The 57,671-nt window shown below is 34.7% G+C and carries 43 protein-coding genes and 1 tRNA gene (1 of these 44 running past the window's edge); 18 read left to right on the top strand and 26 right to left on the bottom strand.

Annotated features, from left to right (window positions below; translation table 11 throughout):
• On the top strand, nucleotides 1-518 hold the 3' portion of the coding sequence (locus DR980_RS00220) for a YihY/virulence factor BrkB family protein (protein WP_113633620.1). Its footprint begins 430 nt before the window's first position; 518 of the gene's 948 nt are visible here — the last part of the coding sequence; its start codon lies off the left edge, out of view; its stop codon occupies nucleotides 516-518.
• Between the two features lie 54 nt (nucleotides 519-572).
• The gene (locus tag DR980_RS00215) at nucleotides 573-1,001 is read left to right on the top strand and encodes an META domain-containing protein (protein WP_113633262.1); all 429 of its coding nucleotides are present in this window, start codon (nucleotides 573-575) and stop codon (nucleotides 999-1,001) included.
• A gap of 84 nt (nucleotides 1,002-1,085) precedes the next feature.
• Here DR980_RS00215 and DR980_RS00210 read toward each other — a convergent pair whose 3' ends face one another.
• The 5 genes from DR980_RS00210 to DR980_RS00190 form a co-directional block, all read right to left on the bottom strand.
• Nucleotides 1,086-2,876 (bottom strand): acyl-CoA dehydrogenase family protein, encoded by a 1,791-nt coding sequence (locus tag DR980_RS00210; RefSeq protein WP_113633261.1) that lies wholly within the window; start codon nucleotides 2,874-2,876, stop codon nucleotides 1,086-1,088.
• A 65-nt stretch (nucleotides 2,877-2,941) separates the two neighbouring features.
• Nucleotides 2,942-3,292 (bottom strand): four helix bundle protein, encoded by a 351-nt coding sequence (locus DR980_RS00205; RefSeq protein ID WP_113633260.1) that lies wholly within the window; start codon nucleotides 3,290-3,292, stop codon nucleotides 2,942-2,944.
• Nucleotides 3,293-3,493: 201 nt separating this feature from the next.
• The gene (locus DR980_RS00200) at nucleotides 3,494-4,675 is read right to left on the bottom strand and encodes an acetyl-CoA C-acyltransferase (RefSeq protein ID WP_113633259.1); all 1,182 of its coding nucleotides are present in this window, start codon (nucleotides 4,673-4,675) and stop codon (nucleotides 3,494-3,496) included.
• Nucleotides 4,676-4,751: 76 nt separating this feature from the next.
• On the bottom strand, nucleotides 4,752-7,142 hold the full coding sequence (locus DR980_RS00195; RefSeq protein ID WP_113633258.1) for a 3-hydroxyacyl-CoA dehydrogenase/enoyl-CoA hydratase family protein: 2,391 nt from the start codon (nucleotides 7,140-7,142) through the stop codon (nucleotides 4,752-4,754).
• A 42-nt stretch (nucleotides 7,143-7,184) separates the two neighbouring features.
• Nucleotides 7,185-7,694, bottom strand: a complete 510-nt coding sequence (locus tag DR980_RS00190; protein WP_113633257.1) for a MarR family winged helix-turn-helix transcriptional regulator — start codon at nucleotides 7,692-7,694, stop codon at nucleotides 7,185-7,187.
• 397 nt (nucleotides 7,695-8,091) lie between these two features.
• On the opposite strand from DR980_RS00190, the gene DR980_RS00185 reads away from it, so the two are divergent.
• A complete protein-coding gene (locus DR980_RS00185) occupies nucleotides 8,092-8,463 on the top strand; it encodes a hypothetical protein (protein ID WP_146779204.1) in 372 nt (123 codons plus the stop codon).
• Nucleotides 8,453-11,854 carry a PIN domain-containing protein gene (locus DR980_RS00180; RefSeq protein ID WP_146779203.1) on the top strand — a complete coding sequence of 1,134 codons (3,402 nt, stop codon included), beginning with the start codon at nucleotides 8,453-8,455 and terminating at the stop codon, nucleotides 11,852-11,854. The genes DR980_RS00185 and DR980_RS00180 overlap by 11 nt, the downstream gene beginning before the upstream one ends.
• Nucleotides 11,855-11,863: 9 nt before the next feature.
• On the opposite strand, the gene DR980_RS00175 is transcribed toward DR980_RS00180, so the two are convergent.
• The 6 genes from DR980_RS00175 to DR980_RS00150 form a co-directional block, all read right to left on the bottom strand.
• Nucleotides 11,864-12,916, bottom strand: a complete 1,053-nt coding sequence (locus DR980_RS00175) for a proline iminopeptidase-family hydrolase (protein WP_113633254.1) — start codon at nucleotides 12,914-12,916, stop codon at nucleotides 11,864-11,866.
• 21 nt (nucleotides 12,917-12,937) lie between these two features.
• Nucleotides 12,938-14,713: an AMP-dependent synthetase/ligase gene (locus tag DR980_RS00170; RefSeq protein ID WP_113633253.1), complete on the bottom strand. Its 1,776-nt coding sequence runs from the start codon at nucleotides 14,711-14,713 to the stop codon at nucleotides 12,938-12,940.
• A gap of 197 nt (nucleotides 14,714-14,910) precedes the next feature.
• On the bottom strand, nucleotides 14,911-18,585 hold the full coding sequence (gene purL / locus DR980_RS00165; RefSeq protein ID WP_113633252.1) for a phosphoribosylformylglycinamidine synthase: 3,675 nt from the start codon (nucleotides 18,583-18,585) through the stop codon (nucleotides 14,911-14,913).
• 92 nt (nucleotides 18,586-18,677) lie between these two features.
• Nucleotides 18,678-21,233 carry an endonuclease gene (locus DR980_RS16645; protein WP_113633251.1) on the bottom strand — a complete coding sequence of 852 codons (2,556 nt, stop codon included), beginning with the start codon at nucleotides 21,231-21,233 and terminating at the stop codon, nucleotides 18,678-18,680.
• A 296-nt stretch (nucleotides 21,234-21,529) separates the two neighbouring features.
• Complete coding sequence (locus DR980_RS00155; RefSeq protein WP_113633250.1) at nucleotides 21,530-23,380, bottom strand: endonuclease; 1,851 nt, start codon at nucleotides 23,378-23,380, stop codon at nucleotides 21,530-21,532.
• Nucleotides 23,381-23,538: 158 nt separating this feature from the next.
• Entirely contained in the window at nucleotides 23,539-25,065 is a 1,527-nt protein-coding gene (locus DR980_RS00150; protein WP_113633249.1) for a hypothetical protein, read from the bottom strand.
• A gap of 115 nt (nucleotides 25,066-25,180) precedes the next feature.
• Between DR980_RS00150 and DR980_RS00145 the strand changes: the two genes are divergently transcribed.
• The 5 genes from DR980_RS00145 (at nucleotide 25,181) to DR980_RS00125 (ending at nucleotide 29,214) form a co-directional block, all read left to right on the top strand.
• Nucleotides 25,181-25,618 carry a PaaI family thioesterase gene (locus DR980_RS00145; RefSeq protein ID WP_113633248.1) on the top strand — a complete coding sequence of 146 codons (438 nt, stop codon included), beginning with the start codon at nucleotides 25,181-25,183 and terminating at the stop codon, nucleotides 25,616-25,618.
• 132 nt (nucleotides 25,619-25,750) lie between these two features.
• A complete protein-coding gene (locus tag DR980_RS00140) occupies nucleotides 25,751-26,821 on the top strand; it encodes an isochorismate synthase (RefSeq protein WP_113633247.1) in 1,071 nt (356 codons plus the stop codon).
• A gap of 48 nt (nucleotides 26,822-26,869) precedes the next feature.
• Entirely contained in the window at nucleotides 26,870-27,586 is a 717-nt protein-coding gene (bshB1, locus tag DR980_RS00135) for a bacillithiol biosynthesis deacetylase BshB1 (protein WP_113633246.1), read from the top strand.
• 74 nt (nucleotides 27,587-27,660) lie between these two features.
• Nucleotides 27,661-27,736, top strand: a tRNA-His gene (locus DR980_RS00130).
• A gap of 281 nt (nucleotides 27,737-28,017) precedes the next feature.
• Nucleotides 28,018-29,214 (top strand): PAS domain-containing sensor histidine kinase, encoded by a 1,197-nt coding sequence (locus tag DR980_RS00125; protein ID WP_113633245.1) that lies wholly within the window; start codon nucleotides 28,018-28,020, stop codon nucleotides 29,212-29,214.
• A 184-nt stretch (nucleotides 29,215-29,398) separates the two neighbouring features.
• Here DR980_RS00125 and DR980_RS00120 read toward each other — a convergent pair whose 3' ends face one another.
• From DR980_RS00120 to DR980_RS00095, 6 genes are all read right to left on the bottom strand, one after another.
• Nucleotides 29,399-30,412 (bottom strand): M28 family metallopeptidase, encoded by a 1,014-nt coding sequence (locus DR980_RS00120; protein ID WP_113633619.1) that lies wholly within the window; start codon nucleotides 30,410-30,412, stop codon nucleotides 29,399-29,401.
• A gap of 4 nt (nucleotides 30,413-30,416) precedes the next feature.
• On the bottom strand, nucleotides 30,417-31,430 hold the full coding sequence (locus DR980_RS00115) for a DUF3667 domain-containing protein (RefSeq protein ID WP_113633244.1): 1,014 nt from the start codon (nucleotides 31,428-31,430) through the stop codon (nucleotides 30,417-30,419).
• Nucleotides 31,431-31,531: 101 nt separating this feature from the next.
• Nucleotides 31,532-32,302 carry a dienelactone hydrolase family protein gene (locus tag DR980_RS00110; RefSeq protein WP_113633243.1) on the bottom strand — a complete coding sequence of 257 codons (771 nt, stop codon included), beginning with the start codon at nucleotides 32,300-32,302 and terminating at the stop codon, nucleotides 31,532-31,534.
• Nucleotides 32,303-32,414: 112 nt separating this feature from the next.
• Nucleotides 32,415-34,616 carry a penicillin acylase family protein gene (locus DR980_RS00105; protein WP_244199226.1) on the bottom strand — a complete coding sequence of 734 codons (2,202 nt, stop codon included), beginning with the start codon at nucleotides 34,614-34,616 and terminating at the stop codon, nucleotides 32,415-32,417.
• A gap of 2 nt (nucleotides 34,617-34,618) precedes the next feature.
• Nucleotides 34,619-35,482 carry a cyanophycinase gene (locus DR980_RS00100; RefSeq protein WP_113633242.1) on the bottom strand — a complete coding sequence of 288 codons (864 nt, stop codon included), beginning with the start codon at nucleotides 35,480-35,482 and terminating at the stop codon, nucleotides 34,619-34,621.
• Nucleotides 35,483-35,522: 40 nt separating this feature from the next.
• Nucleotides 35,523-35,975 carry an Lrp/AsnC family transcriptional regulator gene (locus DR980_RS00095; RefSeq protein ID WP_113633241.1) on the bottom strand — a complete coding sequence of 151 codons (453 nt, stop codon included), beginning with the start codon at nucleotides 35,973-35,975 and terminating at the stop codon, nucleotides 35,523-35,525.
• Between the two features lie 231 nt (nucleotides 35,976-36,206).
• Between DR980_RS00095 and rocD the strand changes: the two genes are divergently transcribed.
• The gene (rocD, locus tag DR980_RS00090) at nucleotides 36,207-37,490 is read left to right on the top strand and encodes an ornithine--oxo-acid transaminase (protein WP_113633240.1); all 1,284 of its coding nucleotides are present in this window, start codon (nucleotides 36,207-36,209) and stop codon (nucleotides 37,488-37,490) included.
• Nucleotides 37,490-38,452, top strand: coding sequence for an arginase (locus tag DR980_RS00085; RefSeq protein WP_113633239.1), 963 nt, complete (start codon nucleotides 37,490-37,492; stop codon nucleotides 38,450-38,452). The genes rocD and DR980_RS00085 overlap by 1 nt, the downstream gene beginning before the upstream one ends.
• Nucleotides 38,453-38,527: 75 nt before the next feature.
• Here the strand turns inward: DR980_RS00085 and DR980_RS00080 are convergent, their stop codons facing one another.
• Nucleotides 38,528-39,919: a RagB/SusD family nutrient uptake outer membrane protein gene (locus tag DR980_RS00080; protein WP_113633238.1), complete on the bottom strand. Its 1,392-nt coding sequence runs from the start codon at nucleotides 39,917-39,919 to the stop codon at nucleotides 38,528-38,530.
• Between the two features lie 11 nt (nucleotides 39,920-39,930).
• Complete coding sequence (locus DR980_RS00075) at nucleotides 39,931-42,918, bottom strand: SusC/RagA family TonB-linked outer membrane protein (protein ID WP_113633237.1); 2,988 nt, start codon at nucleotides 42,916-42,918, stop codon at nucleotides 39,931-39,933.
• A gap of 425 nt (nucleotides 42,919-43,343) precedes the next feature.
• Here DR980_RS00075 and DR980_RS00070 point away from each other — a divergent pair, with 425 nt between their 5' ends.
• Nucleotides 43,344-44,639: a TIGR00341 family protein gene (locus DR980_RS00070; RefSeq protein WP_113633236.1), complete on the top strand. Its 1,296-nt coding sequence runs from the start codon at nucleotides 43,344-43,346 to the stop codon at nucleotides 44,637-44,639.
• A 46-nt stretch (nucleotides 44,640-44,685) separates the two neighbouring features.
• On the opposite strand, the gene DR980_RS00065 is transcribed toward DR980_RS00070, so the two are convergent.
• The 7 genes from DR980_RS00065 to DR980_RS00035 form a co-directional block, all read right to left on the bottom strand.
• Nucleotides 44,686-45,744 (bottom strand): ArsO family NAD(P)H-dependent flavin-containing monooxygenase, encoded by a 1,059-nt coding sequence (locus DR980_RS00065; protein WP_113633235.1) that lies wholly within the window; start codon nucleotides 45,742-45,744, stop codon nucleotides 44,686-44,688.
• 12 nt (nucleotides 45,745-45,756) lie between these two features.
• Nucleotides 45,757-46,803 (bottom strand): ACR3 family arsenite efflux transporter, encoded by a 1,047-nt coding sequence (gene arsB, locus DR980_RS00060; protein WP_113633234.1) that lies wholly within the window; start codon nucleotides 46,801-46,803, stop codon nucleotides 45,757-45,759.
• Complete coding sequence (locus DR980_RS00055) at nucleotides 46,803-47,438, bottom strand: arsenate-mycothiol transferase ArsC (RefSeq protein WP_113633233.1); 636 nt, start codon at nucleotides 47,436-47,438, stop codon at nucleotides 46,803-46,805. Before DR980_RS00055 ends, arsB begins: the two co-directional genes overlap by 1 nt.
• Nucleotides 47,439-47,456: 18 nt before the next feature.
• Nucleotides 47,457-47,927: a DUF6428 family protein gene (locus DR980_RS00050; RefSeq protein ID WP_113633232.1), complete on the bottom strand. Its 471-nt coding sequence runs from the start codon at nucleotides 47,925-47,927 to the stop codon at nucleotides 47,457-47,459.
• Nucleotides 47,928-47,946: 19 nt separating this feature from the next.
• Nucleotides 47,947-48,279 (bottom strand): ArsR/SmtB family transcription factor, encoded by a 333-nt coding sequence (locus tag DR980_RS00045; protein WP_113633231.1) that lies wholly within the window; start codon nucleotides 48,277-48,279, stop codon nucleotides 47,947-47,949.
• An 84-nt stretch (nucleotides 48,280-48,363) separates the two neighbouring features.
• Nucleotides 48,364-48,747 carry a hypothetical protein gene (locus DR980_RS00040; protein ID WP_113633230.1) on the bottom strand — a complete coding sequence of 128 codons (384 nt, stop codon included), beginning with the start codon at nucleotides 48,745-48,747 and terminating at the stop codon, nucleotides 48,364-48,366.
• A 233-nt stretch (nucleotides 48,748-48,980) separates the two neighbouring features.
• Nucleotides 48,981-50,495, bottom strand: a complete 1,515-nt coding sequence (locus tag DR980_RS00035; protein WP_113633229.1) for a succinate CoA transferase — start codon at nucleotides 50,493-50,495, stop codon at nucleotides 48,981-48,983.
• A gap of 157 nt (nucleotides 50,496-50,652) precedes the next feature.
• Here DR980_RS00035 and DR980_RS00030 point away from each other — a divergent pair, with 157 nt between their 5' ends.
• The 6 genes from DR980_RS00030 to DR980_RS00005 all read left to right on the top strand — a co-directional run bounded on the left by DR980_RS00030 (nucleotide 50,653) and on the right by DR980_RS00005 (nucleotide 56,802).
• On the top strand, nucleotides 50,653-51,471 hold the full coding sequence (locus DR980_RS00030; RefSeq protein WP_113633228.1) for a helix-turn-helix domain-containing protein: 819 nt from the start codon (nucleotides 50,653-50,655) through the stop codon (nucleotides 51,469-51,471).
• Nucleotides 51,472-51,640: 169 nt separating this feature from the next.
• Complete coding sequence (locus tag DR980_RS00025) at nucleotides 51,641-52,984, top strand: TolC family protein (protein WP_244199225.1); 1,344 nt, start codon at nucleotides 51,641-51,643, stop codon at nucleotides 52,982-52,984.
• A gap of 35 nt (nucleotides 52,985-53,019) precedes the next feature.
• A complete protein-coding gene (locus DR980_RS00020; protein WP_113633226.1) occupies nucleotides 53,020-54,072 on the top strand; it encodes an HlyD family secretion protein in 1,053 nt (350 codons plus the stop codon).
• Nucleotides 54,073-54,076: 4 nt separating this feature from the next.
• A complete protein-coding gene (locus DR980_RS00015; RefSeq protein ID WP_113633617.1) occupies nucleotides 54,077-55,660 on the top strand; it encodes an efflux MFS transporter permease in 1,584 nt (527 codons plus the stop codon).
• A 160-nt stretch (nucleotides 55,661-55,820) separates the two neighbouring features.
• Nucleotides 55,821-56,186, top strand: a complete 366-nt coding sequence (locus tag DR980_RS00010) for a hypothetical protein (protein WP_091172151.1) — start codon at nucleotides 55,821-55,823, stop codon at nucleotides 56,184-56,186.
• 43 nt (nucleotides 56,187-56,229) lie between these two features.
• Entirely contained in the window at nucleotides 56,230-56,802 is a 573-nt protein-coding gene (locus tag DR980_RS00005) for a DNA polymerase ligase N-terminal domain-containing protein (protein WP_113633225.1), read from the top strand.
• The last annotated feature ends 869 nt before the right edge of the window (nucleotides 56,803-57,671 follow it).

The raw sequence follows: 57,671 nt of genomic DNA, 5'->3' as shown, positions 1-57,671 counted from the left end.
CGTTTTCTATGATTGCTTCTGTTGGGTTTTTGCTAATGGTAAGTTTAATGGTCAATACGGTAATGGACGTTGTCAATACGCGATTATTAGTTTATTTTCCAGACACAACGGTTTACATATTTTATGTTTTTAATATTTTAATATTATTTGTAACTACAACTATTTTGTTTGCTATTATTTTTAAAACGTTGCCTGATGGACATATTGCTTGGCGAGATGCATTGATAGGTTCCAGTTTTACTTCTTTTTTCTTTATGATAGGGAAATTTGCTATTGGTTTTTATTTAGGAAGCTCAACCGTTGCTACTGTTTACGGTGCGGCCGGATCCGTAATCATTATTTTAATTTGGGTTTATTATTCAGCTATAATCTTATATTTTGGAGCCGAATTTACTAAAGTGTATGCCAATGCCCATGGAAAAAAAATTATTCCAAATGCTTATGCTGTTGGAATAAAAGTAGAGGTTACAGAGATAAAGAAAAAAAAGACCGATGTCATTCCTGAAGATGAAAAATAATAAATTTAATTCTGGTCAATAAACAAATTCTACATAAATATTAAAATAAAACAAATGAAAAAAATAATTTTGTCACTGACACTATTTTGTTCGGTACTTATTTCTTGTAATTCCGTAAAAACGGCTAATAGTCAAAAAGCTGCATTGCAAGGTGCTTGGGAATTGAATTTTATATCAGGACCACGAATCGCCTTTTCTGGATTGTATCCAGACAATAAACCAACCATCACTTTTAACTTAAAAGATACAAGCGTTTCCGGAAAAAACAGTTGTAATAGTTATGCAGGGAAATTAAATGCTGATGAAAGTAAAATCAATTTCAAAGAACCTATGATGGTAACTAAAATGTTTTGTTCTGGTGAAGGTGAGAATGTTTACATGAATACCCTTCAAAAAATAGATTCTTATTCTGTTTCTGAAGATGGAAAAACGCTGAATTTTATAATGGGAGACATTGTAATGATGCGTTTTGAGAAAAAATAGATTATAGACTTTTGAATAAATAAAAAAACCGCCTTGTTTTCAGGAACAAGGCGGTTTAAAAAAAAAACTAAAAACTAATTTTTATTAGAAACAATATTCATTTTCAGCCACTAATTTTGCTGTAATTGTTTCTCTCAATGCCACTACATTTGGCATGTTTGTGTATTTTGTAAAACGACGTAATCCCATTAGCATCATACGTTGTTCATCGCCTTCGGCAAAAGAAATAATGCTTTCTTTTCCTTTTTGATTCACAATATCTACCGCTTTGTACAAATACAATTTTGCCATTGCAATTTGCTCTTGCACTTTATCTTCTCCTTCTTTTTTTGCTAGTTTTTCAGTACGCAAGATGGTACTTTCCGCCATATATACTTCGATTAACATATCTGAAGCTGCCATCAATAATTGTTGGTGAGCGTCTAGGTCTGCGCCAAATTTTTGAACAGCACTTCCGGCAACCATTAAAAATGATTTTTTTAAATTTCTAACGATTTCTTTTTCCTCAGCAAATAATTCAGAATAATCAGGTGTTTCAAAAGATGGAATTCCCATTAATTCTTCAGAAACTTTCATTGCAGGTCCTAATAAATCAACATGACCTTTCATCGCTTTTTTGATCAACATTCCAACTGAAAGCATTCTGTTGATTTCGTTTGTTCCTTCGTAAATACGTGCAATACGAGCATCTCTCCAAGCACTTTCCATCGGAGTATCCTCTGAGAATCCCATTCCACCAAAAATTTGGATTCCTTCATCGGCACAGTTTTGTACATCTTCAGAAACCGCTACTTTTAGGATAGAACACTCGATTGCATATTCCTCAACTCCTTTTAATTCTGCTTCTTGATGAGAAACTCCTTCGGCTTCACGAGCTGAAATTCTGTCTTCAATATCTTTGGCAGCACGGTAAGAAGCGCTTTCTCCAGCATAACAATTTGTAGCCATTTCTGCTAGTTTTGCGCGAATAGCACCAAACTGAGAAATTGCAGTATTGAATTGGATTCTTTCATTTGCATATTTCACTGAACCTGAAATAACTCTGCGTTGTGCATCCAAACAAGCAGCTGCTAATTTGATACGTCCTACGTTCAAAGCGTTCATGGCGATTTTGAAACCATTTCCTCTTTCTGATAACATGTTTTCAACAGGAACTTTCGTTTCATTGAAGAAAACCTGACGTGTAGAAGACGCACGAATACCTAATTTATGTTCTTCTTCACCCATTGAAATTCCGTTATCTGGAGTGTTTTCAAGGATAAAACCGGTAATGTTTTTGTCATCACCAATACGGGCGAAAACTATAAACAAAGAACAAAATCCTGCATTTGAAATCCACATTTTTTGTCCTGTGATTTTGTAATGTGTTCCATCTTCTGATAAAACGGCTTTTGTTTTTCCGGAATTAGCATCCGATCCTGCGCCTGGTTCTGTTAAACAATAGGCACCAAACCATTCGCCTGAAGCTAATTTAGGCACGTATTTTTGTTTTTGTTCTTCTGTTCCGTATAAAGTGATTGGCATTGTACCAATTCCGGTGTGTGCTCCAAAAGCAGTAGAGAATGAACCCGTTGCTCCCGAAATATAATCACAAACCAACATTGTGGAAACAAATCCCATTCCTAATCCGCCATAAGCCTCAGGAACTGCAACTCCTAAAAGTCCTAAGTCTCCTGCTTTTCTCATGGTTTCTTCTGTATAGGCGTAATCTTTTTTCTCAAAACGATCTTTATGTGCCCATAATTCTTTGTCTACAAACTCTTTTACAGAGTCGCGCATCATTAATTGCTCTTCCGAAAAATCTTCTGGAGTGAAGATATCTTCGCATTTGGTTTCTTTTACTAGGAATTGACCTCCTCTGGTTACGTCGCTCATGACTTTGTTTTTAGATGATAGATTTTAGAGTAAAGAATATAGAATATAGATTTTTAAAAATGAATCTATTTCAGACCATTTTGGAAACCCATTGTCATTCTTTGAAATTCTTCTACTTTCGTTTCTAATTGGTTAAATATTTGTTCGTTTATATATTTTCTATGTTTTGCTACTATTAGCTGTGTAATTAATTCAAATGAAGAGCCTAAAGAGATGTCTATGAAATGGCTAAATGATTTGTCAGTTCTTGAAGAACCTTCCGCAATATTACTAGGAATTGAGACAGAACATCGACTCAATTGTGAACTTAAATCAAATCTTTCATGTTTAGGAAAGGTTGATAGAATATCAGAAACGTCATTTGCAATTTGGATTCCAATTTGCCAGATTTTTAAATTTTTATAATTATGTCTCATTTTTTTTAGAAAATTGAAAAAAGAGAGCAGAAAAAGATTTTCCCTTATTCCAGATTAGATTGTTATTCAAAACTCTTTATTCCATATTTTCTCCTCAATATTCTAAATTCTCTGCTCTTTACTCTTTACTCTTTACTCTTTACTCTTTATTCTTTATTCTTTACTCTTTATTCTTTATTCTTTACTCTTTACTCTAAATTTTTAAAGCAACTCATAAATCCCAGCGCTTCCTTGGCCAGTTCCCACACACATACTCACAATTCCGTATTTGCTTCCTCTGCGTTGCATTTCATCGAATAATTGAACAGAAAGTTTAGCTCCGGTACAACCCAGTGGGTGACCTAATGCAATTGCTCCACCATTGACATTGATAATATCAGGATTTAGGTTTAGTTCTCTCGTTACTGCTAATGCTTGTGAGGCGAACGCTTCGTTTAACTCAATTAAATCAATATCATTCAATGTTAATCCCGCTTGCTTCAAGGCTTTTGGAATCGCTTTTACTGGTCCAATTCCCATGATTCTTGGTTCCACCCCAGCTGATGCAAAGTTTACCAAACGGGCAATAGGAGTAAGGTTCAATTCTTTTACCATTTCTTCGCTCATAATTAGAACAAATGCTGCTCCATCACTCATTTGAGAAGAGTTTCCTGCCGTTACGCTTCCGTTCGCTTCAAAAACTGGTCTTAAACCTGCCAAAGCTTCTACAGAAGTTCCTGCTCTAGGACCTTCATCTTTATTTACGATATACGATTTAGTCTCTTTTTTACCATTTTCATTGATAAACGTTTGTTCCACAGTAATAGGAACAATTTGTTTGTCAAATTTGCCTTCAGCTTGTGCTTTAAGGGCTTTCATGTGTGAGTTATAAGCAAACTCATCTTGGTCCGCACGAGATACATTGAATTGTTTGGCAACCGCTTCCGCAGTTAGTCCCATTCCCCAATAGTAATCTTCGTTTCCAGCTTTTGCAACAGCGTAATCCGGTGTCGGTTTGTAACCTCCCATTGGAATAAAACTCATGCTTTCGGCTCCACCTGCAATGATACAATCCGCCATTCCAGACTGGATTTTGGCTGTAGCCATACCAATTGTTTCTAAACCTGACGCGCAATAACGGTTTACGGTTACACCCGGAACATCTTCGATTTTCAATCCCATTAAGGAAATTAATCGTCCCACGTTTAGTCCTTGTTCTGCTTCCGGCATCGCATTTCCCACCATAACGTCGTCAATACGTTTTTTGTCGAAATCAGGCAACTCATTCATCATAAACTGAATCGTTTCTGCTGCCAATTCATCAGGGCGTTTAAATCTAAACACGCCTTTTGGAGCTTTCCCCACGGCTGTTCTGTATGCTTTTACTATATAGGCTGTTTTCATTTTTTTTCTTTTAAGAGTTGAGAATATAGAGAATAGAATATTTTAAATCTATAATCTATTCTCTTTGTTCTATTTTCTAATTACGTAGCGGTTTCCCTTTCGTTAACATAAACTGGATTCTCTCCAATGTTTTTCTTTCGGTACACAAAGACAAGAAAGCTTCACGTTCCAAATCCAATAAATATTGTTCGGTTACTAAAGTTGGTTCAGATAAATCACCACCAGCCATTACATAAGCCAGTTTGTTAGCGATTTTCTTGTCATGTTCCGAGATGTATTTTCCGGCTTCCATTTGGTCAGTTCCTACTAAGAACATTCCCAAAGCTTGTTTTCCAAGAACTTTCACATCGCTTCTGCGAATTGGTTGTGTGTAACCTGCTTCTGCCATTAGTAAAGCGTGTTTCTTCGCTTCGGCAATCTGACGGTCTTTGTTGACTACGATGATATCTTTCCCTTGTTGTAAAAGTCCGGTATCAAAAGCTTCGTAACCTGAAGTAGATACTTTTGCCATAGCAATTGTCAAGAAATATTCTTGCAATACGTTCAATTCCACGTCATTTTTATGGAATAAATCTGCTGCACGCAATGCCATTTCTTTCGATCCTCCACCGCCAGGAATTACCCCAACACCAAATTCTACCAATCCCATATACGTTTCTGCTGCAGCAACAACTTTGTCAGCATGCAAACTCATTTCGCATCCACCACCAAAAGTCATTCCGTGTGGCGCAACTACAACTGGAATTCCGGAGTAACGTACGCGCATCATCGTGTCTTGGAACATTTTGATCGCCATATTCAACTCATCGTATTCTTGCTCGACTGCCATCATGAAAATCATTCCGATATTAGCTCCAACAGAGAAATTCGCTGCTTGATTTCCAATAACTAGACCTTGATATTCTTTTTCAGATAAGTCAATGGCTTTATTGATAGCTTGTAAAACATCGCCGCCAATCGTATTCATTTTAGATTGGAATTCTAAATTCAAAATTCCGTCTCCTAAGTCTTGTATAATCGCTCCACTATTGCTCCACACTTTTTTGCTTTCGCGAATGTTGTTCAGGATGATAAATGAATCCTGACCAGGAATTTTAGTTTGCGATTTTGTAGGGATATTGTAGAAAAAAGTTGCCCCTTCTTTTATAGAATAAAAACTAGTACTTCCAGAAGCTAACATTTCAGTAACCCAAGCAGCTGGCTCAAGACCTTCCGCTTTCATGATTTCAATTCCTTTTTCGACACCAATGGCATCCCAAATTTCGAAAGGACCATTTTCCCATCCAAAACCGGCTTTCATTGCATCGTCAATTTTGTATAATTCATCTGAGATTTCAGGAATTCTGTTGGAAACATAAGCAAACATTCCAGAAAAACTTTTTCTGTAAAATTCTCCTGCTTTGTCTTTTCCTTTTACCAAAACTTTAAAACGGTCAATTGGTTTATCAATTGTTTTTGTCAGTTCCAAAGTAGCGAATGAAGCTTTTTTAGCAGCACGGTATTCTAAAGTATCTAAATCCAAAGACAGAATATCCTTGTCTACTTTTTTGTAAAAACCTTGACCTGTTTTGCTACCCAACCATTTGTTTTCCATCATTTTGTTGACGAAATCTGGTAATTTAAACAAATCGTGTTGTTCGTCATTCGGACAATTTTCATAGATTCCGTTGGCAACGTGTACCAAAGTATCCAATCCAACTACGTCAACCGTTCTGAAAGTAGCCGATTTTGGTCTTCCAATAACTGGACCAGTCAATTTATCCACTTCTTCAATCGTTAATCCCATTTCTTTAACCAAATGAAACAAACTTTGAATCCCGTAAATCCCGATTCGGTTACCAATAAATGCCGGAGTATCTTTGGCCACGACCGAAGTTTTCCCTAAGAATCTTGAACCATAATCAGTTAGGAAATCCAAAACTTCCGATGCTGTTTGTGGACCAGGAATGATTTCGAATAATTTTAAATAACGCGCAGGGTTAAAAAAGTGTGTCCCGCAGAAATGCTTTTGGAAATCTTCGCTTCTTCCTTCACTCATAAAGTGAATTGGAATTCCAGAAGTGTTTGAAGTCACTAAGGTTCCCGGTTTTCTAAATTTCTCAATTTGTTCAAAAACCATTTTCTTGATGTCCAAACGTTCCACTACAACCTCAATAATCCAATCCACAGTAGCGATCTTCGCCATGTCATCAGTAGTATTTCCAGTTGTGATTCTGCTTGCAAATTTCTGACTGTAAATAGGAGAGGGTTTCGATTTCAGGGAATTAGCCAAATGCTCATTTACCAATCGGTTTCTAACGATTTTGCTTTCTAAAGTCAGTCCTTTTTTAGCTTCCGCTTCGGTAAGTTCTCTTGGAACAATGTCTAATAATAGGACTTCGACTCCAATGTTAGCAAAATGGCAGGCAATTCCTGAACCCATAATTCCGGATCCAATTACTGCAACTTTTTTAATTGTGCGTTTCATATAAATAATATTTGATTTTCATTAGAAAACAACAGCGCTATTTTATTGATGGGAATCAATTTTAGTAGTGTCATTCTCTGTTTTTTCAGTTTGTTCCGCCAGTTCGCTGACGCTCGTATGTGTAAATATATTTTTGTCTTGAATCAATTCATTGATGGTTTCCGCAACTTCTATAAAATGCTGCAGTTTTTCTGCCGAAATAGTTTGTTTGACCGTTTCATTAAATTTCAACACGGTATTTTTTGACAATTCTCTTTTTTCTTTACCAAAATCCGTCAGGTAAATCAAAACCCCACGGCCATCCACAGGGTTTTTCTTGCGAATGATTAAGCCTTTTTCCTCCATAGATTTCAGCGTTCTAGTCAGACTCGTAGCTTCCATTCCCATTTTTGGACCTAACGAGGTCGATGGCGTTCCACCTTCCTTATCAATACTCAATAAAGCGAAACCAGTAGCCATGCTCGCATCGTATTTCGATGCTTCTTCATTATACATTCTGGCCACTGCTTGCCAGGTGGCACGTAAAATATAATCTATCGTTTTATCTTTCATAAGTAACTATATCGATTTCAAATATAATAAAAAATACTATGCATGCATAATATATTAAAATATTTTTTTGTTAAAAAGCATTAAATATAAAAAATCCCCGCTGAAATAGAGGAGATTATACCGTTTTTTAAGAGTAATTAATATTTTTTGGGCGTATCCCTGCGGGTCGGGCTCTTCGTTGTATCTTTTATAAATTCCCAATCCCGAAGCTTCGGGATGAGGATTTATAAAAGGATGCCACTTCCATCCCTTACGCGAATCCTAATAAGGAGAATGATTAGGGATTGTAGTATAATTGTTGGGATTATGGGTTTACGTAATTGTAAGTAGTTTATTATAGTTATATTTGAGGGAAATTGGAATAATGAAAAATTAAAATATTATGGAACCGATCACAATGGCAATCATTACACCTTTTTTACTTGAATTAGGAAAAAAAGGTATTGAAAAATTTACTGAAAAAGGATTTGAGAGTGTTTCAGAAGAAGCAATTAGCTGGTTTAAATCTTTGTTTTTTAAAGATGATAAACCAAAGAAAGTATTGTTAGAACTTCAAGAAGATCCTGGAAATAAAGAAAAGCTCAATATAGTGAAGGTGATAATCGAAAACTCTCTCGAAGATAATCTTAAATTTGAAAACTTTTTAAAAGAGATTATTGAAAAAATACCAAAAATCGAGAATACTATTTCTTATAGTAAAAATGTAAATACTGGAAATGTAAATACTAGAGGAGGTGATTTCAGAATTGGGGATGATTATGGAAATTAAAAATTTAAATACAGGAACAATTCATGCCAATAATGCTAATATTGGAGACACTTATAATGTAACAAATGTAATTGAAGGCTTGGCTTTTCTTCTGTCTGATTATCAAGCACAAATTAAAAACATTAACAGATTGATTTTGGAATTTAAACCAATAACTGCACTTGATTTACTTATTGATTTAGAAAAACGTATTACAGAGACTAATATACCAAATGATAATAAAATATCTAGTAAAATACTTTTTCTAAAAGCACTTTGTAAAAGAGAATTAGAGAATTTTTCAAAAGAAGAATCTGCATTAGATTTCATTAAAGCCTACAATCTAAATAAGGAAGATGAGGAATTAAAAACTAGAGCTTGTATCGAATATCTAAATATATCAGATAGAAAAAATGCAATAGATTTAGCTGATAATATTTTAAATTTAGATAATTATAATCTTACAGCATGGTTTGTAAAATCGGTAACATCGGATGATATTAAATCTTTTTTACAATCTCTTCCTAAAGTCGTTTTTAATAATTACAATTTCCAGCAAAATATAATTTTTAACCTATTAGGAGGAAAACTAAAAAGGTTCAACGATTTGAATAATTATGGTCTTCAATTATCATTTGATTTTGAAAAATACAAAGTAGTTACCTTTGAAAATAAACAAGGATGGATAATTACACTCGATCTATTAGTTACTTCGATTATTAATAAAACTGCAATTAAATACATATCTGGAGAAAACTTCATTATTGAAAATGACCCTGAAATAATTGAGGCAATAAGTCTGCTAGATGTTTATACAAAAAGCTTAGAGTCTACAGAAATTTCATATACTTCAAAACATCAAAAATTTTACTTGAATTATCTAAAATATTTGAATTCCAATGATGATATGTCTTTTAATTCGTTGGGTGAGCTATATAAAGAATTAGGAAAACCTCAATGGATTTACACTCGTTTCTATTGTCAATTAGCAAATCATAAAAAAGAGTTTCAATTATCTTTAGACTGTTTAGTGGAATACGAAAAATTGAAAGGTGAATTGCATTCAGAATTCTATCTTTTTAAATCTGTTGTACTTCATTTTCTTTCAAGACATGATGAAGTAAATAGCCTTTATGATAATTACTTAAAATCATTAGATGTCATCGATGAAAACCACTTATTTAACTTGATAAATGCCTTCTTTAATATTCAGCAACATTTTGATGATAAAAGCAAGTTTATATTTCAACTTGAAAAAGTTTTAGATAGGAAATTCGCTTTTGATGATTTAAAAGTATTGTTAAAAGTAACTGTTGAATTAATATACATAAGAAAGTATGATAGAGAAGAAATTTTAGCTTCTTTAAATTCTATTAAAAATAATAATTTATTTGATAATAATTGTAAAAATCTCATTGCTGAAAATTTGAATCAACTTGGCAAACCTCTTGAATCATTAAATTTCATGGATACTTATATTGATAAAACCATTGTATCCGAATCACTTAAATTGTATATATTTTTTCTTCACAACTTGTTACAAAGTAAAGAAGACACGCCAAAAGGGAAAGGTAATGAATTAATAAAATTATTGAAGTTTTGGAGAGAGAAGAGCAGCTATATTGATGAAGATTTATTGCGTATTGAGCATGATCTATTCGAAAAAATAAATGATTTAGATAATCTTGAAGAAATAGACTACTTACTTTATAGTAATTTTCCAGAGAATCTTAATTATTTATACTTTTATCTAGCAGTACTTGAGAAAAAATCCAATTTTGATAAAATTAAAAAACTTTCAATCGTAATTCCTAATATTTACGAGGAAGAAAGAATAGGTATTGCAATTAGTGGAATCCTATTAAGAAATAAAAATAACACTAAAAAAGGATTTGAAATTTTATACAATTTAGCAATAGATTATAATAATACGGAAGCAAGACAAAACTATTTTGGCGGTTCATTATTATTTAAAGAACATTTTAAAAATTATGATTCAGTTGAGTTAGGTCACTGGGTAATTCATAATGTTGATGGAAAAAAAGAAAAAAGAAAAATTTTAAAATCAGAAGGAATTCAAAAAGATTTTTTAGGTAAAAAAATAGGTGAAAAATTCACTAATGTTAATACCTTAATGAACAAAGAAAGTACAATTGAAATAATCGAAATATTCAATGATGCATTAAATCTATATAGAGATATAACAATTGAAGCTGAAAATCCTATAAATGAATTAGGATTTCGATCCTTAGAAATTCCTGCGGATATAAACGATTTTTCAAAATTTCTAGTTGAACAATTTGGTACCAATGGAACTGAAGAAAAAATCATAGCCGATAAAGGTTTAGATGATTATTATAACTATCGAATTGGGTTTCTATCCGTTGTAAGTGCAGTATTTAAGAGCAAATTTGTTGATGCTTATTTACATTTGACGAGCAGTAAAAATGCTAGATTCACTACGATACCAAATATAATTACTGGGGATATAGATAAAGAAAATCATAAAGTTCAATTTGCTTTGGATTTCAGCTCATTAATGTTATTCTATTATTTGGAAAAAGAATTAAAATTTAAATTTAAACATAAATTTATTGTTTCTAAGAATAAAAAATTTCAAATAGAAAATGAAGTTTCTGTAATAACAAATTCGCCAGAATCAACTTTAAGTGTTAATATAACTTCTGAAGGTATTGTAAATCATATTTATCCGGAAGGTATTAACAACAAGAGAATAGATTTTTTAAAATCAATAATAGATTGGATTGAGATTAATTGTGATATTGATTTAGTGGCAGAGAAATTAGATGTGGTTTTAAAACTTACTAAAAACGAAGGTAAACTAGAAAGGTCTATTATGAACAATCTTATTGATTCATTGCATCTTTCAATAAGAGAAAATCATAGATTAATTAGTAGTGATGTTTCTGCATATTTATTAAAGGCAAATAAAATCAACAATAATTATTTAAATCCAGAAAAATATCTTTTAACCTATTATCCAGAAAAATGTAATTCAGAGTTTTATAGATTTTTGTTAAAAGCAAATTATTTGGGAATTGACATAAATCTTGAAACATTAAAAAATGAATTTTCAGATTTATTAGCTAATAAAGAGAATTACTATGAGTTATGTCTTGAGAATTTGCAATTTTCGATAAATGGTAATTCAGATATTACTATTATGTTAAGTAAGTTTTTAAAAGAATTGTATTTATTACAGACATTAACAATTGAATCTAAAAATAATTATGCTTCAAAGATTATAAGTAATGCTATTTATGGTATGCCTAATGAAACTATTTTAAAATTCAGTGAAAATATATTCTTAGAGTTTAAACTATTCGTTAATTTTTATGATGAAGTAATAAATATATTTCTTACTGTAATTAATCCTAGAAATAGTAATTAAATATTTTTTCTAAGACTTCCTAAACGCCCCATTATCCACATCTTTCAAGAACTTAATCACGCCCGGAAAGTAGGTTTTTGGGTCATCGTATTGCGAAAGGTGGCTTCCGTTAGGGCAAAATAAGAAACGTCCGTTTTGGACTTCGTTTGCAATCCATTTCATGTGTTCGGGATCCATTGTGTCGTATTTAGAACCAATACTCAACGTAGGAACGGTCAAAGTTTTTAGTCTGGCTTTGACATCCCAATTTTTAAGGGTCGCATTTCCAGTGATGCCAAATTCACTGTGGCCTTGCATAAACACATATACATTAGGATTAATGTGCTTGAAACATCTGTTGATGGATTCCGGCAATTCTTCGAGAGGCATTCTCAAAACATGTTCGGTGTAGTAATATTTGAACAGTAATTCGCTGTATTTTGGATTATCAAAATCATTATTATTCTCGATATCCTGCAATTGTTTTAGGATTTTTGGATCCATTTGCGGTGCTAGAACGTCTTTTGCGTAAGCATTATATTCCGCTGCACTCGCCATCATATTAGAGATAATCAAGCCTTTTAGATTCTTTTGGTATTTCAGAGCGTATTCCATTGCGAGGATTCCGCCCCAAGATTGTCCCATCAGGTAAAAATTTGAACTGTCTAAGCCTAATGCGATGCGTACTTGCTCAACTTCTTCTACAAAACGGTCATTGGTCCATAAACTGTTGTCATTAGGTTGGTCGCTGTAATACGAGCCCAACTGGTCGTAATAAATGTATTCAATGCTTTCGTTAGGGAAATAACCATCGAATGCCTCGTATAATTCATGTGTCAAACCGGGACCGCCGTGTAGCAACAACACTTTTATTTTAGGATTGTTGCCCACTCGTTTAGTCCAGACTTTAAACGTGCCTTTTGGTGTTTGAATCGGAATCATTTTGATACCGCCCGTGAGTTGGTCGTCCCGTTTAGAGAAATCTAAATAATTTGCTTTTATAGGATCTTCCTTTGGTTTTTCCTGACAATTAGAGAAAAAGAACACACTGATAACGGAGCAAATTAAGAATTTTAGTTTCATAACGGAACGGTTTTATAACGGCTAGTTGTAGATTTTATGGAATAAATCAATGTATTTTTCCATTACTATTTTTCGTTTCAGTTTCAGGGTAGGTGTAAGCTGTCCGCCTTCCACAGACCATAAATCCGGTGTTAACTCAAAACGTTTTATTTTCTCCCAGTTTCCGAATTTTTCGTTCAGATTGTCCACTTCCAACTGGATTCTTTCGATTACTTTTTCGTTGGCAATTATTTCTTCATTGCTTTTTCCAATGTCGATTCCGTGGATAACGGCCCATTCTTTGATAAAATCAAAACTTGGCTGAATAAAGGCCGCCGGCATTTTTTGCCCGTCACCAATAACCATGATTTGTTCAATGAAACGGGATTGTTTCATCGTATTTTCAATTAATTGTGGCGCTATGTATTTTCCTCCTGAGGTTTTGAACATTTCTTTTTTACGATCGGTGATTTTCAAGAATCCATCTTCGTCAAAAATTCCAATATCTCCCGTATGGAAAAATCCGTCCGTGATTACTTCGTTTGTTAATTTTTCATCTTTGAAATAACCCATCATTACGTTAGGCCCTTTACAAAGGATTTCGCCGTCTTCAGCAATAATAACTTCTACATTATCGATTACTTTACCCACAGTTCCTACTCTGAAACCACCATTTCTGATGTCATTTACAGAGATTACGGGAGAAGTTTCAGTTAATCCGTAGCCTTCCATAACCGGAATTTCGGCAGCGGCAAAAATGCGAGCTAATCTTGGTTGCAAAGCAGCACTTCCGGAAACCATTAAATCCAGGTTTCCACCCAAACCTTCTTTCCATTTGCTGAAAATCAGTTTGCGCGCAATTTTAAGTTGGAATTCGTACCAAAATCCATTTTTGCCATACGGCTCATAGATTAAACCTAAGTCAATCGCCCAAAAGAATAATTTCTTTTTGATGCCGGTTAACTCCGTTCCTTTGGCATAAATTTTATCATATACTTTTTCTAAAAGTCTTGGAACAGCTGTAATTACTGTTGGTTTCACTTCCTTGATGTTGTCACTGATTTTTTCAATGGATTCTCCAAAATAAATGGAAACACCATAATATTGGTATAAATACAAAATCATTCTTTCGAAAATATGGCAAATAGGAAGGAAGCTCAAAGCGCGGCTTTTTCCGGCTTCAAATGGAATTCTAGAAGCACTGTCCAATACATTTGACACAATATTTTTGTGCGAAAGCATAACTCCTTTTGGTCTTCCTGTTGTTCCCGAAGTATAAATTATAGTCGCTAAATCTTCAGTTTTTACGTTGTTCTTACGTTGTTCTACTTCGTCTTGATTTCCGGTGTCTACACCAAGAACCAACAAATCATTCCAGTTGGTACAACCTTCAATTTCGTTAAACGAATACACTTCTTTAAGCGTAGGAACTTTATGTTTGATTATGTTTACTTTTCGAAGCACCTCAGCATCCGATACGAAACAATAAATTGAACCGGAATGGTTCAAAATGTATTCGTAATCTTCCTCGGAAATGGTAGGATAAATGGGAACAGTTTGCGCTCCGGTTTGCAGTACACCAATGTCCATAACATTCCATTCGGTCCTGTTATTAGAGGAAATGATGGCAATTTTATCGTCTTTTTGAACGCCCAATCGGAGTAGTGCTCTCGAAATGGCATTTGCTTTAGCTATATATTCTTGGGTCGATGTTTTTACCCAGACACCATTCTGTTTGCTTACTAAAGCATCCGGAATGTTATTGTATTTTTCTTGCTGATAATAAGGGAAATCGAAGAGGCGGGTGATATTTATCATTATGGATAATATTGGATTTGCTTGCAAATTAAAAAAAAAATAGGGATAAATTTTAAAAATTGGAAATTATATCGCAAAATTTTGAACGCATTGTTGATTATCAACGAAATCGTTTTCTTGAAGTGAAATTTTAGCGTTGAATTAGAACAAAAAAAGCGCTCTTTTTCAAGAACGCTTTCAATATTATAATCAAAAAATTATTTTTTGTCCATCCATTTTCTGGCATTGACAAAAGCTTCATGCCAAGGCGAAACTTCATCGTTTCTATCTTTTGGATAATATGCCCAGTTCCATTGAAATGTAGAACGCTCAATGTGTGGCATCATCACCAAGTGGCGACCCGTTTTATCACACAACATCGCTGTATTATAATCAGAACCGTTTGGATTAGCAGGATAGCCTTCATAGGCATATTTAGAAACAATATTATAATTTTCTTCACCCATTGGCAAGTTGAATTTTCCTTCTCCGTGCGAAACCCAAACTCCAAGTGTACTTCCTGCTAATGAAGAAAGCATTACCGAATTGTTTTCCTGTACCGTTACTGATGTAAAAATACTTTCGTGTTTGTTACTTTCGTTGTGCAACATTTTTCCGTGTACTTCATGCTCCGGATTAATCACTTCCAATTCCATAAACAATTGACAACCATTACAAATTCCAACAGACAACGTGTCGTCTCTTTTGAAGAAATTGTCTAAAGCTGTTTTTGCTTTTTCATTGTATAAAAAGGCTCCGGCCCAACCTTTGGCAGAACCCAATACATCTGAATTGGAGAATCCACCAACAGCTCCAATGAACTGAATATCTTCCAAAGTCTCACGGCCTGAAATCAAATCGGTCATGTGAACGTCTTTTACATCAAATCCGGCTAAGTACATTGCATTTGCCATTTCACGCTCCGAGTTACTTCCTTTTTCACGGATAATAGCTGCTTTTGGTTTTGGCTTAGAATTGTCGATAACTGGTTTTTTTCCTGTAAAATGTGTTGGAAAAGTATAGTGTAACGCTTGGTTTTTATAATTGTCAAAACGCGCTTGAGCTGTTCCGTTCTTGGATTGTTTTTGGTCTAATAAAAACGATGTTTTGTACCAAACATCTCTGTATTTAGCAATGTCTAATGTACAAGGACCAAAATCTAAAGTCGCTTCATTTGTAGCTGTTCCTATTTTATAGAAAGAAACATTATTTGCGTTTAATTTAGATTCCACTTCGGTATCTGATTTCGCTTGAATAACAATTCCAATGTTTTCAGAGAATAGGATTTTTATCAAATCTTTTTCCTCGAAAGCAGAGAAATCTATTTTTGCTCCCAAATTCACATCTGCAAAACACATTTCTAATAAAGTCGTGATCAAACCACCACTTCCAATGTCATGTCCTGCAAGGATATTGTTTTCTAAAATTAATTCTTGAATGGTATTAAAGGCTCTTTTGAAAAACGCAGCGTCTTTAATTGTTGGTACTTCTTTTCCAATAGTATTCAACGTTTGCGCAAACGAAGAACCGCCTAATTTGAAATCATCTTGGGACAAATTGATGTAATAAATAGAACCACCGTCTTTTTGTAAAACAGGCTCTACTACTTTTCTAATGTCCGTACAATTTCCACCTGCTGAAATAATTACCGTTCCCGGTGCGATTACTTCTTCATTTGGATATTTCTGTTTCATCGAAAGTGAATCTTTTCCGGTTGGAATATTGATTCCCAATTCGATTGCAAAATCGGAACAAGCTTCCACCGCAGCGTATAAACGAGCGTCTTCTCCTTCGTTTTTACACGCCCACATCCAATTTGCCGAAAGTGAAATTCCTTTTAATCCGTCTTTTATTGGAGCCCAAACAATGTTTGATAAAGACTCAGCAATAGCAGTTCTTGTTCCTGCCACCGGATCAATTAATGAAGCAATAGGAGAGTGTCCAATCGCAGTGGCAATTCCCTCTATTCCTTGATAATCCAAGGCCATTACACCACAATTGTTCAATGGCAATTGCAATGGACCGGCACATTGTTGTTTGGCTACTTTACCACCCACACAACGGTCTACTTTATTGGTCAACCAGTCTTTACAAGCAACTGCTTCCAGTTGAAGTACTTGTTCTAAGTAGGTTGAAATGTTTTTCTTGTCGTAACTTAAATCAGTATAATTTCTTTCGATTGTTTTGTCTGTCATGACCACTTTTGGAGAACTTCCAAAAAAGTCTTCCAAGGCAAAATCCATTGGTTTAGCACCTGTTGATTTTGATTCGAAAGTAAAACGGTGATCTCCGGTTACATCTCCCACTTGGTACATTGGAGAACGCTCACGGTCAGCTATTTTTTGTAATAAATCGATGTTTTCTTTGGCGATAACCAATCCCATTCTTTCTTGAGATTCGTTACCAATAATTTCTTTTGCCGAAAGGGTAGGGTCTCCCACAGGCAATTTGTCTAAATCAATTAATCCCCCAGTATCTTCCACTAATTCCGAAAGACAGTTTAAATGTCCTCCAGCTCCGTGATCGTGAATCGAGACAATTGGATTGATATCGCTTTCTACCAAACCACGAATGGCATTGGCAGCACGTTTTTGCATTTCTGGGTTCGAACGTTGAATCGCATTCAATTCAATTCCTGAACTAAAAGCTCCGGTATCTGCTGAAGAAACTGCAGCTCCACCCATTCCAATTCTATAATTTTCACCACCAAGGATGACAATTTTATCACCTGTTTGTGGTTTTTTCTTAATCGCTTGGTCTAATTTTCCGTATCCAATTCCACCCGCTTGCATAATCACTTTGTCGAAACCTAGTTTGCGAGCGTCTTCTTCGTGTTCGAAAGTCAGAATAGAACCTGTAATCAATGGTTGCCCAAATTTATTCCCAAAATCAGAAGCTCCGTTGGAAGCTTTAATCAAAATATCCATTGGCGTTTGATACAACCATTTTCTTTCGGTCATGCCGTTTTCCCAAGGTCTGCTACCCTGAGCGGAGTCGAATGGACCTTCTAAACGAGAATATGAAGTCATGTAAACTGCCGTTCCAGCCATTGGCAAAGAACCTTGTCCACCTGCTAAACGGTCCCGAATTTCTCCACCAGAACCAGTTGCAGCACCATTGAAAGGCTCTACTGTTGTTGGGAAATTATGTGTTTCTGCTTTTAATGAAATAACCGAATCAAATTCTTTTACTTCATAAAAATCAGGCTTATCTGCACTTTTTGGAGCAAATTGTTGTACTCGTGGCCCTTTTACAAAAGCAACGTTATCTTTATAAGCCGAAACAATATCGTTAGGGTTTTCCTGAGATGTTTTTTTGATTAATTTGAATAAAGAAGATTCTTTTTCTTCTCCGTCAATAATGAATTTTCCGTTGAAAATCTTATGACGACAGTGTTCTGAATTGGCTTGTGAAAAACCAAAAATCTCAGAATCCGTTAGTTTTCGCCCTAATTTAATCGCAAGATTATCTAAATATTCCACTTCATCAGGACTTAAAGACAATCCTTCTTTTTGGTTGTAAGCAGCAATATCATCTATATCCAAAATTGCTTCCGGTAGTACGTTGATAGTGAAAATATCTTGATTTAACTCGGCGTATTTTTGCGAAAGCATTGGATCAAAATCAGAAAAATCAGCAGTTGCTTTATGAAATTCTTCAATTCTAATGATGCCGGATATCCCCATGTTTTGGGTGATTTCTACAGCATTAGTGCTCCAAGGCGTTATCATAGTGGCTCGAGGACCAACAAAAAAATCCGTCAGTACGGATTTTTCTATTTTATTTGAATCGGCAAAAAGCCAGTTAAGTTTTGAAATGTCTTGAGCCGAAATTTCGTTTTGCGTGTGTACGGCAAAAACAGTTTTGCTTTGGTTTTCAAAGAAATGGATCATTGTTATGTAGTTTGTTGTATTGCGGTGCAAATTTAGACAATTAAGATTAAATTTTGGCTATAAAAAAAGCGGCAAATTTGCCGCTTTTAGAATTAGTTGATTATTAATTTTTTTATGACTGAATCCGAATCGATGCTAACACGAACTAAGTACGTTCCTTTAGCAATGTTTGGCAGTGTAATTTCTGATTTGGTACTGTTTTCTTCGCTGTAAATTTTCTGACCAATGATAGAATAAATTTCGATAGAATACATTTTATTCGAATTATTGACAGAGAAAGTTCCATTGGATGGATTTGGATAGATAGCAATATCATTAATATCTAAAACTATTTCAATTTTCGACTCTTTTACAACAATTCGACTTCCTAAATTGTTACAAGTATCTGATGCAAATGAATCCCATTGGGTTGTTTTATTGAAAGTAGTTGTAGGAGAAGTAACAGTAGCTTTTCTTCGGATTGTTTCATCCGCAGCAAAGTTTGCTGTTCCGCCGTTAAAAGTTCCAATGATGTCAATTAAGACGCCATTTTTGAATAAACCTACGGCATCATTTCCATTGAAAGCCATTTCAGTCGCCGCTGTAGAAAGATTTGCAGAACTTATAGGATAACAACTTGACGCCATTGCACTATTTACAATAGTAAATTTACTTCCGTTATTCAACGTTCCTGTTAAAGATAGTCCTGTGCTCCAAGCACCAGCACCGTTGGTTTGTTTTTTGATGCTATAAATCGATAAGTTAATTGCTGCGCCAGTTGCATTTGAAATTTCCAACGCTTTATTGTTTGAAGAGCCTTCAATATACTCAGAAAACAATAAATCCGTTGCAGTGGAACCACTGCTAGTTGTTATAACATTTACAACATTGCTTGAAGCAGAAACATTTCCGGCTGCATCCTTAGCTTTTACTGAAAAAGTATAAGCTGTTGCAGCAGTTAATCCCGTAACATTATACGATGTCGTTGAAACAGTACCTATTAATGTAGTTCCTCTATACACGTTGTATCCGGTTACTCCAACATTATCAGTTGCAGCAGTCCAAGATAAAGTGGTTGTAGTTTGAGTTGTTCCTGATGCTGTCAAAGCTGTAGGTGCAGATGGAGCTGTTGTATCCGCAGTCCCTGCAATTATATTTACAGTATAATCTTCTACTTGACCATACGGAATAGCTTCGCACGAAGTTGGAATGGCATTGTATTTCATTGAAACTCTCATTCTCGTAGTTCCTAATGTCGCCGAAGCTGGTATCGTGATTGTTCCTGTTGCCGGAGTTGTTGTTGAAGTAGCTTTTGACCAAGCCAATTCTCCTGCATCTGTAAATAATCCGTTTTTGTTATAATCAATCCAAACCGCATATCCTTCGCTATAAGCTGTACCTGTCCATGACGGCGTGATAGTAATGGTATTTGCCGTTCCTGAAGTTACATTTGTGGTTATAGCAGTGAAATTTTCATAACCGGCAGTTCCTGTAGTGGTATTATTTATGGAACCAAAAACGACTTTTCCTATTTTTTCATCTGCAGTGCTGTTTCCTTGAGAAGCACAATACGTAATTGATGTTCCGGCAGCTGTTGTAGCATTTACTACATTACTTGAAGCCGAAGAATTTCCAGCAGCATCTTTAGCGACAACATAAAAGGAATAGGCTGTTGAAGCTGTTAGCCCAGTGACAGTAGTAGTTGTTCCGGTTACAGTTGTTTTTAAAGCGCTGTTCATATAAACATTATATCCAGTCACTCCAATATTATCAGTTGAACCCGTCCAACTTAATGAAACGGAGTTTGATGTTGTTCCGCTAGCTAACAAATTCGTTGGAGCAGTAGGCGCTTGTGCATCAGCAGTTGGGTTCCAAATTGCTTGTACATATTCGGGATGATCGATATATGGATTTCTATTATTTTGAGAATTATAAATTGCATTGTTACGAGCAATTTCTCTGTTACTAACCGGATCTTGATTGTGCCAAGTAAGTAATAAATTTAAAAAAGCGGTCGTGAAAACCTGATTGCTAGTACCATTAAACATTGCATAAGAATAACCGGAAACAGTATTTTCGTAACGAGTCGCAAAATAAAAATACATACGTGCGATATCGCCTTTGAATTCATTTATAGGTTCAAAAATAGGTCCGGAATAACCAGAAGTTGTGCTTGTTCCAAGTTTACTTCCATTTAAGGAAGTCCAAGTTGCAGAAGTTACCGGTCCGTGTGGATAATTAGAACGTTGTCCGTTTACTTTTCCATCGGTTGGTGTTATGAAATGTGCGTCCGAAACCATTGGGGATTGTTCGCTGAATACTGATTGTGGAATAATGTGTTCTCTATTGTAGCAATCGCCTTCTACACTATAAGTCCCGCATCGTTGTGTTGTTCCTGCGGAGTAATTATAAGGATCTGTTGCGGCAGGATTTTCAGAATACATGTCTAAAATTGTACCGTCATTTTCAAAGTAATAATCCCTATCGGATGTTTGATATATCGTATATAAACCAGCATATCCGTTATCCGTATGCCCTTTGATGATGTTGTATAATTGTGTTTTCAAGGTGTAGCCAGTTCCTGTGGCGGTAGTGTAATAGCCACTGGGTATTTGGGCAATACCAACGGTGACGAATAGCAATAATAAGGCTGAGTAGATTTTTTTCATAATTTAAATTTGTTTTGGTTTTTTGGGGTTAATCTCAGATTTTTAAAGCTTAATTTGTAAAATTTAAAATACTGAAGACGCGCAAATTTATAACTTTTAATATGTTTAGTGTTAAGAAATTATGAATTTTATTATGATTTTCTTAACACAATTATTAACATTTTAAGGAAAGTAGTTTTATTTTTAGGTTAGAAGCAATCTGCTTTGTACCGGTATTTAGAAGTATTTTTTTTGAATAATTGTAAACAAAAAAAGCGGCAATAAATGCCGCTTTAAATAAATAGTTCGTTTTTAAATTAGTTCACAATTAATTTTTTAGTAACTGATTTTGTGTCGGTTGTTATTTTAACTAAGTAAACTCCTTTTTGAAGATTGTTGACAGTAGCAGAAGAACTGTTTTTATATTCTTTTTCAAAAACTTTTTGTCCTAATACTGAAAACACTTGAACAGAATATTTTTCATTTGAATTTTCGAAATTTATTTTGATATTTCCGTTTGATGGATTTGGATAGATATTGAATTCATTAGAATCAAAATCAACGTTAGAAAGGGTTGCCAATGAATGACTTCCTAAACCGTTACAAATGTCTTTAGCATATAGATCCCATTCAGCAGTTTTGTTGAAAGTTGTATTTGGGGCTGAAATACTTGCTTTTCTTCTCAAAGTCTCGTCAACTGCAAAATTTGCCGATCCTCCGTTAAATGTTCCAATGATATCTATTAAAACATCATTCTTGAATAAACCAATAGGATCGTTTCCATTATACTGTACCTCAGTAGATGCAGTTGATAAATTAGCACTTGCAGGATTGTAACAAGTTGTAGCTGCTAAATTGTATGCAATTACATACGCTGAACCAGTATTTATGGATCCTGTTAAGGCTAATCCTGAACCCCAAGCTCCATCACCATTTGATTGTTTTTTTATAGAATAGACTGTTAGATCAACTGTAGCTCCAGTAAAGTTAGCAATTTCTAATAATTTATTATTACCGCCACCTTCAACGTATTCTGAGAAGAATATTCCTGATGCAGTAGTTCCGCCAGTAGGTGCAGCTATTGTAGTTCCTTCCGCAGGTATACTGGCAAGTGAAGAATTTCTTTCAGCATCTCTTGTTATTAGATAAAAGGAATAAGTAGTAGACGGTATAAGACCTAATACAGTAGCTGTTAGACTAGTTTCTGTTGATTTGAAAGTACCGTTTACATACACATCATAACCGGTAACGGCAATATTATCTGTCCCTGCCGTCCATGTTAAAGTAGCCGAGTTTGAAGTAGTAGTGGTTACCGCCAAATTTGTTGCTGCCGTTGGCGCTTCAGTATCTGCAGGTTCTGTAGTCCATACCGACACTGCATATTCTGGATGATCAATAAAAGGATTTCTATTATTTTGACGTGCATAAATGGCGTTATTACGCGTAATTTCCCTAGCACTTACCGGATCTTGATTGTGCCAAGCCAGTAATTGATTTAAAAATGCAGGTGTAAATACTTTATTGGTTGAATTATTAAACATTGGGTAATTATATCCGGCTACAGTATTTTCATAACGAGTGGCAAAATAGAAATACATTCTGGCAATATCACCTTTGAATTCATCAATTGGTTCAAAAACTGGACCTGTGTAACCAGTTGTAGTGCTTTCACCAAGTTTACTCCCATTAAGAGTAGTTTGAGTAGCAGTTGCTACTACAGAATGTGGGTAATTATTCCTTATTCCATTTACTTTTCCATCTGTAGGTGTGATGAAATGTGCATCAGAAACCATAGGTGATTGTTCACCGAACACAGATTGTGGTATAATGTGTTCTCTGTTGTAACAATCTCCTTCTTTTGCGTAACCGCTGCTTCCGCATCTTTGCGTATTTGCAATACTATAAATGTAAGGATCTGTTCCTGCAGGATTCTCAGAATACATGTCTAAAACCGAACCATCTTTTTCAAAGAAATTATCAATATCTGACGTTTCATAGGTAACATATAAATCTCCATAGCTAAGAACTGTATGGTCTTTGATAATATTGTACAATTGAGTTTTCAACGTGTAGCCGGTTCCTGTGGCATTGGCATAATAGCCATCTGGCGCTTGTGCAAAACCTGCTGTGAAAAGGAATAAAAAGAGTAACGAGTAGATTTGTTTCATACTTTAAGTGGATTACTTGGTTTAAAATTAATTTGATTTATGGATTAAAATTTTGACAAAACTACTATTTAAATTGATATTGGAGGTTACTAAATGTTTAATTCGAGAAAGGTCCTTTTTAATTTTTAAATAGTTATAATGCGCTAATTCAGAGCGGTTTATTTTGGAAAAGCTTTGTTTTGGTACGCACCTAAATCTGGCGGTAAAGTTCTCGTGTTTCCTAAAATATCAAGTGGAATTAGATACGCCGAATTCCCTTTTGCGAAAGCGGCTGAAGTTTCGTCAATATTAAATTTGTTCCGAGATACATTGAAAAATTTTGGTTCCTTGTTCAAAATTATCGAGTTGTAATGTGCGGTATCCGTATTGAATTGATAATCGGGATTGGTTGTAAATTGATTGGATATGTTATCAAATTTTATCAAGCAATTGTTGAATTGGTATTCAAAAGCGGCTCCCGTTTTTTTGGTCAAACTCATTTCGTTTGAATAAGAACCATAAATAATGCAATTGTTAAACGTAGCTGCGGTTAAATCTTTTACTTCTGGAACTGCTCCCAAAATATAATTGCTAACCAAAACCGCCACTTGTTGCGAGCTGTTCCAATTATTGTTGAAAGTGGAATGAGTAAAACTATAATTCCCGCCATAGGTACAGGCTAAACTGGCTAATCCGGCATTGTTGATGACTACATTTTCTCCGCTTATTTTTGCGGTCTGTGCCAAAATTCCGTAGTTGCTGCTATTGTAGATTTGGGTATTTTTGATAGAGACTGTTGTGCCATCATTGTTTTGAATTAACAAACCAATGGTTGCATTTTTAATAGTGAGGTGATTCAAGGTATTATTTGTACTGCCATCAGTCAGCCAAATGGTTCCCCATTGTCCCGGCACATCTGAAAAATCAGGTTCTAAACGGTCTCCTTCAAAAATGACTTCGTTTTCTAATTTATCCGTTTGTGATAGAGTTCCATTAATATTGATTGAGGCATTATTGGCTACTATAAGTCCAGAATTAGCATGAAAATGCACTCGGGTTCCAGCCTCAAAAGTGGCCGTTTTATTCGAAGGAACTGCTGCATATCCATAAATTACGTACGGTTTTTCATTGGTAAACTGCAATTCATTTCCATTTACGGGGTCATTTTCATCCAGATAAAAGCCATCAATTTTTTCGTTTCCTATTGGAAGTGTTTCAGTGGTTCCGTCAGTAAAACGTTTTGGATACAGGAAAACAGCGTCTTGAATGAGTGTTACCAATTCTACATTTTGAAGGTTTTCGCCACTGTCAAACTGAATTTGATCAGTGTACAAAAAATCAGAAGCATTGGCTTCAGTACTATTTGCGGTTGTTTCTATGAAAATATACAAACTGTCTTTTGCTAAAAGGTCCACATTGTTAAAAATTTTCCCGTCTGTTCCCTGCATTCCGTCAACGGATATTCGGTATTTAGAACTCAAACCTTTTCCTAATTTAATGCTTGGAATCGTAATGTCATTTTTACTTTTGTTGTACACTTTGAGTCGGTATGTGCTGGAACCGATGTTAGAGAAAACAGTGTCAAGATAAATCGTGTCCTTGGAAAATTCTAAATCTCCTGTGCTGGCTACGGTCTCAAAATCAGAACGGCAGGAACAGATAGTCAATATGATTCCAATAAAAAACAATAATATTTTGGGACGCATTTAGTTATATTTTTTGTAAAAATAGGAAAAATCTATTTCGAAATCAGAATAACAATTGTATTTACTGTTAAGTGACTTATCTTTTAATTATTTTTACATTTTTAAAGACAAAAACATGACATTCGACAAAGAAAAAATACTTCATTATTGCAATCACGTTTCTAAAAACACCTTAATGCAAACGTTGAATATTGAATATACGGACGCAGGAGAAGATTTTCTTGTTGCAACAATGCCCGTTAATGCTTCCGTGCATCAACCAATGGGATTATTGCATGGCGGTGCATCGGTAGCTTTAGCAGAAAGTGTGGGCAGCGCCGCCTCTATGATTTATGTAAATTCAGAACTAAGCGAGGTGCGCGGAATTGAAATCTCAGCCAATCACTTGAAAGCAAAACGAGATGGAATTGTAACAGCAACCGCTAAGATTGTCCACAAGGGCCGAAGCATTCATCTTTGGGAAATACGAATTACGGATGAAAACAATAACTTAATTTCACTTTGCAAGCTGACGAATATGGTTTTGCCAAAAAGAAAAAGCGAAAATCAATAATCAATAATTGGATTTAACTGTAGCTAAAGTTAAAAATCAGTTTCGGTCAAATTGACCAAGATGGTTTCGATACGATTAAGCAAATCATAATGCCTTTAGGTTTAGTGGAATTTATATTTTAATACATTATATATGATCGATTTTTTTATAAAAGTAAAGCAACAAAAAGCTCAAAATCTACCTTTTGTATTATACCGAAAACCAAATAACATCAAATTAATAGGTTTTTTTCAAAATAACGACCACTTATATTTTGCCGAGAATTTTGAAGAAACGGGATTTGTTTTCGCTCCTTTTGACGGCAGTCAGATGATACTGATTCCTAGAAATCAATCGGTAAAATGGGAAACCCTGATTACTTCTTCCAAGGAAAATGAGGATTCGGATTTCATAGATTCAGAAGATATTCAAGCGAAAGAAGATTTTGAAAGGTTTGTTCAAAAAGGAATTGATGCTATTGCAAAAGGGACTTTGAAAAAGGTGGTCTTGTCACGAAAAGAAATTGTTGGTTTGTCAAATTTTGATTTAGTTTCAATTTTCGAAAAATTAATTCAAAATTATCCCACCGCTTTTTGCTATTGCTGGTTTCATCCAAAAATAGGTTTATGGATGGGCGCCACACCGGAGCGATTACTAAAGGCTAATACGAATACTTTTTATACAATGTCATTAGCCGGAACGCAAAAAATTCAAGGTGATAAAGAAGTTGTCTGGGAGAAAAAAGAAATAGAAGAGCAGCAGTTTGTTACTGATTTTATTTTGGATAATCTAAAGGAATTGACTTCAGAAGTGTCCGTTTCAAGCCCTTACACTGCACAAGCTGGAACTATAGCACACATTAAAACAGATATTGAAGGGGTTATTAATGACAATTCAAGTTTGAAAGAAGTTGTTTCTGTTTTGCATCCAACTCCTGCTGTTTGCGGATTGCCAAAAGAGGTTGCTAAAAATTTTATTTTGAAACATGAAGGCTATGACCGAGAATATTACACAGGTTTTTTAGGAGAATTAAACAAAGAAGGATTTAATAAAGGAGAGATTAAATCAGATTTGTATGTGAATTTGCGATGCATGCAAATCAAAGATAATCAAGCACATTTATATATGGGATGTGGTATTACAAAGGACAGTATTCCTGAAAAAGAATGGAGGGAAAGTGTCAATAAATCAATGACTATGAAGAAAATATTGGATTTGAAGTAATATTCGCAACTTTAAACATTAAACAAAAAAACATTAAACGAATTTTAGATGAAATTAGATATACTTGCTTTTGGTGCGCATCCTGATGATGTGGAATTGGGTTGTGCAGGAACCATTTTAAAAGAAATTTCTTTAGGAAAAACGGTTGGAATTATAGATTTGACACGTGGTGAATTAGGAACTCGTGGTTCAGCGGAAATCAGGGATCAGGAAGCAAATGCTGCTGCAAAAATTCTAGGTGTTTCAGCACGTGAGAATCTGGAAATGCGTGATGGGTTTTTTGTCAATGACGAAAAGCACCAATTAGAAATCATAAAAATGATTCGCAAGTATCAACCGGAGATTGTATTGTGTAATGCTATTGATGACCGACACATTGATCATGCAAAGGGAAGTAAATTAGTTTCTGATGCTTGTTTCTTATCTGGATTAATGAAGATAGAAACTGCATTGGAAGGAGAGCAACAAAAGGCTTGGAGACCTAAATTAGTGTATCATTATATACAGTGGAAAAATATAGAACCGGATTTTGTAGTTGACATTACTGGTTTCACCGATAAAAAAATTGAATCTATTTTGGCGTACAGTTCACAGTTTTATGATGCAAATTCAAATGAACCGGAGTCGCCAATAACGAGTAAAAACTTCTTGGAAAGCCTGAATTACCGTTCCAGGGATTTAGGAAGGCTCACAGGAGTAGATCATGCGGAAGGTTTTACTGTAGAAAGATATTTGGCAGTCAATAGCTTAGCAGATTTGATATAAATTTCATGTATTTTTTTGGGAAAAATATTTGCAGAAGTAAACTTATGTCGTATATTTGCCACCGCTAAGCAAATGGTGGTTGTAGCTCAGTTGGTTAGAGCATCGGTTTGTGGTACCGAGGGTCGCGGGTTCGAGCCCCGTCTCCCACCCAGAAAGCAAAAGCTTCGAAGAAATTCGAGGCTTTTTTTGTGGAATAAAGTCTCGTGAAATTATGATGATATTTTTATTGGCTTGAATATTGTAAAAGGGAAATAGTATTAGAGTGGTATTAAAGAAGTCATGTAGGATTTCGGACATACATTCTTCTGTTAGGGGTTATATTCTGTGTTTTACAGAAATCGTATTTTCTTTTGTGTATCTTTGAACGCATTGCATAGTTAAATCAATCGAAAATAAGCTTTCAAAATTTTAAATATTATTTACATAATTTAATGGAAAAAGAGAAAACCAATTCTAAAATTCTTAAAAGTAATTACATTCCAACCGCTGAGTTTTACAGCCAGATAATAGATAGTTTACAAGATTATTCGATTTTTACTCTTGACAATGAATATATAATTAACAGCTGGAGTTCTGGTTCAACAAAAATATTTGGATATGAAACAGATGAAATTATAGGAAAGCCTTTTGATGTGATTTTCACGGAAGAAGATATAAATAATGGTATTCCGCAAAAAGAAATTCAAACAGCATTAAAAGAAGGAAGAGCAACAGACAACAGATTACATATTTGTAAGGATAGGAGCGAATTTTATGCGTATGGTTTGGTTTTTCCGCTTATTGGGAGTGAAGGCGAGATGTTAGGATACGTTAAAATCCTGCGAGATTTGACCGAGCGAAAAAAATCGGAAGATGCTATAAAAAAATATGTAAAAGAACTGGAAGATCTTAATACACACAAAGAGAATGTTCTTGCCATTGTTTCCCACGATTTAAGAAGTCCTTTATCCGGAATTATAGGAACGGCGGAATATTTGAAAAAAAATCTGGACAGATTGGAATCCAGTAAGGCAAAAGAAATGCTTGATTTACTCCAGAAAACAGCTGTTGATGAGTTGAACATGCTAGATAATCTAGTAGAATGGGCCAGAATCAAATATGCATCGGAGGTATTTTCTCCAACAAAAATTGTGCTATTTGATTATGTTGAAAAGGTTTTTGAATCATTGCACGAAATGGCTTCTTTGAATGCGATTAAACTCCATAATGAAATCATACCCGGTACCACTGTGTTTGCAGATGGAAAAATGTTAATATCGGTTTTTCAAAATATACTTTCTAATGCAATAAAGCATTCTTTGCCTGAAGGCGAAATTTCGGTTTTAGCGAAAATTGAAGGCGAAATAATCATAATTCAGATTAAGGATGGTGGAATTGGGATGTCTAAGGATGTTCAAGAAACACTTTTTACCCCGCAAATGAGTACACTTTCTAAAGCTAGGAAAGACAACAAAGGTGCCGGAATTGGACTGTTATTGGTGAAAGGATTTTTAGAAAGAAATGATGGAGAAATATGGGTTGAAAGTGAAGAAGGAAAAGGTACCTCTTTTTACTTTACGTTACCTCTTGAAAAGCCTTTGTATAAAATTGATAGCGCGGATAAAATACAATTTGACGAAAGAGTTTAATAAATGAAGAATAAAAAAAAGAGCTTTGAAGTGATTCAAAGCTCTTTTTTTATGGGGTTTGCACAAGGGATAGGAGTGGAAATCCTTTATTATCTCGTTTTTTAACGAGATAATAAAGATTGTAACGTATAGCCCGACCACACTGTAACGCTAGTGAAAGTGTGGATGTGCCCAAAGTATAAAACTATTTTTTATCAACAATAGGTCTTTCGGTACGGTTTGCCAATTCCCAAGCGGTTACAAATGCAAATTTTGCTCTTTTAGTCAACGCATCGTATTCAATTTTGTCTGGACTGTCCGTAGGTTTGTGGTAATCAGCATGCACTCCGTTGAAAAGGAATACCGATGGAATTCCGTGTTTAGCAAAGTTGTAATGATCAGAACGCTCATAGAAATGGTTCGGATCTTTTGGGTCATTGTATTTATAATCCAGCTCTAATTGGGTGTATTTAGTGTTTGCAATGGTACAAATATTATCTAAATCAGTCGATAATCGGTTTGCTCCAATAACGTATACGTAATTATTGCTGCCAGCGTGCGCTTCATCACGACGACCTATCATGTCAATATTAATATCAGTAATAGTATTTGCTAACGGGAACAAAGGATTTTCCGAGTAATAGCGGGAACCGTGTAATCCGTGTTCTTCGCCAGTTACATGTAGAAACAAGATAGAACGTTTTGGTCCATGTCCTGCTTTTTTTGCTATTTGGAATGCCTGAGCAATTTCTAATAATGCAACAGTTCCGGAACCATCATCGTCGGCACCGTTATAAATTTCTCCTTTTTTTGTACCTACGTGATCGTAATGGGCAGAAATCACCAAGACTTCATTTGGTTTCTCAGATCCTTCAATGTAAGCCCAAACGTTTTCAGAATCGGGTAAGTTTTCATTGCGTTTGGCATTCAGGAAAGCTGCGGGTACTTTTTGGTAAAAGTCAGATGCGCCAGTAGGGAAACTGATGCCGTTTTTCTTATATTCATTGATGAGGTATACACCTGCTTTTTTCTGACCAGCTGAACCGGTTTCACGGCCTTCCATTTCGTCTGAAGCAACAATGTAAAGGTGCGTTTTTAGTTCATCAGCGGTAATTGTATTCATGTATTTTGTTGGGTCGACATGAGTAACACTCGCTTTTTGAGTGGTGCAGCTTACGGTCAAAACAACCATTAAACCTAATAAAGGGATTTTTTTCATTTTTTTAATGTAAATTAATAAAGGTGTAAATAGCAAAAATTGATAAAATAATTATGATAAGAATAAAATTGATAAAAAATAACAGGCTACTTTTAATAAAAGATATCAAGCGCGTTTCGCCATAAAAACGATGGTGCGCGGGATAAAAATAATAAATCATCCATCCGATACCAATAAAATTAACTATAATCTGAATAAAAGTAACAAAACTTGATTCTGTAAAAGGGGATAACGCTTTGTTAATGAGAAACAAAAGTAGAAAAATCAACAATAAAAAAGAGAAATAGTGTAAGGTAAAAATTCCGTGATCAAAGTAGTACCAACGTTTTTTATTATGGAATAGCCAAAGAAAAAAAGCGAAAAGAGGCATGAATACAAACAGAACTTTCGGTAAATTGTGGGTAAAGGAGCTTATGAATTTTTCAATAATTTCACTTTGTGTGTTGTTTTCTTTAACGATTTGAATTTTTTTATTCATCCAATAATTAAAATCGGATAATTTTTCAGATTCTGGTGCATGTTTTTGGATGGAGTCTAATTGTTCTACAGATTCATATCCAAAATTGAATATTTGATTTTGTTCTTCGATTTCAGTTTGATGATTTTGTATAGAATCATTTTTGGAAATCTTACTTTGGAATGATTTGTTTTTTGTGGTTATAGTTGATTCCTTTTTTGGAGTGCTTTCTAAAGAATTAACGGTATTGGGGAAAATCGCAACTATTAAAAACGTGATAAAACTGATAAAAATATAAAGCCGAACAGGAGCTAAATAAGACAATCTTTTTCCGGAAAGGTATTCTTTGGTTAGTGCTGCGGGCTTGAATAAAAGATTTTTTATGGTGCGCCAAAAAGCATTTTCATAATGTGTCAAGTCCTCAAAAAAGTGGATAAAGAGGTGGTGAAACGTTTTTCGGGTATCGGTATTTTCTTGTCCACAATTAGGACAGAATCTATTTTCAACCACATACCTGCAATTGAGGCAGGTTTTGTCGGTTCTGATTTTACTTTTTGACATAAAAAAACAGTATAAATTCTAGATTTCTGTTAAATTTCAATTGATAAAACTAACAAAAAAATGGAACTTATACTGTTTTTGAAAAAATTATATTTTCTATCTTATTTCAAAACTTCTTTTAAGAAAGAATTCATGCGTTCCCAAGAACGTTTAGCTGCTTTTTCATTATAGGCTGCACCTTTAGAATTATCGTTTCCAGCTTCAATTTCAGTGAAGGCATGTACGGAATTTGCGTAGTAAATCATTTCCCAATCTGCTTTTGTATCTCTCATTTCTTGTTGGAAAGCGGCTACTTCCGCAGCTGGCACATACGAGTCATCAGCGCCATGCAAAACTAAAATTTCTGCAGTGATTGGATTATTTACTCTCGACGCATCACGCCCTAAACCACCGTGAAAAGAAACTGCTCCTTGAATTTTCATTCCTGCTCTTGCTGCTTCAAGTGCTCCTGTTCCTCCAAAACAATATCCAATTACTACAATATTGTCTGGATTTGCACCCGATTTTATTAATTGGTCCCAAGCTAATTGAATGCGTCTTTGATAATCAGCAAAATTAGTTTTGTAAAAACCAGCTTGCTTTCCGGCTTCTTGAGTGTTTGTTGGATAATTTCCTTCACCATAAATATCAGCTACAAATGCATAATAACCCATTTTTGATAGTTTTTCTGCTGATTGTTTGGAGTGGGCATCAATACCTTTCCAAGCAGGAAGAATCAAGATTCCAGGTTTAGTTTTGCTTCCTTTTTTTGGAGCAATTGATAGTCCGTTTAATTTTTGATTTCCGTCTGTGTATTTTACTGCTTTCAATTGTGCAATAGCGCCATTGGAAAACAAGAGAAATCCTAATAAGGCAAAGAAAATATTTTTCATATTGATTGTTTTTATTTTTACAAATATCTCAATTAATTTATTCTGAAATTATAACTATGATTTTTTTAATTGATAACAGTATTTTTAATTCTTATAATGAACCGAGGTGTTATTATTCTCCGGGATGATACGTTTTTTCGGCATTTTTTTGGACATCATCTTTGTAGAACAAAACGTCTTTGAATTGTCCTTTTCGATACATTTCAGCTTGGTCGTAAAAGTGTTTCGATTTTGGATCACCGCTGTTTCCGCCTGCAAGTATTGATTTGGCTTTTATTTTTGGCCCAAATTCGACTGCGCACACAAAACTGTTGCCGTTTGTTCCATAGCGTTTTTTAGTATCTTTTTGGTAATTGCTTTTGTAAGCGGGTAAACTTCCCCAAAGTGCCGGTCCGTAACCTATGGGCAAACTTTCAAGAGCATCGTTATAAATCAAATTAATGTCGCCGGAAGTTCTTTGGAAACGATTGATTTCTCCCCAAGGAATTTGCCAGGTTCCAAATTTAATTTTCAATTCATTCACCACCATTTGCAATTGCGGAATCAGTTGATCCGGAAAAGCATTTTTTGTAAAATTCATCGTGTTTTCCACTTGGTCGAATTCTCCTTCATCAGTATACACTTTTTGAATAATTGGATCTAATTTATAAGCCCATTCCACAGCCAGAGTTGTAGCCACAGAATTTTCTTTGGCGTAATAATCCCAATTTTTCAGTAGCGCTATCGGTTCTGAAAGTTCTGCGTAAAGGGGATCTTCAACGCTGATGTTTTTTTCGAAACTAGAAACTAACGCAGGAATCAGAAATTCGAAAGCTGTCAGTTTCGTGTCGTAGCCATCAGCAATTACTTTGTCTAAGGTATATTTATCACCTTTGCTCAATAACCGAACTGCATTTAATCCTCTGAAACTTTCACCGTCCGGGGCCATGTATGGCAAGTAGTTTTCTTCTTTTGGACTATTGTCACCCGCCACGGTGTAAGGTGTAGAATTGCAGTTTTGCAACCAACCGTTTATCGGATTATAAGAATGTACCGTTTCTGACACTTCGTGCAATCCTTTCCATTGTGTTGCCGGTGTTGTGCCGTCCATCACTTTTGACCAATTCAGTTTCTTGTCCCGAATAGGAACGAAATTCCCGTGCCAGTAGGCAATATTTCCTTCTTTATCAGCATAAACGGTATTATTTGAGGTATTGGCTTTCAAATCCATTGCTGTTTTGTAGTCTGCGAAGCTTTTCGATTTTGTTCGTATCCAACTTTGCTCCAAACTTTTCATCGAACGATTATTAGATTTTAAGCTAATCCATTTTCCGTCTCTTTTGGCCATAATCGGACCGTGATTGGTATGATAGGTGTTGAATGTTTTAGGAATCAATTTCCCGTTTTCCAAATATTTGATGGTTATTTTTTTCTCGATAACCGGAACCAACTTATTATCGTATTCGTAAAATAATTGGTTGTTTTTGGTCACGATTTTCGCAGCATACATATCCGCTACATCCACATTTGAAGAGGTATGCATCCAACCACAATTCTCATTAAATCCTTGGTAAATGAAAAACTGTCCCCAAGTCACTGCTCCGTAAGCGTTCAATCCTTCCTCGCTGCTCATTTGTATTTCTGGCCTGAAATAAAAAGTAGTATGTGGATTAATGTATAAAATGGAATTTCCTGATGCCGTTTTTGAAGGAGCAATTGCAAATCCGTTTGAGCCGGTTTGCACATCTTTTTCGCGTTCTTTATACGACACTTTATCCGTATTTCCGGAGTAAAAAGCTTTCAATTCTCCCGTTGAAAGATCAGCTGTGCTTATGGCTCCAATGCTTCCATCGGTCCAAAGCAACGGGAACCACGGTTCAAAATGAGTCAATAAAGCGGGTTTTACTTCGGGGTGATTGTACAGGTAAAAGTTGATTCCGTCCGCATAACTGTTTAATAATTTCTTCAACCAAGGCGCAGCTTTTTTATAATCGGCTTTGGCTTCTTCGGTGTCCATCAAAAGTTTAATTTCTAAATCATTATACAAAACGGACTGTCCTTTGATTTCCGAGAGTCGTCCGAGTTTTTCAATGTAATTCATTTCTACGCGTTTGAAATCGTCTTCACATTGCGCATATAACATTCCAAAAACGGCATCCGCATCGGTTTTTCCATATACATGTGCAATTCCCCAATTGTCCCTGATGATGGTGACTTGTTGCGATATTTTTTTTAGTCGTTCTATTTCGGCAGTCGTTGCATGCTGCGACAACATTGGAAAACTAAAACAAAAAATGAATACTGCAGCTGCTAAATGATTCTTAAAATATTTCATTTTTATTTAATTTTAAATTTTTGACCTTCGTGATACACAGCCATTTCTAAGCTTTTGATACTTACTAAATTCTCTTTTTTAAATCTGGTAATTCCTTTCGGCTTTTTGACCACAATAACTTCGCTTTCGCCAACAATTTCTATTTCTTTATTGCGAACAATCAGCGCAGTACTTTCGTCGATGCCAATTCCTATGTGAGTTGGAAATTCAATCAAAGCAGAGAGTAAACGGTTGTAGCGGCTTCTTTTTAGAAAATGCTGGTCGATAATCACGTTTTTTACAAGTCCCAAACCGATAGTTGTTTCCAGATTATCGTATCTGATATTGTTAAAAGTTTCGGTGTATTTGGACTCTAATTTCTGATTTCCCGTAATCATGTGCTCACACATTACTGCCGCTCCGGCGCTGGTGCCGGCAATTGTGCTTCCGTTTTTGTAAGCGTGGTGAATTGCTGTAAATGTTGGAGTGTTTTTAACGACATTCATAAACCGGGATTGATCGCCTCCGCTAATGAAAATTAACTTGGCGTTTTGCAAGGAATCGTTCAATACTTTATTAAAAGCCGTTGTATTGTCAAAATTTAACATAACAATTGGATTTGGAGTCAGTTTTTCGAATTGCTTTTTGAAATAAATATAAGCACTATCCGGTTCTTCGGTTGACATTGGTAACACAACCACATAATCTTTTTTCCCCAAATCCGCCAGTGTTACTAATTGCGTCATCAATGCATCAGATCGATGTCCACCACCAATGATGAATAACTTTCCTTTCGTTTTTTGCGCTTGTAAACTTCCGCAAAATAAAAATGCAAGTAAGCCAATGAAAAATTTGAAATAGAGTAGGGAATGAGTTAATTTTAGCATTGGTTATTTTTTGGAAGTTAATTCAATTTCAAAATGAATATTACAAAGAAACATTTCTTTTAAAAGCACAACCCAATTCAATTATAGAATCTGTTTTGGCAATGCCGGGAATAGTATCAATTTTTTCATAAAGGACTTTGCGCATGTGTTCGTGGTCTTTGGCAATAATTTTTATGTAAAGGGTAAACGATCCCGTAATGTAATAACACTCGGTTATTTCTGGTATTTTTTTTAGTTCTTCAATAATTCTATCCGAATCTTGATCTTTATTCAGCGTGATTCCTGTAAAAGATCCCCAATCATATCCTACTTTTTTTTCATTGATTATAGGTTTTATCCCGGTAAGTATTCCTTGATCCATTAATCTGTTGATGCGCTGATGCACCATTGTATTTGATATTTTTAAGTTTGCTGCAATGGCTGAATATGCCATTCTTCCATCTTTCTCTAATTCTTTAATAATATTAATATCGAATTCGTCTACTATATCCATGTTGGCTTAATTATAAATGATGCTTCTGTGTTTGTATAAAAGTACTTATTTTTATTTATTTCGAAATAGAACTGTAAATCGAATTTTAAATTTAAAATATGACTTATTTTTCATCTAAATTAAATAAATATTTTTATATATACTCTTTTTAAAAGTCAAAATATTTATTTTTATTGGTAAATTAAAAAAAAATACTAATTTTGTGCTTTCAAATAGTAAATCCGAAATATCATGACACATACAGAACAAAACCTTTCTTCAAAATCTGAAGCTTTGATAGCAAAAGAGAATCAATATGGTGCACACAATTACCATCCCTTACCAGTAGTTTTAGAAAGAGGCGAAGGTGTTTATGTCTGGGATGTAGACGGAAAAAAATATTATGATTTTTTGTCGGCATATTCTGCCGTAAATCAAGGACATTGTCATCCAAAAATTGTGGGTGCCATGATAAAACAAGCGCAAACATTGACGCTGACGTCGCGTGCTTTTCACAATGATCAATTAGGACCTTTTGAGGAATATGTGACTAAGTATTTTGATTTTGATAAAGTGTTGCCCATGAATACTGGTGCAGAAGCAGTAGAAACGGCTTTAAAGTTATGCAGAAAATGGGCTTATGAGGTTAAAGGAATTCCTGAAAATCAAGCGCAAATTATCGTTTGTGAAAACAATTTTCACGGAAGGACTACAACAATCATTTCATTTTCGAACGATGAAACTGCCCGTAAAAGCTTCGGACCATTCACAGCTGGGTTTATTAAAATTCCATACGATGATGTCGAAGCATTGGAAAACGTTTTAAAATCAACAAAAAATATAGCAGGATTTTTAGTGGAACCTATTCAAGGTGAAGCAGGAGTTTATGTTCCTTCCGAAGGATATTTAGCAAAAACGAAAGCACTTTGTGAAGCACATAATGTTTTGTTTATTGCGGATGAAGTGCAAACAGGAATTGCGCGCACGGGAAGATTATTGGCCACTTGTGGAAATTGCGATTGTAAAAAAGGATGTGAAAATACTCCAGAAGTGAAACCAGATATCCTTATTTTAGGAAAAGCAATTTCTGGTGGTGTATATCCGGTTTCGGCAGTTTTAGCAAATGATCACATTATGAATGTTATCAAACCGGGACAACACGGATCTACTTTTGGAGGAAATCCTATTGCAGCTGCTGTTGCTATTGCTGCACTTGAAGTAGTAAAAGATGAAAATTTGGCGCAAAATGCAGCTTACTTAGGAGAGGTTTTAAGAACGGGACTGAATGAGATTGCTTCCAGAAATCCATTAATTACATTGGTGAGAGGAAAAGGATTATTGAATGCCATAGTTGTCAACAGTGATGAAGAATCTGATTTGGCTTGGGATATTTGTATGAAATTCAGAGATTATGGATTATTGGCAAAGCCAACACATGGAAACAAAATTCGATTTGCACCGCCATTGGTAATTACGGAAGCTCAAATACACGAATGTTTGGCTATTATCGAAAGAGCATTAAATGATTTCAGATAATGGGAAAAACGATAAAATTAATAAAGAACAGATCTGATATTGGAGCCGGTACACGTGGCTCCGATTTAGGAATTGATGCTGTCGAAATTGCTGCAATAAATCAAAACAGTGATTATTTTAATCAATTTGAGTTTGAAGATGTAAAAACGCATAACGAATCGATTTATGATAAAAATCGCAGTTCCTCGGCCAAAAGGATTGAGCACGTTGTGGAGCAATGCACCCGAGTTTGTAATGCGGTCAAAAAAAATATAGAAGGGAATTATTTTCCAATAGTATTATCGGGAGATCATTCTTCAGCATTAGGAACTTTAAGTGGAATCAAAGCGGCGTATCCAGAGCAAAATATTGGTGTATTTTGGATTGATGCCCATGCTGATTTGCATTCGCCTTACACTTCGCCATCTGGAAATATTCACGGAATGCCATTGTCTGCAGCACTAGGCGATGATAATTTGAGTTGTCAGAATAACGAAGTCCCAGCTGAAACGCAACAGCATTGGGAAGACATGAAAAATATTGGCTATAAAGGACCGAAAGTTTTAGCCGAAAATCTGATTTATTTTGGTGTTCGGGATACCGAAGAAGAGGAAGATAAGCAAATTGAAAAATTGCAGATCAAAAATTATAAGGTTGACGAAGTGCGTTATCGAGGTTTGCACAAATGTGTTACTGAAGCATTGTCAAAATTGTCGCATTGTGAAGTTTTGTATATTTCTTTTGATGTGGATTCTATGGATTGCGATATGATTTCTTATGGAACAGGAACTCCGGTTCCAAAAGGTTTTGATCAGTATGAAATTATTGCAATCATCAATCAAATTATCCAAACCAAAAAGGTAGTTTGTATCGAGTTTGTTGAGATTAATCCTTTATTAGATACCAAAGGAAATAAAATGGCAGAAACTGCTTTTGAAGTTTTAGAAGCGATTAGCGCGGAGCTTATTATTCCTACTGAATAATTTTTTAGAATGTATAAAAAAGCCCGAAATCAATTTAGATTTCGGGCTTTTTGTATCTAATAAATTGGAATTGGATTATCCTCCGTATCCAGGATTTTGACTGATTTTACTGTTGGTATCCATTTCTCTTAAAGGAATAGGGAATACCAAAGAGTTGTCATTATATGGAATTAATTCTGTTCCATCAGCAAAAACATCAATTGAAGCTTTTGTTCTTTTTAAATCATGAATGGCAAAACCTTCCATTGCTAATTCTAATTCGCGTTCTCTTAAAATTGTAGCTAAGTTTACCGTAAGGAAGTTTGTAGCATTTGCACGTGTTCTCAATAAATTAATATCAGCTACCGGTGTATTTCCTGTAAAAGTTCCAGCTCTAAAATTAGCTTCCGCTCTGATAAGATACATTTCAGCCAAACGAATTAACGGAACATCGCCAAATTGGTTGGTATATTTAGAAGTCAATCTTCTGCCATTGTCCGGGTTGATGTAATTAAAGTTGCGTCTTTCATCAGCAGGATCTGTAAATTTAGCTAAATAAGTAGATCTGATTTCGATATCGCCACCACGACCACCATTATTTTCAGAAGCATATAAATTGGTCATTTCATTTTCTCCAGTTTGTTTTGTGATTTGGATTGCAAAAATATCCTCGCTTTGGTTTTCATCATGATTAAAAGCATTAGCATATCTCGCAGATAAACTGCGTCCGCTATTTTCAATTACATCATGAGCCGCATCTCTGGCCGCAGGATAATTTCCTTGTTGAAGATAAACTCTTGCTAACAACGCTTTGGCAGCATATTTATCAGCATAAAAACTATTGTCTTCCGGAAGGTCATTGTAAGCTAGATTCAAACCTGCAATTATTACTGTATATACTTCGTCAACAGTGCTTCTTTCTTTTGCTAAATCAATAGTAAAATCATAGATGGCATTTGGTCGTATAACCACACCTAATTGTGGATTTGCCTGACCTGCTTCGTATGGTTTTGCAAAGAAACGAACCAAATCAAAGTATGCCATTGACCTTAAAAAATTAGCCTCGGCAACCATTGTTGTTTGTCTTTCAGTATCTTGGACTTTATCTATATTTTCAATAACAGTGTTGGCTGCATTTATTATTTGATAATTTCTAGCATAGATTTGCTGAACAAAAGCATTGTTAACAAGAATACTTTTAGAGTAAAATTGTCGGCATTCACCAAAAGTTCCTCTCCATCTAAAATCAGTGGTTGCTGTTATTCCGGTTTGTGCTAATAAATCTGCAGAAGTCAATATGCGACCTCCGTAAACATCGCCGTCAGCCGCAATAGCATACGCACCTGTTAATATGTTAGTGATACCAGTTTCCGTACTTAATGTTACTGTTGCATCCTCATTTTGTTTCGGATCAATTTCTAATTCATTATCACAACTTGCAAAAAAAGTAGCGAAAAGAATAAATAAGATTAATTTATTTGATTTCATTTTTTTAATTTTTAAAAATTAATATTTACTCCTAAAGCAATTGTTCTTGCAGGTGGTGCAGAATAAAATTCTTCTCCAATACCTGTATCATCTCTTCTTGCTTCTGGGTCATAACCAGAATAGTTTGTGAATGTAAGCAAGTTGACACCCGTTGCGTAAAGACGAACGCTGCTCATTCCAAGTTCTTTAATAGCATTCCCGGAAAGTGAATATCCTATGGTTAGGTTTCTTAAACGTACAAAATCAGATTTATCTAAAAATCGTGTAGATTCCCCAGTTCCGTTGCTACCATATAATCTGGCTTGAGGAACATTAGTGATGTCTCCAGGATTTTGCCAACGATCCAATTGATCAACAGTTTGGTTGTCAAAATAATCAGCAGCTACAGATTGGTATTTACCAGCTGAGTTATAAATACTGGCGCCCCATTCTCCTTGGAAAGTAAAAGAAAAATCAATCCCTTTATAATTAATAGTGTTAGTCATACCAGCCATCAAGGTTGGGAATGGATTTCCTGAAACAACTCTTGACGCCTCGGCATAATCATTTGTAGTTGATTTGTCCAAAGATCCATCAGCAAGAAGAGTGTTTTTTACATATAAAGCGTCACCGTTAGCAGGATCAACTCCGGCATATTCTGCCAAGAAAAAGGAAGATATATTTTCTCCAACTCTGTTAATAGTAAATGTACCAATGATGTCTTTGTTATTGTTAGGCATCGATATTACTTCAGATTGATTTGTGGTAATATTTAAGCTAGTATTCCATTTTAGTTTATCAGAATCAATATTTTTTGTGTTTAAAGTAAATTCGACACCACTACTTTGAACTTCACCAATATTTTGATTAATGGAAGTTGCACCAGAACTTAAAGCTAATGGTACGCTAAACAATAATCCATCGGTATTTTTTTTATAATAATCCGCTTCAACGCTGATTCGGTTTAATAAACCAAATTCAACACCAAAATCGATTTGCGTAGATTTTTCCCAAGTAAGATTATCATTTCCGGCTTGCGTGAACGAAAGTCCTGATTTTAAGTTATACGGATTTGAACCGTACAATTGGCGAGAAGCAAAATTTCCTAATTCTGCATTTCCTAATTTACCCCAACTTCCTTTTAATTTTAAAAATGTCAAAGTAGCATTGTCTTTTAAGAAGCTTTCTTCTGAAATTATCCAACCAGCTGAGAAGGCTGGAAAAGTTCCAAATCGTTCATTTTTACCAAAACGAGAAGAACCATCACGACGAATACTTGCTTTGAAAATGTATTTATCATCGAATGAATAAGTGATTCGGCCAAATTGAGAAACAAAGGTGTAATCTGTTTCATTTCCAGAACCTGCAGATACTTCTGCTCCACCATCTACGGTTTGGAACGAGTCATTTGGAAAATAAATACTGGTCACACTTTGAAACCTGCGATTGAATTTATTGAATTCCATACCGGCAACGGCATTAATATCATGTTTCTCTCCAAAGGTTTTGTCAAAGGTCAAATAATTACTGAAAATATAGGTCTCATTATTTACAGAAGTGGCGTAAGCTTCACCATCGGTAGCCATAAAAGGAGAATCTTTACCGTACCAAGCATCTTCTGTTTGTGATAAAAGGTCATAAGAAAAATCAGAATTAGCCTTTAAGGAAGGAATAATTTTAAATTCTCCGTACACTTTTCCGGTAACTCTTCTCATTAATGTTTTCCAAAATGAATTGTCAATGGCTAATAAATAATTAGCATACAATGTATTTGGATTAGCTGTTCCATCTTCAAAACGATCAGGAGACAATGGCGATTGCGCTACAGCTTGCAAAGGAGTTGTGAAAGAGTTGTCATCTTGAACACGACTAATTTCTGATCTGGAGAAACTTAAATTCATACCTGCAGTGAATCGGTCAGAAAGCTTATGCGATACATTTGTACGCGCAGTTACTCTCTCTAACGCATTACTATTGATGATTCCTGTCGTATTGTTGTAAGCTCCAGAAAAGAAATAGCGTGTATTCGCATCTCCTCCAGATACTGAAAAATCAGCATCGGTATTGAATCCGTCCTGAAATGCAGTATCCTGCCAATCGGTGTCTACTTCTCTGTTTCTCCAATCTGTACCTACTGCAAAGGAATCGAAAGCGTCTTCCGCTTCCGCCGCATCACCAAGTCCATTAATGGAAGCTTCTGTGAATAATTCTATGTATTGGTCTGCATTCAACCATTTTCTTTTGTTAGTAGCTTGACTAACTCCTTGAGAAAGGTTGATAGAGAAAGTTCCTTTACCCTCTTTTCCTCGTTTAGTAGTTATTAATACCACACCATTAGCACCTCTGGCTCCATAAATCGCTGCAGATGATGCATCTTTTAGGACATCAATAGATTCAATTTCGTTTGGGCTTAAAGTTAGCAGCGGGTTGGTTGGTGCGCCGTTACTGGATTCATTTGTAGTTACCAAAGGAATTCCGTCCAAAACATATAGGGGTTGTGTTCCCGCACTAATACTGGCAGCACCACGTACACGAATGTTTATTCCTCCATCAACTTTACCATTGGTCTGCGTGATTTGAACACCCGCTAATTTACCAACTAAAGCATTTTGCACATTTGATACAGGAATTTGTTGGATGTCTTTTGCTGTTACACGAGCAATATTATCCGTTAGTTTCTTTTTGCTTTGAGTTCCGTAACCCACAACAACTACAGTTTCTAATTGATTGGAGGCGTCACTTAATTTAATCAGCATTGAAGCAGATACAGGAATTTCTACCGTTTTCATTCCTATAAAACTGACGATTAAAATTTGTCCTTTTTTTGCGTTAATGGTAAAATCACCATCAAAACCTGTTTGAGCGCTGATAGTAGTTCCTTTTACTACAATATTAGCACCTGGAACGGGAAGGCCACCCATGTCGGTAACTTTACCTGACACTGTACTTTCTTGAGCAAATGTCAATTGTACGGAGAGTACAATTAGTAAACTCAAAAAATGTTTGAATTTAATTTTCATTTTTGGATTATTTAAGATTATTTGTGTCAAATATCTAAATAAAATGTTAATTATGATATATTATGTTTAATAAAAATGTTTGAATGTTGTTTTATTATTGATAACTTAAAATTTAATCGATAAAAAAATTAAATCCATAAAAATAGCTGTTTTCAAAATTTGATTTGGTATCTGATATATCATCTGCCTTCCAGAAAAGCATACTTAAAATCAATGCGAAGAATTAAAAAAAGCTTTTACTATGTTTTTGACGGACTATTAGGATCAGGATTTAGATAAAAATTTTTAAGTTTAAATATTTTAATAGATGAATTTTGAAACCTTTAATTACTTCAAAATTGTTTATCTTGCTGACTTCACTGATCATTACAACCATAAAATTCGGATTAAACAATTAATCTTGAAAAGTAATACAACAAAGAAGCATGAATAAAGTAGTAAATTTTATTGACCTACATAGCGGAGAAGAAGACAAAAAGAAAGTCTTAGACAATGTTACATCAAACATCTCTTTTCGAGGATCCAACTTGTGGATTTTGGCCTGTGCAATTGTAGTGGCTTCTGTAGGACTGAATGTAAATTCAACTGCGGTAATTATTGGAGCTATGCTAATTTCACCTTTGATGGGACCTATCGTTGGAGCTGGTTTTGGTTTGGGAATTTATGATTTTAATCTGCTTAAAAGATCACTTAAAAATTTGCTTATTGCTACGGTGGTGAGTTTGGTGGTTTCCACTGTTTACTTTTATTTAAGCCCTTTCAAAGATACACAGTCGGAACTTTTGGCTAGAACATCACCTAATATTTACGATATTTTCATCGCTTTTTTTGGAGGACTGGTTGGTGTAATAGCCATTACAAGGGTAGATAAAGGAAATCCAATTCCCGGTGTTGCTATTGCAACGGCATTGATGCCGCCTTTGTGTACGGCGGGTTACGGTTTGGCTTTGGGGAATTTTAAATTCTTTTTTGGTGCGATGTATTTGTATACTATCAATTGTGTTTTTATATGTATTGCAACCTTTATAATTGTCAAATATTTAAAATATCCAATTGTTAAACAAACGAATGTAAAGACGGAAAAAAAAGTGAAGTATATGATTTCTTTTCTGACTTTAGCTTTAATTGTACCGAGTATATTTTTTGCGTATCAGCTTTTTCAAGAAAAAAAATACAAGCAAAAAGTAGAACAATTTTTAAAAGTAGAGTTTATTGATAAAGGGTTTACTGTTCTGTACAAAAAAACGCAGTTCACGTCAAATCCAAAAAAAATAGATATTGCTTTTTTAAGAAAAAGATTGGATAAGGACGAAATAAAAGAACTTAACGGAAAATTGAAAACGTATGAATTGAAAAATACGGTATTAAATATTATTCAAGACACAACCGATTTAAAGCAGGATATTTTGAATGAAATCACTTTTAACAATAAAACGATGAGTGAGAAAGATTTGATTATTGCCAAGCTACAAAGTCAAATTACTTCTTTGAAATTCGATAACAATGCTATTTTGAATGAAACTAAGATTTTGTTTCCTGATATTGAGAATATTGCCATTGCAAATCATGTCTTTAATGAAAAAATGGCGACCAAAAAAGTGATTACAGTTGTTCTTTATGAAAGTAAAACAGATATCAATACTGCCGAAAAACAAAAGTTGGCTGCATGGTTAAAAAACAAATTCAAAACGGATGTTGTTGAAATTTATAAAAGACAATAAATTCGTTTAAACTATTGGAATGAACTAATTTTTATGATAAACGGATTTAGATTTGCTTCAGATATTCTATGATTTCGGTACAGGTTTGTTTGGCATTTCTGTTTATTCCAATGAGTGTTGCTGAGGCGTAACCAGTCCAACTGCCGTAACCTGTCAACCACAATCCGGGAACTTCAATTGCTTTGCTTTCTTCAGTTTTTACAATGCCACGTTCATCTGCAGAAACTATATTTTTCAAAAAAGAGGTTGCATAACCAAAACCGGTACACCAGATTATCGCATCAAAATCTTCTTTGGTTCCGTCAGACCAAATCACACCGTTTTCATGCATGCTTTCAAAACTGCCGCTTGAAATCAAAACTCCTCTGGATCGAGCTTCTTTTACTGGTGGCACTATTACAATATTTCCCAAATCATAATTGGCAGCATTAAATGGTTTTCCTTCTTTTTCAGCATTGTATTTGGCGGTTGCCACATTAAAAAGATAAAACCCGTCCACTTCATCCGGTAAATATTGTGGTGGTTTTCTGGTAGACCATTTCACGGTGGTAACTTTAGAAACTTCTGCTACAATTTGCGCACCTGAATTTCCTTCGCCAACAACCAGAACTTTTAAATTCCTATACTCTTCCGGATTTTTATAATTAGCAGAATGGATTTGAATTCCTTTGAAAGTTTCTATTCCTTTAATCTTTGGAATAAAAGGGTTGCTCCAAGTTCCCGCCGCGGCAATAATTGCTTTTGAAAAATAGATTCCTTTATTGGTGTAAACTTTGAATATTTTATTTTCAGAAGTTATGTTTTCTACATTAACGGAGCGCTCTATTGGCAGTTCGTAACGTTTTTCATATTGGCACAAATAATCAATTACTTCTTGCTTTAAAGGAAACAGATTCTTAGATTTTGGCATCAGCCAGCCTGGAAGAGAACTGTGTTCGGCTGGAGAAAAAAGCGTGAGACTGTCCCAAGCATGAAGCCAAGCGCCACCGCACTTTTCTTCTTTGTCTAAGAGGAGAAAGTTGAGTTTATGGCGTCGTAAATAATATCCGCAAGCTAATCCGCTTTGTCCGCCGCCAATAACAATAACATCTAGAATTTTGTGCATTGGGATTTTACTTTAAGTTGTTTTAGTGTAATATTTTTTCTTTAGCCAAAAAGCAACATTTACCAGAATAATCAAAGCAGGAACTTCTACTAATGGCCCAATAACTCCTGCAAATGCCTGTCCGCTATTGATACCGAATACACCAATGGAAACTGCAATTGCTAATTCGAAATTATTTCCCGATGCAGTGAATGAAAGCGCAACGGCATCTCTATAATTGGCTCCGATTTTTTTGGAAACAAAAAACATGAGGAAAAACATAATGGTGAAGAAAATGACAAGTGGAATGGCAATTCGAATCACATCCATTGGCAAATCAACAATCATTTCCCCTTTTAAACTAAACATGACTACGATTGTAAAAAGCAACGCAATCAAAGTAATGGGAGAAACAAACGGAATAAACTTTTGATTGAACCATTTGTCACCAATGAATTTCTTAATGGCATAACGGCTAATTACTGCTAATGCAAATGGAATCCCTAAATAAATCCCGACTGTTGTAGCAATTTCAGCAATCGTAATATTTAATTCTAACCCTTTTATTCCGAATAACGGCAACATGATTTCCAAATAGAAATAAGCATATAAACTAAAGAAGAACACTTGAAGCAAACTATTAATCCCGATTAAACCCGCTGTTAATTCTCTGTTTCCCTCGGCTAATTCATTCCAGACAATTACCATTGCTATGCAAGGCGCAATACCAATTATAATTAAACCCATCATGTATTCCGGATAATCTTTCAAAAAGAATGTTGCCAGTGAAAACATTAAAAATGGACCAACAATCCAGGTGATAAAGAAAGAGGCAGTAAGTAATTTTGGTTTTTCAAACATTAAAGGAATTTTTGAAAAATCAATTTTAGTCAAAGGCGGATACATCATTAATATCAATCCAATTGCCAAAGGAACATTGGTCGTTCCGCTTGAAAAGGAATTGATGAAACCGCTGCTGGATGGTATAAAATATCCAATGGAAACGCCAATCGCCATTGCGAGAAAAATCCAAAGTGTAAGATAACTGTCGAGAAAATTTAATCTTTTTTTAGAAGCCATTATTGTGATTTTATTTGAGAGAAAACATAAAACATTTCGGTTGCAATTTGCAAACTGCGTTCCTGATATTTTTCTGCTTGTTGAGGCGTATTGTCAAATGCTTTTGGATCTTCAAAAGTGATTGGAATACGCATTTCAGCACCGGCAATAAATGGGCAACCGCCATCAGCTTGCGAACAAGTCAATATCGCTGCAAATTCACTTTTCGGATTAAATTCATCATCATAAGTTTTAGAAAAACCGATAATTGGATGCTCGTTCTCCGCATATTTTATGGCATAAATAGGATTAGTTCCTGCCGCGATGGTTTTGATTTTAAATCCTGACTGTTCTAATGTTTTAGCTGCCATTGGAAATAAAGCTGTTGCTTCGGTCCCACCAGAATAGCAAAATACATTTTTTATATTGAAATGTGCCGCTGCAGTTTGTGCCCAAACTTGAGATAAATGGCTTCTTCTGGAATTATGAGTACAAATCAAGTTTAACCTAATTTGTTGTTGATTCGATGCTTTTGCTTGAATAAAATCAATAAGTGGTTGCAAAATGATTTTACGTTCTGCCGAAATCCTTTCGAAATTAAAAGAAGAAATTGTTTTTGCAATTTCTGGAAATAGGGTTGTTTTGGTTAGTTCCATTTTACAGTTTTAAAAAAATTAGCAACAACCTCCACCTGGAGTGCAGCTATTGGTTTGACTTGGGATTTCGGATAATTTTACTTTTTGTTTTTCTGCTGGAATTCCGCATTGGTCCTCTGCTAAACAAGCAGTTTGTTTGTTTAATAATGTAAAAGCTGTTCCGTTGAAATCAATATCGTATTTACCAATAGTTTCTGCTTGAAATTCAACTTCTACTTCATAATCTTCAATGCCTAATACTTTCTCAGATAATTCAATTATATCCAATAATTTTTTAGGTTTCAGACGGTGTTCAAAGTCATTGGCATCCCATAATTGAAAGTTTACCACAGTTTCTTTTCGAACTTTTCCACCACAATCAATGAAGTTTTTGGTGATTAAACCTACTTCAGTTACGTGAAAATGTTCTGGAACATAGGTCCCATTTGGCAATACAAAAGCAACGTTGTCCAACGTGCTTAACTCTTTTTTAATTTCTGATAATTTCATGATTCTTGTAATTTAAAAATTAGCAACATTGATTTTTCTTGTTTTCTAAATAGGTATTGATGTGCTGAAAAAAGTCCTTTATTTTATTAAAACCTTCTTCGTTGAGGCAATAGCAAATGGCATTTCCTTCAAAATTGCCTTTTATAAGTCCGGCATTTTTTAGTTCCTTCAAGTGCTGCGAAACGGTAGGTTGGGCCAGAGGCAGTTCGTTTACAATATCGCCACACACACAACTGTTTACTTTGATGAGGTGCTGAATAATAGCAATTCGGGCTGGATGACCTATGGCTTTCGCCAAAGTTGCCAACTCGTTTTGCTCGTCTGTGAAATGTTCTGATTTAGTAATTCCCATCGTTATATATTTATATTGCAATATTACGATATAGATGTTTAAAAAGCAATTTTAGGATAGTGAATTTTTAAAATTCTTTAAAATTTACATCCATTTCGATAGAAAATCAATCAACTCTTCTCTTAATTCTCTAAATAACTTTTCAAAAACGGCGATACTTTCTCGATGGTTTATATGGTCTGAAAATTTTTCATGTTCAATAGTGTTTGGATTTTTTTGCACTGCTTTTTGAAGATACGATTCGTGGCTTTTAATATCATGATTTAAAATATCAATTTGTTCTTTTTGAATGATTAACTGATTTTGAAAATGATCTGCTAAGGAACGTACCTCATTAGAAGTATTCTTTTCTGTAACTTCCATAATTCGATTAGCCATAATTTTGAGCTCATCTTTATAGAATAAAAGTTTGTTTAGCCATGTTTTGTGTTCTTCGTGTAGCTGATAAATTGTTTTTGTAGTTTCCATTTTTAGTCTTTTTTAAATAGTTTTACATTAATTTAATTTCAGATATTTTATATAAATTATAAAATGTAGGTGATTTAATTAAATTATTAAGTTGCTTAAAGTTAGTGATTTATGTTGTATTAAATGAAAGAAATACTAATTTTAAGCTACAAAAAATGAATTGATTTCAAAAAAAAATATCCCCAAACAATGAAGCGTGTTTGGAGATATTAAAAAAGATAAAAATAATAATACTAGCCTATTTCGACTAAACAGTTTTGTTTCATACTTCCGGTTTCAATATATCTGGAGTGCAATTTGAATGCTTCTTCTAAAATGTGCGGCGTATGGCCTCCTCGCATACAAGCCCGATTAAAATAATCGGATAATTCCTCTTTGTAATCCGGATGCGTGCAATTTTCAATAATAACTTTGGCGCGTTCTCTGGGCGAAAGCCCTCTTAAATCGGCAATGCCTTGTTCGGTGATTAAAATATCAACATCATGTTCCGTATGGTCTACATGCGAAACCATTGGTAAAACATGAGAAATTGCATTAAATTCTTTGGATGATGATTGCGTAACAAAAATGCTCAAGTACGCATTTCTGGCAAAATCACCCGAACCACCAATACCGTTCATCATCTTGGTTCCAGAAATATGAGTAGAATTGACATTTCCATAAATATCAAATTCAATTGCCGTATTAATGGCTATAACTCCTAATCTTCGGATTACTTCGGCTGAATTGCTGATGGTTTGCGGTCGAAGTAGAATTTTGTCTTTGTACTTTTCGAAATTATTAAGAATGTGTTTGTAGCAATTTTCAGAAACGGTTATGGAAGAAGCCGATGCAAAATCTAATTTTCCGCTGTCAATAAGTTCAAAAGTGCTGTCCTGCAAGACTTCGGAATACATTACTAAATTTTCAAAATTTCCTTTTGCAAAGCCAGACATGACCGCATTAGCTACTTTTCCTATTCCCGCTTGCAACGGCATCAATGATTTGGTTAAGCGTCCTTCTTTAATTTCATTTTCAAAAAAAGCCAGTAAATGATTGGCAATAGCAGCCGTTTTGGGATCTATTGCAGTTACTTGTGCCGGACTATCGGGAATTTCTGTGAAAACAATTCCAATGACTTTGTTAGGATCAATGGTGATATAATCGGTCCCAATTCTTTCATCTGCAGCTGTAATGTTTAAAACGTCTCGATTGGGATAACTTTTTGAAATATAAATATCATGAATCCCTTTGAATTCAAGTGGTATGGAAGTATTTATTTCGATGATGATTTTATCGGCGGCATGCGCAAAAGTAGCTGAATTTCCAACTGAAGTTGTCGGAATTACATTTCCATTCTCATCAATATACGTAGCTTCAATTACAGCAATGTCAATTTTTGGAAGGTGTTTGTTTTCTAATAATTCGGCCGTTTCACTTAAATGTTGGTCTATAAAAAGTACTTTTCCTTCGTTTATTTTTTTTCGTAGAGTAGCATCAACCTGAAACGGCATTCTCTTGTATAAAGCATCATTATTAGCCAAATCTGCATCAGTGGTATGCCCTAAAGAAGCACCGGTAATTAATGTGATTCCAATAGTTTCTAATTTTGCTCTTTCGGCAAAAGCAGGTAAAACGGCTTTACTGTCACCAGCTTTTGTAAATCCACTGGTACCGATAGTCATTTTGTCTTTGAAAAATAAAGCGGCTTCTTGTGCAGAAATAACTTTGTCTTTGTAACTTTGAAATCTAATTCTGTCCGACTGCATAATTATGTGTTTTTAATAAAAAAATAACCAGAAATTGATGTTTTGATAATGAATTAAATCAATTTTTAGATTTTGATTTATATCATATACAATTTTAGTGAAATTAAGAATTGGATAAATATCGTAATAAGTCATTTAAATATTCATTTCAGCCACAATGGGTCCATCCGAAACTTTAGAAGAGAAATATTATATTAAAGAGGTTGATACCGATAAAAAAAGTATTTATTGCCACCATGATTTGATGGGTGAATTGTTAATTCCAACTCACAAGCATGAAAAAGCCCAAATGCTCTATTCAGAAGGTGGTATTGTTCACGTTACCACCGAAACCAAATCTTATTTTCTTCCTGCGCGTCATTTTATCTGGATTCCAGCCGGAATAAAACATAGTATTCATCCCAATTCGGAACATGTTATGATGCGGAATTTGTATTTTCCAATAGATTCAAATGAAGATCTTTTTTATCAAAAAGAAGGTATTTATCCCATTAACGATTTATTGTTACAAATGATGCTTTTCACAAATCGATGGAACGGAAATCTAAAAAAGGGAACTAGAAATTTTAGTATTGCCAATGCCATAAAAGCCATTTTACCAGAAATCTGTCTGACTAATTTACCGTTATCATTGCCTTTGGCAAAGGATATTAGACTGAATAAAATCATTACCTATTTAGATAAAAACTTAGGAGAAACTATTTTGTTCTCTGATTTGGCCAATCGTTTTGGGTTCAGTGAGCGCTCTTTGTATCGTTTGTTTCAAAAAGATTTAGGCATGTCATTCATTCAATATTTCACGATTCGGAGAATTTTAAAAGCAATAGAATTGTTACTTGAAAAAAAACTATCTGTTAGCGAAGTGGCACAAGCTGTAGGATATAGTAGCGTTCCAACTTTTAGCAACACATTTTTCAAGATTTTAGGACAACGTCCTTCTGATTATTTAAAAGGGATTGAAATATTAAAAAAGTAGTTTTTCACAGCACTCATTTCCTGAAATCGTTATAGTGAGTGTGCTTGTTTTATAATTGTCTGAAATGAATAAATAGTTGGCTTTTGTTGATTTTACGGCATAGATTAAATTAGGGAACTTTGTATTCTATTCCTTTATCTATATTATGTTTCTTAAAAATCAGGTTTTTTTGAACCAAACGAGAATTAATTTTTCGAAAAATTACTTGTTGCTATTCCTCTTCTTTCATGGAATTACTTCATTACACGCACAGCAAGTTTCCTCAATTTCTTTGAATGATGCTTTAAAAATCGCGAAAGAAAATAACAAGACGATTCATAAATCTCATATTGAACAGCGTATTTCAGACAAGGAGATTGCCGTGACAAAAAATCTTCGTTTGCCGGAAGTTAATTTTAATGCGATGTATTCCCGATTATCTGACTTGACGGAATACGAAGGCGGTTTTTTCTCAGACAAACATACCTATACTCCTGAACCTGGAACCGTACTATATGATGCCGTTACAAAATTTTATGTGCCGCTTTATGCTGGTAATAAAATCAATAATGCGATTAAAAAGTCGAAAGAGGAAAACGAAATTGCCAAAATCAAGGTAGAGAAGACGCAGAATAACATTCAATTACAGGTGATAGCTACTTTTTTGGGTATTTATAAAATGATGGAACTCCAGAAAATCATTGACCAAAGTATTAAAGAAGAACAGGAACGATTAAAGGAAGTGAAAGCTTTCAAAACCTTTGGAACCGTTACTAAAAACGAAGTACTACGTTCAGAACTGCAATTATCGGACAGGGAACTTAATTCATTGACCAATAAAAAAAATATCAAAATTGCACTTCAAGAGTTAAAAACACTATTGCAGTTGCCCGAAGAATCAGAAATTACTATTGATACAGAAGGATTGCTTGATATTACACCGTTGAAAGACTATGATTTTTATTTTAAAGAGACACTTCAAAACGAAGAAATGCGTATCGCAAATAGGGAAGTGGACGTTAAAAAAACAGAATTAAAAATGGTGAAAGGGAATTATTATCCGAAGGTGAGCTTATTTGGAAATTATAATCTAAAATATCCTGACTACATGTTGTTTACGCTAAATCGTCCTTATCTCTATACCATAGGACAAATAGGAATAGAGGCTACTTATAATTTGTCGGGTTTATATAAAAATAAAACCAAAGTTCAGGTTGCCAATTTAAAAGTGGATTTACAAGAAAATGAATCGGAGCTTGTGAAAAATGAAATGGTGGACAAATTGTTTAGAAAGCATACCCAATATCAGGAAATACTGGACAAGTTACCGGTTATAGATAAAGCATTGGATTTAGCCAATGAAAATTATCGCATTGTAAAAGTAAAATACCTTAACCAACTGGTTTTGATTACGGAAATGGTCGATGCGGATAATGCGTTGCTTCAGTCAAAATTCAACAAAGTTTCCACTAGAATAGATATGGTTATGAAACAGTATGAATTGCTCCATACGGCAGGATTACTCAACAAATAATAATTCAATTTAATATAATTTAGTTTCAAATTTATATGGTAAAAGTTCATAATTCGTCAAGAGCTCATCGATCGTTTCATAGATTAATTACCGTGATATCCGGTATGCTGGTTCTCGGCGGAATTGTTTTAGGGATTTGGTTTTATATTTTTAATAAAAATCACGAAGAAACTAATGATGCTCAGGTGGATCAATATGTTACGCCAATTATGGCCCGAATTACAGGTTATGTTACTGAAGTGCGTTATAATGAAAATCAATTTGTTCACAAAGGCGATACATTACTAGTAATTGACGATAGGGAATACAAAGCGCATTTAGACATGGCATTGGCCGATGTTGAAAATGCAAAAAGCAATAGCATTGTGATTGAAAAAAATGTCGCAACAACTTCTAATGTAACTTCCGTTAGACAATCGCAGTTACAAGCTGCAAAAACAGAAGTTTGGAAAACAAAATTGGAATACAATCGCTATAAAGGATTAGTAAGCCAAGAAGCGGCTACTGAACAACAGCTTGAAAAAGTAAAAGCGGATTATGAATTGGCACAAGCGCATTATCAGGAAATAACTAACACGATTCAATCGGCGGCATTGAACACATCTGAAGCTTCGGCTAAAATTCCAACGGCTCAGACGGTAATTCAGTCCAAACAAGCATTTGCAGACAATGCCACTTTGTTTCTTTCTTATACCGTAATTACAGCGCCTTATGATGGTTGGGTGGGAAAAAAAATGATTCAATCGGGACAAATGATAAAAGAAGGACAAACCTTAGTTTCCATCGTTAGCAAGGAAAAGTGGATTACAGCTAATTTCAAGGAAACACAACTGCAATATTTATCCATTGGCCAGGAAGTGGAGCTAAAGGCAGATGCGATAAGCGGAAGAGAATTTACTGGAACTATTGAATCTTTATCGCCAGCCAGTGGCGCACGTTTTTCATTATTGCCTCCTGATAATGCAACGGGTAACTTTATAAAAATAGAGCAAAGAATTCCGGTTCGAATAAAATTAAAAGAAAGTGATGCACAAACGGACTTTCTGAGAGCCGGTATGAATGTTACCGTTATTGCCGAACACAAATAATCCAATGTCAAATACAAGTGTTTTTAAATCTTGGGTTCCTAATTGGGCCATAATTGCTATAATATTTTTTTGCATGTTGCATTCCATGGTTTTATTGGGAGTATATACTTCTAATATGACGTATGCAGCGAGTTTTTTGGATGTAGAGGTAGAAGATTTGCAGTTTTCAATGTGTGTTACTTATGGGACATTTTTGGCTACATTACTGATTGAAAGCAGGTTTTTTAAATTTTTTCCAACCAAAAAATATTTTCTGGTTATTTACAGTCTGGCTGCCTTAACATTTTTTTTGACCGCTGATACTGAAAATTTCCCTTTGTTTATTATGTTACGAATGGCCGAAGGTATCTTGATGGCATTGCCAGTTTTGCCTTTACGACAGTTTTTGATTGCACGATTTAAGTCTAAAAATGCTGTGATTATTGCTTTTACAATTAATTATGGAGCCTTGATGCTGGCTTCTCCTTTTATAATGAATATTGCGGTGTGGTTGCTGGAGAATTACGATTGGAAATATATGGCGTATGGTTCCGCTTTTTTCCAAATTGTATGTGTGGCTTTGGTTATGATTACTTTTAATAACAATCGTTTTCATAAAAAAATCCCGTTATATCAAATTGATTGGGCCAGTTTTATTCTGGTGCTTACCGCTATTTTGTGCGGTAGTTATTTTGTGGTTTATGGCCAAAAAAAATATTGGTTTGAATCTCCCCAAATTCTTTCAGCACTCATTGTAGCCTTACTAGCAGGAGGCTTTTTTATCGCCCGACAAATGCTGGTGAAGAGACCTACTTTTGATATGCGAGTTTTTCGGTATGCGAATTTACGAACCGGATTGTTGCTGTCTGTGGTTTTTTATATTGCCAGATCGACTTTGAATATTTGTCACAGTACGATGGCCGTTATTTGGAATTGGGAACCTTCAAGAGTGGCGCATGTGCAGTATTTAAATTTGACAGGAAATGTAATTGGGATGATTTTGACTGTGGTGTTTTTGTCTAAATCCGTAGCTTCGCGTTATATTTTTATAATCGGATTTTCAATTTTTGCGCTATTTCATTTCTGGTTTACTTTTCTTTTTGTGCCGGATGCTTCCTTGTCAGACATTGCGATTCCGTATATGTTACAGGGCGTTGCTGTCGGAATAATCTTTGTTCCGTTAGTCTTGTTCACCGTAACTGCTGTTCCTACGCATTATGCTCCGTTTGCAGGAGTAGTGGGAGTTGCAGGCCGTTTTTGGGGAAGTATAATGGGTTTTGCCATGATTCAAAATGCAGGATTGTTTTTGCAAAGTACTCATTTTACAAAATTCAGACAATTTATTATTCCCGAAAGTCCAGAAACACAAAGACGTGTGGAGCAACTCACCAGAAATTTTATGGCTAAAGGCTATACTGTGGATGACTCCAATGCATTAGCGATGAAACAAATTATTAGTTCAGTTTCAAAACAATCAGTTTTATTGTCCAATATGGAAATCTTTACCGTTATTGGTTATTTAATGGTTATTGTCGTTGTTTTTCTATTGCTTAATCAGCATTTAAGACAAACATTTGACCTTTTTAAAAATAGAATTTGGGGTACTTAAAAAGGTGTACTATGGTTTATTTAAACCTTTTTGGATTGAAAATCTCTTTTTGGCACTTTGAAATCCTTGAATAATTTGATTTTATATATATAAATATAAACAGCATTTCTATTTAAAATGTTTAACTTAGTATATTGAAAATCAATTAAATAAAGGTAAAATGAATAATAGAAACGATAAATTGAACTTTGACAAAAGAAAACCGGGGAAGAAAGATAAAAATAAAGTACCAGATTCTCTTTTGTACCCTCCAAGCGAAGATATATACAGTCAATTTAAAAAAGAATCGGATATAGATCCGGAAGATATTTCTAAAAATAAAGTGCCAGTTGAAATCAATAATGCCACAGAATTGAATGAAAAAAATTTTGAGGAGGATGTTTCTGGTGGAGATTTAGATGTACCTGGCTCAGAATTAGATGATGAAAAGGAAAATTCCGGAAATGAAGACGAGGAAAACAATCATTACAGTATCGGTGGTGATGATCACAATAATTTAGAAGAGAATTCTGGGGATAAAATTTAGTAGATAGGTTTGTCGTAAATTTTAAATGCTAAACTGACTAATTATGTCTTTAAAGGAATACAATCAAAAGCGTAATTTTAATTCTACAGCTGAACCAGAAGGTGAAATTAAGAAATCAACATCCGAATTAATTTTCGTTGTGCAAAAACATGCGGCTTCTCATTTGCATTATGATTTTCGCTTGGAAATGGATGGAGTGTTAAAAAGTTGGGCAATACCCAAAGGACCGTCAATGAATCCCGCTGATAAAAGATTGGCTATTATGGTGGAAGACCATCCTTATAGTTATAAAGATTTTGAAGGCACTATTCCAGAGGGCAATTACGGTGCTGGAAATGTTATTGTTTGGGATAATGGAACGTATACTTTAGCTGATGAAGCTGGTGCAGATAATACTGAAAGCAAATTACAATCCGATTTGCAAAAAGGACATCTTAGTTTTATTCTTAATGGAAAAAAACTGAAAGGCGAATTCGTATTGGTGAAACTTAAAACGAAACAGGAAAATACATGGCTTTTGATAAAGTCAAAGGATCAATATGCGGGCGATAAAGATATTCTACTTCAAGATAAATCCGTAATTTCTAATAGGACAATCGAAAATCTGCAGAAATAAAATTCATTTGTGCGTTCCTTATAGTGTAAGTCGGGCTATTCACTACAAGTCCTCGTCTGGTTGAGTTTGAGACTCAACGAGACTGTGGGCTATTCACTGCTATCCCTAACGCTACCCTGGAATTATTAGGATATATAGTTTAATCAAGAGCAAAGGAACTCACACCAATACAAAATCCAGTAACCTTATATGTAGGAGATATTAGAAAAGCTATGTCATATATAATGTAGAGGATAAAGTCATTTTATTGATACAACAGTTTTTCTCCATAGAAAATAGGCAAGACAAACTTTTAATAGGAGAAGATACGAAGAGACGAACCAAGAAATAGGTGACAAATGATAAATTGAACAAGATTGTATGGGTAAGGCGCGGCCGTTGTTAAATGGGTTAAGGCTATAGAAATGCCTATTCTTGTACGATAAAGGCAACCTTTGCTTTTGATTGGGTTGTGCAGAGGCAAAAACTTTTACTTTCAAAATTCACGGTTTCAGCGAGTTAAAGATTAGGTTAAGAAAACATCAAAAAAAAGCGTTGAAAAAGCTTGAATAACTCAATAAACGGTGTAGTTTTGCACCCGCAACAACGCAGACGTTCTTTCAAATACTGGCAAGCAAAGTTAATTAAGACAGAAAATTTATTTTCAAAAAAGATTTCAAAAAGCTTGTGAGATTAGAAAACTGATGTTACATTTGCACCCCGCAAAACGCGCAAAGTTCCTTGACAGATTGATGAGAGAAAGAGAAGCAAACGAGATAAAATTTATCTTAAAAAAAACTTCAAATTTTTCTTGCCAGTTAAAAAGAAAGTTGTACTTTTGCACCCGCTTCCAGAGAGACACGATGTGAATCAAACGAAGAGGAAAACAA

The organism is Flavobacterium psychrolimnae (assembly GCF_003312425.1).
Classification (GTDB): Bacteria; Bacteroidota; Bacteroidia; order Flavobacteriales; family Flavobacteriaceae; genus Flavobacterium; species Flavobacterium psychrolimnae.
This window is presented reverse-complemented; position numbering and strand designations above follow the sequence as displayed.

Bases quoted from the DNA above. Each gene is read 5' to 3' on its own strand.
- DR980_RS00215 (WP_113633262.1), top strand. From the start codon at position 573: ATGAAAAAAATAATTTTGTCACTGACACTATTTTGTTCGGTACTTATT.
- DR980_RS00210 (WP_113633261.1), bottom strand. From the start codon at position 2,876: ATGAGCGACGTAACCAGAGGAGGTCAATTCCTAGTAAAAGAAACCAAA.
- DR980_RS00205 (WP_113633260.1), bottom strand. From the start codon at position 3,292: ATGAGACATAATTATAAAAATTTAAAAATCTGGCAAATTGGAATCCAA.
- DR980_RS00200 (WP_113633259.1), bottom strand. From the start codon at position 4,675: ATGAAAACAGCCTATATAGTAAAAGCATACAGAACAGCCGTGGGGAAA.
- DR980_RS00195 (WP_113633258.1), bottom strand. From the start codon at position 7,142: ATGAAACGCACAATTAAAAAAGTTGCAGTAATTGGATCCGGAATTATG.
- DR980_RS00190 (WP_113633257.1), bottom strand. From the start codon at position 7,694: ATGAAAGATAAAACGATAGATTATATTTTACGTGCCACCTGGCAAGCA.
- DR980_RS00185 (WP_146779204.1), top strand. From the start codon at position 8,092: ATGGCAATCATTACACCTTTTTTACTTGAATTAGGAAAAAAAGGTATT.
- DR980_RS00180 (WP_146779203.1), top strand. From the start codon at position 8,453: ATGGAAATTAAAAATTTAAATACAGGAACAATTCATGCCAATAATGCT.
- DR980_RS00175 (WP_113633254.1), bottom strand. From the start codon at position 12,916: ATGAAACTAAAATTCTTAATTTGCTCCGTTATCAGTGTGTTCTTTTTC.
- DR980_RS00170 (WP_113633253.1), bottom strand. From the start codon at position 14,713: ATGATAAATATCACCCGCCTCTTCGATTTCCCTTATTATCAGCAAGAA.
- purL (WP_113633252.1), bottom strand. From the start codon at position 18,585: ATGATCCATTTCTTTGAAAACCAAAGCAAAACTGTTTTTGCCGTACAC.
- DR980_RS16645 (WP_113633251.1), bottom strand. From the start codon at position 21,233: ATGAAAAAAATCTACTCAGCCTTATTATTGCTATTCGTCACCGTTGGT.
- DR980_RS00155 (WP_113633250.1), bottom strand. From the start codon at position 23,380: ATGAAACAAATCTACTCGTTACTCTTTTTATTCCTTTTCACAGCAGGT.
- DR980_RS00150 (WP_113633249.1), bottom strand. From the start codon at position 25,065: ATGCGTCCCAAAATATTATTGTTTTTTATTGGAATCATATTGACTATC.
- DR980_RS00145 (WP_113633248.1), top strand. From the start codon at position 25,181: ATGACATTCGACAAAGAAAAAATACTTCATTATTGCAATCACGTTTCT.
- DR980_RS00140 (WP_113633247.1), top strand. From the start codon at position 25,751: ATGATCGATTTTTTTATAAAAGTAAAGCAACAAAAAGCTCAAAATCTA.
- bshB1 (WP_113633246.1), top strand. From the start codon at position 26,870: ATGAAATTAGATATACTTGCTTTTGGTGCGCATCCTGATGATGTGGAA.
- DR980_RS00125 (WP_113633245.1), top strand. From the start codon at position 28,018: ATGGAAAAAGAGAAAACCAATTCTAAAATTCTTAAAAGTAATTACATT.
- DR980_RS00120 (WP_113633619.1), bottom strand. From the start codon at position 30,412: ATGAAAAAAATCCCTTTATTAGGTTTAATGGTTGTTTTGACCGTAAGC.
- DR980_RS00115 (WP_113633244.1), bottom strand. From the start codon at position 31,430: ATGTCAAAAAGTAAAATCAGAACCGACAAAACCTGCCTCAATTGCAGG.
- DR980_RS00110 (WP_113633243.1), bottom strand. From the start codon at position 32,302: ATGAAAAATATTTTCTTTGCCTTATTAGGATTTCTCTTGTTTTCCAAT.
- DR980_RS00105 (WP_244199226.1), bottom strand. From the start codon at position 34,616: ATGAAATATTTTAAGAATCATTTAGCAGCTGCAGTATTCATTTTTTGT.
- DR980_RS00100 (WP_113633242.1), bottom strand. From the start codon at position 35,482: ATGCTAAAATTAACTCATTCCCTACTCTATTTCAAATTTTTCATTGGC.
- DR980_RS00095 (WP_113633241.1), bottom strand. From the start codon at position 35,975: ATGGATATAGTAGACGAATTCGATATTAATATTATTAAAGAATTAGAG.
- rocD (WP_113633240.1), top strand. From the start codon at position 36,207: ATGACACATACAGAACAAAACCTTTCTTCAAAATCTGAAGCTTTGATA.
- DR980_RS00085 (WP_113633239.1), top strand. From the start codon at position 37,490: ATGGGAAAAACGATAAAATTAATAAAGAACAGATCTGATATTGGAGCC.
- DR980_RS00080 (WP_113633238.1), bottom strand. From the start codon at position 39,919: ATGAAATCAAATAAATTAATCTTATTTATTCTTTTCGCTACTTTTTTT.
- DR980_RS00075 (WP_113633237.1), bottom strand. From the start codon at position 42,918: ATGAAAATTAAATTCAAACATTTTTTGAGTTTACTAATTGTACTCTCC.
- DR980_RS00070 (WP_113633236.1), top strand. From the start codon at position 43,344: ATGAATAAAGTAGTAAATTTTATTGACCTACATAGCGGAGAAGAAGAC.
- DR980_RS00065 (WP_113633235.1), bottom strand. From the start codon at position 45,744: ATGCACAAAATTCTAGATGTTATTGTTATTGGCGGCGGACAAAGCGGA.
- arsB (WP_113633234.1), bottom strand. From the start codon at position 46,803: ATGGCTTCTAAAAAAAGATTAAATTTTCTCGACAGTTATCTTACACTT.
- DR980_RS00055 (WP_113633233.1), bottom strand. From the start codon at position 47,438: ATGGAACTAACCAAAACAACCCTATTTCCAGAAATTGCAAAAACAATT.
- DR980_RS00050 (WP_113633232.1), bottom strand. From the start codon at position 47,927: ATGAAATTATCAGAAATTAAAAAAGAGTTAAGCACGTTGGACAACGTT.
- DR980_RS00045 (WP_113633231.1), bottom strand. From the start codon at position 48,279: ATGGGAATTACTAAATCAGAACATTTCACAGACGAGCAAAACGAGTTG.
- DR980_RS00040 (WP_113633230.1), bottom strand. From the start codon at position 48,747: ATGGAAACTACAAAAACAATTTATCAGCTACACGAAGAACACAAAACA.
- DR980_RS00035 (WP_113633229.1), bottom strand. From the start codon at position 50,495: ATGCAGTCGGACAGAATTAGATTTCAAAGTTACAAAGACAAAGTTATT.
- DR980_RS00030 (WP_113633228.1), top strand. From the start codon at position 50,653: ATGGGTCCATCCGAAACTTTAGAAGAGAAATATTATATTAAAGAGGTT.
- DR980_RS00020 (WP_113633226.1), top strand. From the start codon at position 53,020: ATGGTAAAAGTTCATAATTCGTCAAGAGCTCATCGATCGTTTCATAGA.
- DR980_RS00015 (WP_113633617.1), top strand. From the start codon at position 54,077: ATGTCAAATACAAGTGTTTTTAAATCTTGGGTTCCTAATTGGGCCATA.
- DR980_RS00010 (WP_091172151.1), top strand. From the start codon at position 55,821: ATGAATAATAGAAACGATAAATTGAACTTTGACAAAAGAAAACCGGGG.
- DR980_RS00005 (WP_113633225.1), top strand. From the start codon at position 56,230: ATGTCTTTAAAGGAATACAATCAAAAGCGTAATTTTAATTCTACAGCT.